Raw genomic sequence first — 51,913 nt, 5'->3', positions numbered from 1 at the left:
ATTTTTTATTGCAACAGCCCATTTTATTTATAATATTTTTATAAAATACACTATTATAGTATTTTTAATAGACAATTCTAATTAAATATGTTATACTATTATTAAAAAGGAGTGATTATTTTGATAAATTTAGTTGATTTTACAAATGATAAATATAAGTTGTTAAAATTTTTATATGATAATCAAATAGAAATAAAAAATAACAAATATATAGCATTATCACAACAAGAAATAGCAGATAGTTTACATTTTTCTAAAAATAAAACTAATAAGATAATGCAAGAACTAAAAAAAGATAACTTTATTGATGCTTTTAATAATACTAAAGGGAAATATATTGTTAGTGATAAAGGAAATAAGATTGTTGAGATAATTGAAGAAAATATTTATAAATTATAATAAAAAATGAATTGTAGTAATCATGTGTGTAAAAATTACAATAGAATATTATAAAAAATATGGAATAAAATCTTTGAAAACTGTTTATAATTGTATAAATAAAGGTGTTGTTGACAAAAATTGAAGATAAAAGTGGAAATATCTTTGTAATTGAAAATGTAAAAAAAGATGATTATAATGTAAATTACAATTTACAATTTACAATTACAATTACAAAATGAAGTGAAAAATTTATAATTTCAATTAGAGAATAAATAAAAATTTATAAATCATTTATAAGAATAAATAAAGCAGCAATATAATCAAATTCAAGTATTAAATTATCAATTATTAAAATTAAGTAAAAATAATACATTATTATTAGAAAATAAAAAAGATAAGAAATGGTATCAAATTTGGAGATAGAGAGGAGAATAATTATGAATGAACATATGTATTTAACAATAAAAAATATAGCTCAAAAATATGAAAATGATCTAAAAAAGAATATTAATATACGGATAGATGAAATGAGGTTAGATGATAAATCACATCATTTAATATATAGTGTTTTAGGTATAAATTCAAATGAAGGAAATCTTATTGATGTATATCAAAATAAAGGTAGATTTTTATATAAAGCAGCAGGGTCTTTCTTAGAAGAAGCTGCTTTAATGTGTTTTAAATATAGATATCCAGACGCACAAAAAGTTAGAATTGAAAATAATATTGGAATGAGACCTAAAAATTTTGAAATTGATTGTTTAGTAGAAAAGAATGCTTATGAAATAAAATGGAGAGATGCGACAACTGACGGGGATCATATTACAAAAGAACATACAAGAGTTCAAGCAATATCCAAATATGGATATAAACCTATTAGAATAATGTTTTATTATCCAAACAGGAAACAAGCACAAAATATACAACAAACATTAGAGACATTATATAATGGAATTGGAGGAGAATATTATTATGGAGATAAGTCTTGGGATTATATAAAAAAAATGACAGGAGTAGATTTGCTTGAAATTCTAAAAAGAATAGCATGTGAAAAGGAAGTATATGGAAACAAATAAAATATATCTTTATGATTGTTTAGAAGGAATGAAAAAAATTAAAGATAATTCAATAGATTTGATATATTTGGATCCACCATTTTTTACACAACAAAATCAAAAATTAACAAGTAAAGAAGGAATAGAATATAGTTTTTCTGATAAATGGGAAAATATTACAGAATATATTGAGTATTTAAAATTAAGATTAAATGAAATGAAAAGAATATTGAAAAATACAGGGAATATATTTGTTCATTGTGATAAAATTGCAAATCATAGAATAAGAATAATTTTAGAAGAGATATTTGGAGTAGAAAATTTTAGAAGTGAAATAATATGGACATATAAAAGATGGAGTAATTCAAAAAAAGGGTTATTAGATTCACATCAAAATATATATCATTTTACTAAAACTAATAATTTTAAATTTAATATAATATATAAAAATTATTCATATACTACAAATATTGATCAAATATTACAAGATAGAGAAAAAGGCGAAAATGGAAAATCAAAATATAAAATAAATGATAAAGGAGAAATTGTATATTCAACAGAAAAAAAAGGAGTTCCACTAGGAGATGTCTGGGAAATACCATTTTTAAATCCAAAAGCTAAGGAAAGAACAGGATATCCAACTCAAAAACCTATTCATTTATTAGAAAGAATAATAGAAATATCAACAGATGAAAATGACTTTGTTTTAGATCCTTTTTTAGGAAGTGGAACAACCGTAGTAGCGGCTAAAATTATGAATAGAAAATTTATAGGTTTTGATATAAATGAAGATGCAATAAAAATAGCTGAAAAAAGATTAGAAAATCCAATAAAAACAGAATCTCAATTATTAGCAAAGGGTATAAAAGATTATGATGAAAAGAATGAAAGAGAAAAAATGATATTGTCTAATTTTGATTGTAATATAGTACAAAGAAATAAGGGGTTAGATGCAATTTTAAAAAAGAAAATTAATGATAAATTGATAGGAATAAAAATACAAAAAGAAAATGAAACAATGTTAGAATGTGAAAGTAATTTAATAAAATCAATGAAAAATAAAAATTTTGCATACGGAATAATAGTAAAAACAAAAGATGATTTATTTGAATGTAAAATTTCAGATAATATAATAGTAATAGAAGATATAGAATATCAATTAAAAAAATTTTTGAAATAATAAAATTAATATATAGAATGATAATGATTAAAATATTATCATTTTTTACAACTTATAATTAGTATTATAGAATTTTATAATGCAAGGAAATGGGTGCTCATTTTAACCTTGACATTTAACGTGCAAGGCCCCCTTGACCCCATTTTACCTAAAAATTATATTTTTAGATAAAATAAAATATTAAAACTAATTAAAATGCAATAAATTCAAATTTTTTTAATTTTTGATAACAAAACTCCTAGACGATATAAGAAAGGAATGAAAAAAATGTCAGTAGCAAGACAAATAAAATTATTTTCTAACTTTAAAAGAAAATCTATTAAATTAGTTACAACAAGACAACAAATAATAAATATATCTCAAGAATATGAAAGTATTTGAGAACAAAAAATAATAATATGAATCATAAATTATCAAATGAGAATATTATACTAAAAAAAATTGATATAAATGAATATAATACATATATTTCTAATACAGATTATTCATTAAATAAAGAAAGTAGTAAATATGAATATTTTTATTCTACAACACCAACAATACAAGCAAAGATGAGTGGGTAAACTTTTATAAAGATATATCTGATTTTGTTAAAAATTATATAGGAGAAGATTATAGAGTCTTATCTGAAGTAATACAATTTGATGAATTTACTCCACATTTACAACTTATGGGAATATATAGAACTGAAATAAAATCAAAAGAAGAAAAAGATATTAAGAAACGATAAAGAATTATTTGATAAAGTAGCGAGTAATAAATTTACAAGATATAATGGAAGTTTTAAAGGATAAGATGGTTATACTGATCCTAAAAAGAAAAAATTATATAAACGAGTAAAAAATAGAAAAATATAATAATAAAATTACTTATGGATTGTATCAAATTGATGAAGAATTAAATATAAAATATATAGATGAAAAAGATAAAATTGAATATAATTATCTAGAATTAAACGGACATATAAAGATACTAAAAACATTATTAAAAATTATTATTTGAATAAAATAGTACTAACATTATTTAAGTGTGAATTTTTAAAATAATTACTATTCTAAATGAGAGTATAAAAAGTTCACAGTCTCTTATTATTCTTTAATAACCCTATCCTTCAACAGAACCTTATACAACATAATATCAATATCACTTTGTTTTAACAACAGACTAGCTAAGCACCATTTAGCTAGTTTTTTATATTTCTGTATTTTATAATGCTTAGCTAGTTCATATAACTTATATTTAGGTATATTCAATAAAATTTCTATTTTATTAAATGTAGCAACATTATCTTCATTATTAAAAGTAAATGTATTATTAGTTAATATTTGTAGTTTTTCTGTTTCTTCTTTTAACATAGCCATATATTTACCAGTAGGTTTTGGTAAATCTAATTGTTTATATCATTTATTGTATAGTTTACTTTTTGAGTTAATATCTCAATAAATATTTTTTAGAACTAGGGTAATTACCATTTCTCACTTTATAATTTCTAATATAATTAAAAAATAAAATGTAATCATTTAAGTATTTTGTAGATACATTTGTTTTATTTACATTTATAAACTTTTTAATCTCATTATGTAGTTCATTAACTCTTGCAAGGCTTAATCTATTTTTAGATTTTAATTCTTTAAATTCTAAATAATTTAATCTACCTTTATTTAAGATTTTATCTATTTTATCATCGTTATATAACTTTAATAATATCTTTTCTTTTTGTTCGTTAGTTTTATTAAATAAATCGTATTCATCTAATAATCTATCATAATTAGAGGGTTTAATATAATGAGGTATATTATTAATTTCACAATATTTATTGTATATAGAGTTAGAATCAGTACAAATATATGAAGGAGATTCTAAATACTCATCAAATAAATCAACAAACAACTCACTTGATAATTTACCTAAACAAGATATGAAACATACAGAATAACCTTTATTATCAATAGCAGTAGTTATAGTTGCAAACTCACTGCCCATTATTCCGTATTTAGACGGATTAAGTCCATATCCTGCAATTCTTTCTTCTCCTTGAAAACAATTAAAAGAAAAACAAATTGAATACAAAGAAACATTAGAAAAAATAGATTTAATTAATGATGATTATGAAAAAAAAGAATTAGAATATCAATTAGATGTTTTAAAAAAAGATATTGATACACTTAAAGAAAATATAGATTATGAGTCTAGAAATATAAATTATTAGTAAAAAATAAATTAGAGATTGCCCTATAATTTACAAGCAATCTCTTTATTTATTTTATTCTATATTTTTCTATAAAATCATCTATATTTTTCTCTTTCATAGCATTTCTATCTGTAAATCCATCTATACCACTAACTCTACCCCTATTAGAATATTGCCATATTTCCCAGTTAGGTATTTCTGGATAATATTTAATATTTCTATACCATATAGGATTATCTGGAAATTCATTTTTAACATATTTATCATATGTACTACTATTTACATATATTATTACTTTTTTACCATAATAATCTTCTAATATATCAATCATATCTCCTAATTGTTTTTTAACTATATCTTTAGGATATTTTGTTGATATTTCTAAATCTACTATAGGTGGAAAGGCTCCTTTTACTTTTGGAACTTTAGATATATAGAAATTAGCCTGTTCTTCTCCAGTTGAATACATCGTGAAAAAATGATAAGCTCCTACCCTAAATCCACTTAGTTGAGATTTATTCCAATTGTATAAGAAATCTGTATCTAAAAAATCTTTACCCTCAGTTGCTTTCATCAGTACAAATTTATATTTTTTATCAATTAAACTCCAATTAAGTCTAACTTGATGATGAGATATATCTATACCATGAGTTTCATATTTAGAGGCTAGTATATTATTATGATAAACCAATCCAGAAAATTCTAAAAATATTACCAAAAATATAGATACGATTATAAATATTAATAACTTTAATATTCTCATTTTTACCTCTTATCTAATTTCTGTTACACCACCCATATAAGGGACTAAAACGTCTGGTATTTTAATACTTCCATCTTCTTGTTGATAATTTTCCATTATAGCAAGTAATGTTCTACCTACTGCAAGCCCTGAACCATTAAGTGTATGTACGAAATAACTTTTTTTATCTTCTTCATTTCTATATTTTATCATTGCTCTTCTTGCTTGGAAATCTCCTGTATTTGAACAACTTGAAATTTCTCTATATTTATTTTGAGATGGAACCCATACTTCTAAATCATAAGTTTTAGCAGCTGAGAACCCTATATCTCCACTACATAATGCAACAACTCTATAAGGTAGTCCTAATTTTTGTAATATTTTTTCTGCACATCCTGTCATATGTTCTAATTCTTCATAAGATTTTTCTGGATGTACTATCTTAACCATTTCAACTTTATTAAATTGATGTTGTCTTACAAGTCCTTTAAGATCTCTTCCTCCACTACCTGCTTCTTGTCTAAAACATGCTGTAAATCCGCAGAAATACATAGGAAGATCACTTTCTTTCAATATTTCATTTGAATGCATATTAGTTAGTGTAACTTCTGCTGTAGGTATAAGGTATAAATCTTCACTTTCAATTTTATACATATCTTCTGCAAATTTAGGTAATTGACCTGTCCCTACCATTATTTCACCTTTAGCAAGTTGTGGTGTTAATATTTCTTTAAATCCATGTTCACTTGTATGTGTATCTAACATAAAGTTTATTAAAGCTCTTTCAAGTCTTGCTCCCATCCCTTTATATATAGTAAATCTTGAACCAGCAAGTTTAGCTCCTCTTTCAAAATCTAAAATATCTAAATTAACTCCTAATTCATCATGAGATTTAACTTCAAAATTAAACTCTTTAGGTTCTGACCACTTTCTAACTTCAACATTATCATTTTCATCTTTTCCAACTGGTGTACTACTATGTAATACATTAGGAATAGTTAATAATAATAGTCTTTGTTCTTCATCAACTGAAACTAACTCTAAGTCTAATTCTTTAATTCTTGAACTAACTTTACCCATTTCTTCTTTTAATTCAGTTGAATCTATACCTTCTCTAGCATTTTTACCTATTATAGCTGAAACATCATTTCTTTTTTTCTTTAAAGTTTCAACTTCTGTTAATTTTTCTCTTCTTATACTATCTAATTCTAATAATCTTTCTAAATCAAAATCACTATTTCTATTTTTTAAACTTTGTCTTACAAGATCAGTATTTTCTCTAATAAACTTCATCTCTAACATTTTATTCATCTCCTTTTAAAAATTCTAATATTATATCATTTATATCATTTTTTTTATTACAATTAATATCTAATATTTCTCCAAATTTCTTTTCATAAATATATGAATAAAGTGCATCTACACTAGTTTTAACACCATAACCTTCTTGCGATGTTGTAAAGTATCTTAAAATATTAGTTAATAATGCATCATTTAATCCTATTTCTTTATATATTTTTTCAAATAAATATAGCTTTATAAGTCTATTATTATCATTTGATATTTTAGAATTCAGGTAAAGTATGTCAAAGAATTTTTTATCATCTCTTCTTATTAACTCATTTCCCAACCCTAAAACATGTACACTATCTCTATTAATTATTGTTCTAAAAAATTTATCTTCAAGTTCATCTATATCTAAACAGGAGTGTCTTTTAAGTTTTTTATATTTTTTTACAACAATATCTTCAACATTCCATAATTTTTCTGCTTTTTTAAATTTTTTAACTATATACATATACCCAATTTCTAAAATATAGCTTGGTGCTAGTATACTAATATTTCCATCTTTACTTATTTTGAAATATTTACTTTTTTCATTAAACAGAGAATATTCTTGTAAAAATTCATCATAATTATTTTGTTCTTTTAGACTTTTCATTTTTTACTCCCTTTAATTCAAGATATATTTCTTCTAATCTTCTAAATCTATTTCTTATACCTGATTTAGAAATTCTTAATTTATCTGCAAGTTCTTGAAATGAATCACTTTCATTTAGTAATCTAAGCCTTGCTATTTCTTCAAGTGCATCAGTTAAATTAGAAAGTCCCATTTTTTCATCTATATATTCTATCATATCTATTTGTTTAATAGCTGCAGCTTCACTTTTCATATCGTTTGCTAATTCATAATTCAATTTTCTATTTACTTTATTCTTCATTTCTTTAATTATAGTTACATCTTCATATTCAAAGAATATTTTTTCTCCACCCATCATGTATATTATATCTAATATATCTTCTGAGTTTCTAATATATACTATATTCTTATTTTTTTTATCTGTATGAAAAACTCTTTTATTTATGTGTTTTAATAACATATATAGAAAAGTTGAAGCATCTTCTGTATCTATAAAGAAATCTAAAGTATAGCCCTTATTAGGATCTTTTATATATCCTGAATTTAAAAAATATCCTCTTAATATAACTGGGATTAATTCTTCAACTTCTAAAAACTTTTTAAATTTAAAAAGTTCCTTTAAAAATTCAGCATATATACCTTCTATTTCTTTTGTTATCCTTATAGATATATTATATACTCTTGGTTTTGAAAATCTTTTAGCAATTATATATTTTATTTGTGGTTTAATATCAACAACCTTTAATATATGCTTGTACACTCTTTGAGTTAATCTAAAATTTTCACTACTAAATTCTATTCCATTATTTTTAAATGAATTTTTAGATAAAAATAATCCAAAAAGTTCAGCTAAAATTTCTTCTTTATCTTTGACTTCTATATCTAAAATCTCTTCTTTAAGTTTTGATGAATACGACATAAACCACCTTTATTTTATTTTTAATTATATCATAGATTAAATATATTTTACAAATCAAAATATATTATTATTTTAAGTTATGGGATCATAAGTTATAATTAAAACAAAAACTCTTTTTATTAATAATTTATATAACATAATTTTTTTAACACTGAATATATGTTCTATTCATATTTTTTATAATTTTTTTCATTTTTCCAAATCAATTTTCCCTTTATTTATTCCATTTTATACACTTTTAAATATTTGTTAAAAAATAAACTTAATATAAGCTATTGCCTTTTAGAAAAAGCATAGTATACTAATACTGAAGTTAAAATTAGAACAAAGTTTTAGGAGGTTTAAAATGACTGGTAAAATGAAAGGTTTCGCAATGAAACGTATTGGAGAAGTTGGTTGGATAGAAAAGGATGCACCTTATTGTGGTCCAAATGATGCTATAGTTAGACCACTTGCATTATCTCCTTGTACATCAGATATTCATACAGTTTATGAAGGTGGAATTGGTGAACGTTATGACATGATCCTTGGACATGAAGGATGTGGAGAAGTAGTAGAAGTAGGATCTGAAGTTAAAAACTTCAAAGTTGGAGATAGAGTATTAGTTGCAGCTATCACTCCAGACTGGAATTCAAGAGAAGCTCAAGCAGGATATTCAATGCACTCAGGTGGTATGTTATCTGGATGGAAATTCTCTAACTTCAAAGATGGAGTATTTGGAGAATATTTCCATGTAAATGATGCTGATGGAAACTTAGCTTTAATACCTGAAGGAATGGACTATGGGGTTGCTTGTATGTTAAGTGATATGTTACCTACTGGATTCCATGCTGCTGAACTTGCTGACGTGCAATTCGGTGATATAGTTGCTGTATTTGGTATAGGACCTGTTGGGTTAATGGCTACAGCTGCTGCCGCTCTTAAAGGTGCTGGAAGATTAATAGTTGTTGATTCAAGACCTGAAAGATTTGAAATTGCATTAAACTACTATGGTGCAACTGATGCAGTAGACTTTATGAAAGCTCCATCTGAAGATCAAATCATGGAATTAACTAATGGTGAAGGTGTAGATAAAGTAATCATAGCTGGTGGAGATCAAAGATTATTTGAAACTGCAATGAAAGTATTAAAACCAGGTGGACGTATAGGAAACGTTAACTACTTAGGTACTGGAGATTACATCAACATACCAAGAGTTGAATGGGGAGCTGGAATGGCACACAAAAACATCTTCGGAGGATTAATGCCTGGTGGAAGATTAAGACTTGAAAAATTAGCTAGATTAATTCAATTCGGAAAAGTTGACCCAGGACATATGTTAACTCACAAATTCTATGGATTTGAAGGTGTTGAAGATGCATTAGAATTAATGAGAACTAAACCAGAAGGATTAATTAAACCAGTTGTTTATATGGATAAAGATCATACTAAAAATGTTAAATAAGGAATAATTAGAATTAGCTCACCTTTTTAAGATGAGCTAATTTTTCTAGAGGTGAAATATGAAAGTACTAGTAATATCTGGATTTTTAGGAGCTGGTAAAACTACTTTTATAAAGCAAATGGTAGAAACCACTAAAAGAGAATATGTCATATTTGAAAATGAATTTGCAGATATAAATATAGATGGAGATATATTAAAAAATGAATTAGATAATAAATCTGTCGAAGTATGGGAAATGTCTAATGGTTGTGTTTGTTGTAGTACAAAAGCAGACTTTTCTGCATCACTTATAGTAATAGAAAATTCATTAAAACTAGATTTTTTAATAGTAGAACCCTCTGGTGTTGCAATACTAAGTAATGTTATAAGCAATATACAAGCTGTAGAATACGATCAAATAAAATTATTAAACCCTATAACTATAGTTGATTGTAGCACTTACTTTAAATACAAAAATAAATATAAAGATGTATTTATAGATCAAATAACTTCTACAACTAATGTACAGTTATCTAAGACTGAATTTGTAGATAAAAATGAAATCGAATTAATTTGTAAAGATATTCAGACTTTAAATCCTAAAGTACAAATATTTAAAGAAGATTATCATAATGAAGATATAAATTACTGGAACAATTTATTTGATGGTGAACTTATTAAAAAAGAAAAAGAAGATATCGTAATTTCTAATCAAAAATTACAAAATATGAGTTATACTAACTCTAAATGTTCTAGTATAGAATCATTAATATACTTCATAGATAAAATAATTCTAGGATATTATGGAAATATTTGTCGTGCTAAAGGTATATTCCAATATTCTAATTTCTATATTAGATTTGATTTAGTTGATAGTAATTATGAATTATCATTTATAGAAAAAAAAGAAACTAATGATGTAATTTTCATAGGAAATGATTTAAAAAAAGATTTACTTAAAAATGAAGTTGAAAAATTATAAGGTAGGGAGTCCCTACCTTATTTATATTCCCAACCTTACTCCAGCACCTACTGTAAATAAGTTTGTTGTTGAAGTTGATATTTGAAATTCTGCTAAATCCCAATAATTAACCCCTATTAAATATTTTAAATTTAATTTAGTCTTATTACTATCATCTAGATAATGTATATAGCCTGCATTTAATGTAGTAAAAAGTTTAACTTCATATCTAATATTACCACTTAATTCAGCACTAAAATATGGAGAAATAAACTTAGATTTACCTCCAAGTACCTTATCACCATATTCAACACCTACTCCAACACTTTTTTTAAAATTAGATTCTGTAGGTATTTTTTTATAAACTGTTAATTCTGACGATCCTATATTAACATTGGCTTTAATATCATAATTTAATTTTGAAAATGAAATTAATGATAGAAAAGACAATAAAATTAATTTTTTCATTCTTCCTCCAACTTAATAAAAATTTCATTACTCTCAGGTGATTTTTCAAATGAAAGTATATAATCACCACCACCTGCACCTGAAATTTTTGAATATTCATACTTCTCTAATAATTCTTCTATTCTTTTAGAATGTATATTTATATTACATTTTTCTTCTAAAAAATGCAAGTTTTTATTTAATTTTTCTATATTTTTTAATAATTCATTTATATTATTATTTAGTATGTTATTATACATATTTTTAACTATCTCATTAGATACTTGAGAAAAAATAATATAATTTTTATCATTAATATTTAGATTAGATATCATTTTAGAAGTTGATGAAGTTTCTTTAGTCCATATAGCTTTTATATCCAAATTAACCTTATTATCTATTATTTGTATATCATAATCTCTTTTTTCTCTAGTTGAAGATTTAAATAAAATATGATTTTCATAACAAATACATGCCAAATCACCAAAAGATCCTTTAATATTTTCTCTTATTGATATATCAACTGCAATATCAAACAATTCTTTTTTAGAATATGATTTATTTAATATTTCAAATATACCTTTTATAGTCACTACTAAAACAGAGGCTGAAGATCCAAGACCGTATTTAACTCCATTTCTATATAATTCTGTGTAATATCTATATTTAAAATTAAGATTCATATTAAGATATTCTTCCATATATCTAATACATTTTAAAATATATCCATCTTTATCTTCTATATCTGTTTCTATTTCTAAAACATTATTATTTTCTAATATTTCAAGATATGTATATTTAGGAATGTATGATATTATTGCATATGAATTATCACTTAATATTGCATATTCACCAGATAAATAAAGTTTTGATCCAGCTTTAACTAACATAATAATATTTCTCCTTCAAAATATTCATTTAAAATCTTTAATATTTTTTCTTCATCTTCTTTTAAATATAGGATTTTAACATTAGGCCCTGCATCCATAGTAAAATACATTTTAACATCATTTTCTCTTCTAATTCTTTTTATCATTTTTATAGCTGAATATGTTTTATCATTTAAGAAACTAAATGATGGTACTGATCTAAAGGTAGTATTATGCATAGTTATAGTATTTGCTTCCATAATTTGTCCTATTTTTATAAAGTCATTTTTAATTAATGCTTCTTTCATATCCTCAAAATCTTTATTTGCTCTATTTACCCAGTGTTCAAATATAACTGAACTTTTTGCAAGTTCCATCGCATCTCTTGAAGATATTTTCTTTTTATCTTTACTGACCACAAGAACTAACATAGATAAATTTAAATCTGTACTAACTTCATAAATATTACCATCTTTATCAAAAGCAGCCATATTATAGAAACTACGACAAGCTGATCCTGACCCCATAGTTGAAATTTTAGCCATTTCTTCAGTAGTTAAATTAAGATTAAAGTATCTATTTAAAGCACGAATTAAAGCACAATATGCACTTGCACTTGATGCAAGTCCTGCAGCCGTTGGAACTGTATTTTCACTAATTATTCTTATACTTTCTCTATCATTTATCACTTTATTAACAAATTTAAAAATTTTTTCTAATTCTTTTCCTTCTTGCTTTATTCCATTTAAATAAAATTCATCTACATCTGACTTTTCTATTTTAGTATCTGTATATAGATTTTTAGAAGTTAAAGATATGCTTCCTTGACTAGGTATTAAATATGGGTTAAACTCTTTTTTACCCCAATACTTAACAATTGCTATATTTATATACCCTCTATCCATGTCTGCTTTGCTCCTCCATCTAAAAGTTTCTCAGATAATTTTTTTGCATCTTTTAAATTTTCTACTAAAAAAATTATACAGCCCCCTAGTCCTGATCCTGTTATCTTTTCTCCAATTGAAATATCTCTACCTATATTTATTAGTTTTTCTATATTATCATTAGATAATCCTAATTTTCTTAAATTTTCTTGTGCCTTACGCATCAGCTCACCTAATAAATATACATTATTTTCAACTATTGAATTAATAGCATCCTCTGTTATATTTCCTAATTCATCTATATATTTCATATTTTTTTCTATATTATTTGCAACTTGTGATACTGCATCTTTTGTATTTCCTTTAATTCCAGTATTTGCTATAACTAAATATTTTGATAAATTAAAGTTAAATAATTTAATACCTTTATTTTTTTCAAAGATTATTGGTTTTGAATTTGCAATTATCTGTAAATCAAGACCACTTGATTTTCCATGTGCTTTATCTTCTGATATATTTACTATATCAAAAATATCTACATCTATATTATATTTTTTTTCAACTTCTTTAGCAATAGCTATTGCAAGTGCCGCTGAAGAACCAAGCCCTGCTGAAATTGGTATATCTGAATTTATTCTAAAATATATTTCTTCCTTTATATTATATCTTCCTTTTATTAAATCTTTTATATATTTCACGTGTTCATCTTCTATAATTTTATCTTTAGTTATTTCAACATTTATAATAATATTTCTTAAGGGTATTCCAATGGCTTTTTTATTATATATTACAGAATGCTCACCAAAAAGTATTGCTTTGGCATGCGACATTTTACCTCCTAACTTAAATTTAAGGCAAGATTAAATTCTCGCCTTAATTTTAATAACTATCATTTTCAACAGCTGTTATACCTATTAATAAAATATCTGCCGTTGTATATTTTACTTTCTTTTTTACGTTTTGTAGCCTTTCATGTTCCTCTCTGTTTAATCTAATCCCAACATTGATCTTTCTGAATTCACTTTCATCTTTGTGTTTCCAAATATCCCAAGTTCTCTTAGTACCCTTCTTAATACCCATTTAAAACGCCTCCTAAACTTATAGAAAGACAAAACAATTTTTTCACTTGATGTTTTACATCTATCTACGTTTAATTTATATAACACATTTTAGAATTTGTCAAGAAAAATTAGATGGTTATTTTAATTATATATTTAAAAAGGTGATAAATTTAGAAAATACATCTAATTTTATCACACTTTTTATATTTTTATATTCTTATTTAGCTATTTCTGGTTGAGCTACTACCGCTACTTGTGAATTAGATTTTTCAGTTGCGATATATACTGTAGATCTCTTAACACTCTTATTAACTGGTGATACATCATATTTAAACATGAATGGTATAATTGGCGCTTGAGATATCATATATTTTTGCCATTCTTTATATGCATTTGCTTTGTATTCTGGATCTGTTAATCCTTTAGGATCGTTTATAGCCTTTAATAATTCATCATTTTTCTTATCAACAAAACGCATGAAGTTAAATGATCCTGTTTCTGAATAAGTTCCACCAAAGTCAAGTGATGTTCCAACAGACCATCCTGCAGCAAATATATCCATATCATCAGGGTTTGCAGCCATTTTTTCAAATAATACATTATTATCTAATAATCTTCCATTAGTTAATTGTACATCTATTCCTACTGCAGCCCAGTATTGTTGTAATGCCTTAGTAATAGGTTCTGCAACATCTGAACCTCCAGCCATTCCTAATCTTAATGTTAGATTTTTACCATCTTTATCTACTATTCCATCTCCATTAGTATCTGTATATCCTGCTTCTTTTAATAATTCTTTAGCTTTTTCTGGATTATAGTCATATCCCTCAAGAGTTGAATCATAGAAAGATGCAAATATTGGAGGTATTACTCCATTAGCTCTTACTCTTAATCCATGGTAGTAAGCATCTGCTATTTCTTGTAAGTTTAATGCATAACCTACTGCTTGTCTTACTCTTACATCTTGTAAAGGAGTATCTCTATCTTGAATATTTATTCCTTTTTCATTATCTCTATGACCTAAATTAAATCCTAAGTAACTATAATTTAAAGCTGGTCTTCCAAGTATTGCTAAGTTAGATAAATCTTTATATTTTTCATATGAATCTTGAGGTAATCCAATAATTTCATGGTATTCACCTTGTTTTAATGCCTCAACTGCAAGTTGTGGTGTTAATGTTTTTAAAACAACTTTAGATACCGGTTGTTTACCTTGGTAATAGTATTCATTAGGAACAAACTCTACACTTTCTCCTGGAACTATTTTACTAATTACAAATTTACCATTTGAAATTGTTTTAGTTCTTAATTTATCTGTAGTTTCTAAATCTTTCATTGCTACATCTTTTAAGTAATGTTTAGGTAATAACATACCAGATATAGATAAAGCTCCACCACTAACAGTTAAATTAGATGAAACTTCTGTTAAGTGCATTCTAAGTTCAGTATCAGACACTTTTTCAAGTCCTGATATAGAATTTGCCTTACCTTCATGATAATCTGTTAATCCTACAATTTTACCTAATTCAATTGGATCAAATCTTGAACCAGTATAATCTTTGTTAGCAACTGCTTCATAAGTATAAATTAAATCATCTACACCTAAAGGTTCTCCATCTGACCATTTTAATCCTTCTTTAAATTTAATTATAACTTGTTTATTATCTACATCTATATGATAACTTGCCATTCCACCTTCAACATCTGCTCTTTGGAAATTATCATTTTGCCAGAATATTTCTTCACTTATCATTCCAAGTATAATACCATCATCTGCAGTATCAGAATGTATAGGTGATAAAATTCCTTTAAATGGAGATGTTACAACCATTCCTACTTTATATACTTCTCCGTCTTTTACAGGTTGATCATTAGTCCATTCTTGTGCAAATTTTAAATCAACTTTTTCTACACCCATTTCAGATCTTGCTTTACCTGGTCCACATGAAACAAGTAATCCAAGTGATGCTAATATTAAACTAGCTGTTAATATTTTTTTCATTTTTTCTCCTGATTTGCTATTTTTAAATTATCTATATGTTATCATAAACAAAATATATTTTCAAGAAATTTTAATATTTAAAGGTTAAAGAATAACACATCTCAACTCTTTATTTGTTTACTTTTAATGCTTTATATAGTATAATATTATTACAACAAACAAAAAATGTGAGGAAAAATGTGGAACAATAAAATTAAAAATAGTTTAGATCAACTTTTAAATACAGAAGGTAAAAATTATGCTATTTTTGACTGTGATAATACTATACTTATGAATGATATTCAATTTGCTTGTACTCACTATATATTAAAAAAGAAAAAATTATTTATTCTTCCAAAAGATTTAAAAAAGTTTATGTTAAATAAATTTCCTGAAGAATATAACATAATTAATGATTTTTGTAATATATATGAAAAGGCATATAATTCAGATTCAAATAGCGAAGAATATCTAGAATTTTTAGCAAATTTTTATGATACAGTTGAATATTTCTATTTTAAATACAACAAATTTGATTTATCTACTTTATTTTGTTTTAAAGGGCTTAATAAAAATGAGGCTATACAAATAATAAAAGAAAGTATAAATTATCATAATAATGTAGAATTTGGAATAGAAAATTGGGTATATGAAGATAATATATCAAGTTATAAAACTGGGCTTAAAATAACAAACGAAATGTATGAATTAATAAAAGATCTAAGCAATAATAATATAGATGTATATATAATTTCAGCTTCTATTAAAGAACAAGTTGAAACAGTCCTTGAACCTTTAAAACCTTATATAAAAGGTATATATGCTAAGGAACTTGAAATTATTAATGATAAATATACTGGAGAAATAAAAAACAATACTATTAACCCTGTAGGAGAAGGTAAAAGTAAAATTATATCTGAGATATTAAAACTTAAATATCAAAAAGATCCTATTCTTGTAGCTGGTGATAGTATGGGTGATTATAATATGTTGACAGATTTTAATGATACCATAATTTCTTTAATAATAGATAGAAATAGACAAGGTGAATTTAAAAATATATTTACCTTAGATGAAAATAGATATCTTAGACAATGTGTTGATGAAACTATAGGTGAATTTATCGTAGAAGATAAAAGTATCACTATTTAGGGAGGCAATATGCAACAAAATTATGATGTTATAGTTGTAGGTGCAGGTCATGCTGGAATTGAAGCTGCGCTAGCTTCAGCTAGACTTGGTAAAAAAACAGCACTATTCACCATTTACTTAGATAATATAGCTATGATGAGTTGTAATCCTGCAGTAGGAGGACCAGGTAAATCTCATATCGTAAGTGAAATAGGTATGCTTGGTGGACAAATGGCTGTACACATAGATAAATACAACTTACAACTAAAAGACTTGAACCATACTAAAGGACTTGCTGCGAAAATAACTCGTGCACAAGCTGATAAATATTGGTATAGAATAAAAATGAGAGAAATAGTAGAAAAACAAGAAAACCTTGATGTTATACAGGGAATGATAGAAGATCTTGTTGTAGAAGATAAAAAAGTAATAGGAGTTATCGATAATTTAGGAATAAATTACGGTGCAAAATCTGTAATTTTATGTACGGGAACTTTCCTAAATGGTGAATATATAATAGGAGATGTTAAATACTCATCTGGTAGACAAGGTGAAAAAGCAAGTAATTCATTACCTGATAATCTTGTTAAACTAGGTATACAGATGGATAGATATCAAACTGCTACGCCACCTAGAATTGATAAAAAAAGTATAAATATAGAAAATTTACAAGAACTATATGGCGAAGAAAAACCAAGATATTTTTCTTATATGAGTAAGGAAAAACCTGAAAATTCTTTACCAACTTGGCTTACATTTACTACTTCTGAAACTATAAAAGTTGGACAAGAATTACTTAAATATTCTCCTATAGTAACAGGAATAGTTAGTACCAAAGGACCTCGTCATTGTCCTTCTCTTGATAGAAAAATAATGAATTTCCCCGATAAAACTGACCATCAAATATTCTTAGAACAAGAATCTATAGAAAGTGATGAAATATATGTAAATGGATTTACAACAGCTATGCCACCATTTGCTCAGGAAAAACTTATAAGAACTATAAAGGGATTGGAAAATGCTAAAATTTTAAGATATGGTTATGCAATTGAATATGATTTCATTCCTGCATATCAACTTAAGTTCTCACTTGAATCTAAAGTTATTTCTAACCTATTCCAAGCTGGAACTATTAATGGAACTAGTGGATATGAAGAAGCTGCAGCTCAAGGATTTATAGCTGGAGTTAATGCAGTTCGTAAAATAGATGGACTAGACCCTATTATAATTTCACGGGATGAAGGATATATAGGAGTTTTAATTGATGATATAATAAACAAACAAACTCCTGAGCCTTATAGAGTACTGCCTTCACGTGCAGAATATAGACTTACTTTAAGACAAGATAATGTATTTATCCGTTTAATAGAAAAATCTAAAAAAATTGGATTATTAAGTAAAGAAAAAATAGAAGAACTAGAAGGATACATAGTAGATATTTCAAAAGAAATTGAAAGACTTAAAGAAATAAAAATTTATCCAAGCAAAGAAACAAATGAAAAATTAAAACAAATAGATGAAAGTTCTTCTATGACAGGCGTTATGAATGCATTTGAATTTCTAGGAAGAAAAGAAATAAATTATGATAATCTTTCTTTATTTATAACTACAAGTAACTTAGCTGATATACCTAAAGAACAAGTAGAAATAGAAGCTAAATATAGAATATTTATAGAAAGAGAAAAAAATCAGATAGAAAAATTTAAAAAATTAGAAAACATTGAAATCCCACATGATTTTAATTATGAAAATATAAAGGGACTTTCAAATATAGCAATAAGTGGACTTAGTTATACAAGACCTACAAATATAGGTCAAGCTACTAGAATTAGTGGTGTAACATATAACGACATAGCTATTTTAATTGCTATACTAAAAAAGGAGGATATGAATGTTTGAATACGGTGTATATAATTTAAAATATTTTTCTCCTGTTCATTTTCGTTCTTTGCTTACAGTTTTAATATTTTGTATAATACTATTAATAATACCATATATATTTAAGGGTATAGAAAAAGGTAAATATGTAACATTTTTAGGTGTATTAATGTTACTTTCTAAAATTGTAGATTCATCTTATAGAATGATATTTGAAAAGGCGCCATATTATGATGTATTACCCCTACATTTATGTAATGCATCAATTATACTAGCTGGTATATATTTTTTAACTAGAAAAAGAGTTATATTCAATATGGTTTATTTCTATTTCTCAGGTGCAATACTTGCTTTATTATTCCCTGAACTTGGAACTTACCATTATACAGTATATCCTTATTTATTTATGCTTACTCATTTACTTGAAATATTTGCTGTATTTTTTGCATTTATTCATTTAGATGAAACTATAACATTTAAAGGATTTATAGCTGGAATTATAGGATACTTTGTTCTTATAATACTTGCCTTTATAGTAAATGGAATATATGAAACAAACTATATGTATGTAAGTAATTATATACTTAGTGCCTTAAACTTTATTAAACCATTTATAGTTTATCAGGTACTATTTGTATCATTATTCTTAGCTTCTATATGTTTAATGTATTTACCATTTGCATTTAATCAAAAAACAGAATTAGAAGAAAAAGAAATATAAAATCAAAAGGATAGTAAATTAGAAAACATTCTAAATACTATCCTTATTTTTATACAAATTAAAAGGTGGCACAAGACCACCAATTAATATTTATTTTTTGTTATAGAATTTAACGTTTGAAGTTGTATATGAATTAAATCCTGGGTTAGCTTTCATAAATTTAATGAAGCTTTCTGCATCTGGTAAGAATGTATCTGTACCTTCTGCTTTAGGATCTTTATATAATCTACCAAATGTAGCATATCCATCTTTTCCACTAGCTATATATGCATTTGTTCCTACAGTGTAGAATTTATTATCATCTATTTTTTCCCATTTTTGAGTTTGTTTATTAAATACTTCAACATCAACTAATCTCTTACCTTCTGCATTAGGCATTTCGTTTGCTTCATATCTAATTCCTGCTCCATAAGGGAATGCTCCAGTTGATCCATCAACTAATGCAAATTGTAATGCATCTTCTATTACTTGTTTAGTATCTTTTCCAGAAATCTTAAATGTATATAAAGTATTACCAAATGGTAAGAAAGTATATGCATCATTAAATGTTACATCTCCAGGAACAACGTCAGCTCTAACTCCTCCAGCATTTTGTATTGCAAAGTCTACTGTTCTTAATTCATTTAACATAGTTTCTGCAATAAATCTTGTAGCAACAGATCCTTCAGGATTTGATCCTTCTCTTCCTGGTATTCTATTTGCTGATCCTCCAGGCATAGCCGCACCTATTATTGTTCCAACTTTTTGGTTAGATAATACATCTTTTTCTGCTTTATATTTAGATAAAATTTTAGAAGTTGCTTCATCTTCTTTAGCAAATGAAATAGCACTTATCCCTTTTAATTTGTTTATAACTGCTTCTCTTTCTGCTCCTTCAAGTTCAGCCCATTTACCATCTTTATTTCTAGCTTGGAATTTATCATCATGTAATAATACATAAGGATTCTTTCTAGTTATACTAGCTATTCCATCTTTAGTAAAGTGTACTCCTAAATCTCCAACTAATCCTGAATAACACCATGCTTCAACAACGAAAACAGGTTCTCCATTAGGTGATTTAAATTCAGTTGGATATTCATGAACTACTGGTAATTTTAAGTTTCTTAAATCATCATTACCATATAGATAATGTGAATCTCCAGTAATTATAACATCTATATCATTTACTTTTTGAGCTATTTCAAAGTTCTTTTCAGTTCCACCATGAGATAATAATATTATCTTATTTATACCTTGTGCTTTTAAAGTATTAGCCATAATTTGAGCTGTAGTTACTTCATCATAGAATTTAACATCTTTACCAGGACTTGATGAATTTACTGTTTTCTTAACAGTATCAAGACCTATAATACCTATTTTTTCTCCTTCAACTTCAAATATGTCATAAGGTTTCCATTTATCATATAAAATTGAATCTTTATCAGGAATTACGTTTGCTGATAATACAGGAATTTTTAATGGTTCTAATAATTTTAATAATCCTTCATTTCCTGCATCAAATTCATGGTTACCTAAAGTGAAGTAATCAAATGTTCCTTCATTCATTACTGCAGCATCAGCTGACCCACCGAATAATGTGAAATAAAGTGTTCCAGTTATAGCATCTCCCGCGTGTAGAACAAGTGGATTTTTTCTGCTCGCTCTTAATTCTTTTATCTTTTGGTTAACGGCTGAAAATCCTCCAATATTAACTTTAAGTTGTTTACCATCAACAGTTATTCTTTGTTCTGTTGGTTCTAAATAAGAATGGTGGTCATTTATGTGAATTATACTTAAATCTACATCTTTATGAGAAACTTCAGCATTTTTTGTAGTTGCTGTAGTACATGAAGCACATAATGTAACTGCCATCAAACTTGATAAAATTTTCTTGTTCATTTGTATCCTCCTAAAATTCATTACGTTATATATATTTATTAATACATACCATTAATTAATTGTTCATAAGATTGTAATCTAACTTCATCAGTTGTTGATTCTAATATTTTTCTGCTAATATCTAAATATGAAAAATCATCTATTTCTATACCTTTAAAGCTTTTATCAAATATTACTGTGGCAAGAGATAAATTTTGTTTAGTTTGGCTTACAGGCCCTATAACTAAAACTCTCATTTGAGTAATACCAAATTCATTAACTCCAGGATTTGATTTTTTTATATCCATAGTAATATCTTTTAATATATTTTTAGAATCAGAATTATTAAATATTATTAAATTTTCTTTTTTAGCACCAGAATTTATTAGTGATGTTATAAATTTTCCTGCTTTATTATCTTTATTATTTATATATATTTTAGCTGTATCATTAGCATAATATGAAACTAATATTTTTTGCATTTCATCTTTAACTATATTTTGATCTTCTGTTACCATAGGATCAAAGTATATATATTTAATAACCTTAGGAACTAAATTCTTTTCAGTTTTAAATATTCTAACAAATATTTTTTCTACTTTAGCTGTATTTGCTAAAAATTCCTCTGAAGATTTTTTATCTATATTATATAAAAATCCTTCTAATTCTTTAATTTTCTTTTCATCTTTTTTTGCCATACTATATGCAAGTCTAGAGCTTACAACTTCAAAGTTCTTAAGATCTTTAGATTCAATATTTTTATCATTAAAATCTTTAGTACCTGCAAAAGCTAATGTAGCAAATAAAAATAAACATATTTTTTTCATAACTTCACCTTCCTGTTTCATAACTCTATTAATAATATACCCCGAAAAAATATAAAATGCAATAGACATTTAAAGCAAAAAGTATAGAAAGTAGGCTCTATATTGCATAAATTAAATGTTTTTATTAATAAAAAAAATATATATTTCAAAACTTATGTCTATCCACATATATTTTTTAATTAACTATTTTTCTATATTTTTATTCAAAAAATCCTTAATTTCTCTTTCTGCTATTTCATTAAATCTTCTATCAAAAAAATGTCCACCATTTTCTACAGTTACAAATTTTACATCTTTAAATTCTTTTGAAATATTTTTATTTTTCATTCTTATCCTAACTCTTAAGATAATCCTACTATATTACCATTTTCATCTATATCTATTTTTTCTGCTGCTGGAACTTTTGGAAGCCCTGGCATATCTAATATATCTCCCGACATTATAACTAAGAATCCTGCCCCTGCAGATATATTAACATCTGTTATTTTAAATGTATAACCTTGAGGTCTTCCTAAAAGTTTAGGGTTATCTGATATAGAAACTGGTGTTTTTGACATACATATAGGTAAATTAGAATAACCTTTTTCAGTAAATAGTCTTATTTTTTCTAATGCTTTTTCACTATATTCTATATCACCTGCATCATACATTTCTTTACATAATATTTCTATTTTTTCTTCTATACTAGCATCTAATGGATATAGGTATTCAAATACAGAATTAACCTCTTCTGATGGAATATCTTCTATTTTATCTAAAGTTTCAACTATATCCTCTACTAATTCTTTTGAACCTATACCACCCTTTGCATGTATATCGATAGGTATAGACTTAACTCCTAGTTTTTCTGTAAATTCTTGTATACTATTAATTTCTTCATCTGTGTCAGTAGTAAATTTATTAATAGCAACAACTATAGGTAGATTAAATTTTTTCATATTTTCTATATGTTTTTCAAGATTTAAAAGTCCTTTTTCAACATCATCATGACCATGATATTTTAATGCTCTTACTGTTGCAACTATAACAACTAAATCAGGTGTTAGATGTGCTTTTCTACACTTAATATCAAAGAATTTTTCTGCTCCTAAATCTGATGCAAATCCAGCTTCTGTTATTGTATAATCTGATAATTTAAGCGCCATCTTAGTCGCTAATATAGAATTACATCCATGAGCTATATTTGCAAAAGGCCCTCCATGTATCAACACAGGTGTATTTTCTATTGTTTGTACTAGATTAGGCTTTATAGCATCTTTTAACAATACTGCACAAGCACCTTCAATTTTCAAGTCTTTTACAAACACAAAATCCCCATGAATGTTCTTCCCTATTATTATATTCCCTATTTTTTCTTTTAAATCATGTATATTTTCAGAAAGGCAAAATATTGCCATTATTTCACTTGCGACAGTTATTTTAAATGAAGCCTCATGAATAGGTCCATTTATTCTTCCCTTTCCTATAGTAATTTCTCTAAGAGCTCTATCATTCATATCAAGTACTCTTTTAAAATATATATTATCTATATCTATTTCTAATTCATTTCCTCTATTAAGATGATTATCTATACTTGCTGCAATTAAATTATTAGCTGAAGTTATAGCATGAAAATCTCCTGTAAAATGAAGATTTATATCTTCCATAGGAAGAACTTGTGAATATCCCCCACCAGTTGCACCACCTTTAAGTCCAAATACTGGTCCCATTGAAGGTTCTCTTAATGCAGCTATAGAATTATACCCTAACTTATTAAATCCTTGAGTTAAACCAACTGTAACTGTAGTTTTACCTTCTCCGTATGGTGTTGGACTTATAGCTGTAACTAATATCAATTTACCATTTGCTCTACTTTCAAACTCATCAAGTATAGATAAATCTACCTTTGCCTTATACTTACCATATTGTTCTATATATTCTTCTACACCTATTTTTTTAGCTATTTCTTCTATAGGTAGAAGTGTAGCTTTTTGTGCTATTTCAATATCCGTCATATATTCACCACCTTTATACTTATCATTTTTCACTTTTGAATTTTACCACGAAACAAGACAGATATCAATTAATTTTTCAAACTTTACTTTTTTATTGAATATATGATAAAATATGAATGGGTATATCAAGAGGGGAAATTGATGGATGAAATTAAAATTTTGAAAAAAATAATTAAATTATCTACTAGAAAAAACGATGAAAAATCACAAGAATTATCTATTAATTTAATAGAAAATGTAGGTAATATTACAAATTTAATTAAAAAAAGAAATGAGCTTAATTTACCTAAAAATTTAGCTCTTATTTTAAATATATTTTCTGAAATTATAGAAGATACATTAAAATGCAAAACTTTTGACAAGAAAAAGAAAATCTTATCATACGGTGATTTGATTAATTATTTAAAATATGACTATTTTGATAAAGAAAGAGAAATATTTAAAGTCCTATATTTCAACACAAAATGCATGTTGATAAAAGATGAAAATCTATTTTATGGAACTATTGATAAAGCAGATATATATTCAAGAGAAATTGCTAAAAGAATTCTTAAATATAACGCAAAATCTGTTATACTTGTTCATAATCATCCTAGTGGGGATACTAAACCTTCAAAACAAGATTTATCAATAACTAAAGAATTGCAACAAATATTTAAATATTTTGAAATAAAATTATCAGATCATATTATTATTAGTAATGAAGAGTATTATAGTTTTTTAGAGAATGGAGATATATGAAAATAGTAAATATTAGATTTAGAAAAACTAAAAAAGTTTATCCTTTTTTCATTGAAGAAGATAATTTATACAAAAAAGGGGATCATGTTATAGTTGAAACTATTAGAGGAGATCAAATTGGTATAGTCCTTGGTGATAATAGACTAAACGAAGTAAATTTTGAATCTGAAGAAGAAGATTTGAAAATAAGGAAAGTAAAAAGAAAATTAACTGAAGAAGAAATCAAAGAACTTGATGTTTTAGATGAAAAAGCACGTGATGCATATTTCATTTGTAAATCTATAGTTAAAAGAGTGCTACCTGAAATGAATCTTGTAATAGGTGAGTATATGTTTGGTGGAGATAAATTAATTTTCTATTTCACTGCTGAAGGAAGACTAGATTTTAGAGAATTAGTTAAAGAAGTTAATAAAACATTTAATAGAAGAGTAGAATTCTATCAAATAAAATACAATGATGAAGGAAGAATTCTTAATGCATTTGGTAAATATGGAAGAGAACTTTATTGGTAATTATAGTGAGGCTAATTTAAAGCCTCATTTTTATTATATAAAAGGAGATTAAATGTATATAATTTATACAAATAATCTCCTATTACTATTATTGTTTAACAACTATATTTACTAATTTATTTCCTACACATATTATCTTAACAATTTCTTTATCTTCAATATTTTGTTTAACATTTTGATTAGATAAAGCTATTTCTTTCATTTCATCTTGACTTAAATTAGCAGCAACATCTAAAGTCGCTCTTAATTTTCCATTTACTTGAACTACCATTTTAATCTCACTTGTATGAGTTAATTCTTCAATATATTCAGGCCATTTAGCTTCAAATATATAGTTTGCATTACCACATGCTTGCCATAATTCTTCAGAAATATGTGGTGAAAATGGTGATATCATAATAATTACAGACATCATAGTTTCTTTAAATATTTTATCAGATTCACTTGACTTATTATTTGCATCTATCACATTTTGTTTAAATGTAGTTATTTCATTTAAAAGTTCCATAATAGCTGCAATTGCTGTATTAAAGTGGAAATTATCTTCCATACTTTCAGTCACTTTTTTAATAGTTAAATGTGTTTTTCTTTGTAAGTTTTCATCTTCTTTATTTCTTTTATCTAAGTTAACTTTATCATATTCCTTAGTTAATATATCTAATGTATCTAAAACCATTAAGTAAATTCTATTTAAGAATCTATAAGCTCCCATAACACCATTCATATTCCATTCTAATTCTTTTTCAGGTGGTGCTGCAAATAGGGCAAATAATCTTGTTGCATCTGCACCATATTCATTGAATATAGTTTCTGGATCAAGACCATTATTCTTAGATTTAGACATTTTTTCAAGTTTAGTTACTAATTCTTCTTTAGTTTTTTTACTATAAGGTACATTATCAATAAATTCTACTTCATCTCTAAATAGGTATCTTCTTTCATTTTGAGAGTAGAATGAATAATCTAAAACCATACCTTGAGTTAATAAATTTTTAAATGGCTCATTTGAAGATAAATATCCTAAGTCTCTAAATACTTTATGGAAGAATCTTGAATATAGCAAGTGCATTACTGCATGCTCTATTCCACCTATATACTGATCAACAGGCATCCAACTATCTGCATCTTCTTTTGTAAATGCTTTATTATCATTTTTAGGATCTAAATATCTTAAATAATACCATGAAGAATCTACAAAGGTATCCATAGTATCAGTTTCACGTCTTCCCTTTTTACCATTAGGTAGTATAACCTCTTTAAATGATTTAGATGTTTCAAGTGGATTACCTCCTGAATTAAAATCAATATCTGTAGGTAATTCTACCGGTAAATTTTCATCTAAATATATATTTCCTTCTTCATCATAAATTACAGGAATTGGAGTGCCCCAGTATCTTTGTCTACTAATTAACCAATCATGTAATTTGAAATTAACAGTTTTTTTAGCTTTTCCATCTTTAGATAATTTTTCTAATATTCTGTCTTTAGCTTCTATATTATTAATTCCATTAAATTCTCCTGAATTTATTAATTCTCCCTTACCTAAAAAAGTTTTTGTACCATCATAATCATGTTCTGGATTTTTAGCTTTAATAACTGCTTTTGCAGCTATATTATATTTTTTAGAAAAAGCAAAATCTCTTTCATCATGTGCAGGAACTGCCATAACAGCACCTGTTCCATAGTCCATTAAAACATAGTTTGCTACATATAAAGGGATATTTTCTCCATTTGCTGGATTTTTAACATAAAGTCCACTAAATATTCCAACTTTTTCTTTATCTTGAGCTTCTCTTGAAATTTTATCTTCGTTTATCATAGCATCTATTTCCGGTTTAATTTCTGGTTTTTCTTTTAGTATTATTTCAGAAACTAATGGATGTTCTGGTGCTAATACTATGTATGTAACTCCATAAATAGTATCAATTCTAGTTGTAAATACTGGTATATCTATGTTTTTATTGTTATATTCTAAAACAAACTCTACCTCAACACCTTCTGATCTTCCTATCCAGTTTTTTTGCATAGCAAGAACTTGATCAGGCCAATGACCTTTTAACTCTTCATGACCATCTAATAATTCTTGTGCATAATCTGTTATCTTAAAGTACCATTGAGATAATTCTTTTTGAATTACATCAGTTTTACTATGTCTCCAACATTTTCCATCTTCAACTTGCTCATTTGCAAGAACTGTATGACAATCAGGACACCAGTTAACATAAGATTTTTTCTTATAAACCAATCCTTTTTTATACATATCTATGAATAATTGTTGATTAAATTTATAGTAATCCTTTTTAAATGTTGCAATTTCTCTATCCCAATCATAAGAAAGTCCCATTAATTTTAACTGTCTTTTCATATTTTCTATATTTTTTGCTGTCCATACGCTAGGTTCTGCTCCATTATCTATAGCCGCATTTTCTGCAGGTAATCCAAATGAATCCCAACCAAATGGATGTAACACATTAAATCCTTGCATCTTTTTATATCTAGCTATAGCATCTCCTATAGTATAATTTCTTAAATGTCCAGCATGTAATTTCCCTGAAGGATATGCAAACATTTCAAGTGTATAATAATTTTTCTTACCTTCTACTTTATTTTCACTTTTAAAAACTTTATTTTCTTCCCATATTTTCTGCCATTTAGACTCTATATCTTTTGAAATATATTCATTCTTCATTATTTGTCTCCTCTACTCATTTCAGATAAAAGTATTCCTGCTGCAACAGATACATTAAGTGAATTTATTTCACCTTTTAAATGTATTTTTAGTATACTATCACAACTTTCTCTAACTCTTTTTCTCATTCCATTACCTTCACTTCCAAGAACTAGTGCACGTCTTTTAGGATAATTTTCTTCATAATAGAATTTATCTCCATTAGCTTCTGCTCCGTATACAAAATATCCATATTTTTTAAGTTTTTCTATAGTATCTGCAATATTTGTAACTTGAACTATACCTACATGTTCTATAGCTCCTGTAGATGATTTAACAACTGTATCAGTTACCTTAACATTATTTCTATCTTGCATAATTATTCCATAAACACCAAAACATTCACATGATCTTATTATTGCTCCAAAATTACGTGGATCTTGAATTTGATCTAGTATAACTATAATTGACTCTTCTTTTGCAAGTTCTTTTTCAAGTAATTCAGCAAATTCTATATAGTAATTATATTCTGAAATATATGCGACAACTCCTTGAGAATTATCATCTCTTTTGTCAGTATAGAATATTTTTAAGTTTCTTTTACTTGCTAAATCTAAAATATTCTTTATATGTGTCTTATTAATCCCTTTATACACTTCTAATTTCTCTATATTTTTATCACTTTTTAATACTTCTATTACAGGGTTTATCCCTTTAACTTTTTCCATCAATTCCCCTTTCATGAAATCTTTTTATTAAATTATACTTTACTATCCATATTAATGTCAAATTTTTGTTAAAATAAAAGAGTATAGTAAAAAAAATTATAATAAAATATATCAATAATAGTAGTAATATATCCTAATATATGTTAAAATATTACAAAAAGAAAGTGAGGATTTAAAATGATTTTTAAAGATTTTGAATACAAAAGAGTTGATATTGAAACTATTAAAAATGAACTAGAAAATTTAAAAAATTCTGTAATAAATTCAGAAAGTGCAGAAGATACTATAAATCTTTATAAAAAAACTGATGATTTATTACAAAATTTAACTACTACAACTTCACTTGTATATATACGTCATAGTATAGATACAACTGATGAATTTTATGAAAAAGAAAATGATTTCTATAATGAAAATAGCCCTATAATTAGCTCATATATAAATGAGCTTACTTATGCATTTAATAATTCTAAATTTAAAAAAGAGTTAATAGAAAAATATGGTAAACTTGCTTTTGATAAAATGGATATTTCATTAAAAACTTTCAAACCAGAAATCATAGAAGATTTACAAGAAGAAAATAGATTATCTTCTGAATATAGCAAACTAAGTGCTAGTGCAAAAATAATGTTTGAAGGAGAAGAAAGAAACTTATCTGAAATGACTCCGTTTACTCAACATGAAAATAGAGAAATTAGAAAAGCTGCAGTAACTGCTGTTGGTAAGTTTTTCCATGATAATTTAGAAGCATATGATAATATTTATGATGGACTAGTAAAAGTAAGAAATAATATAGCTAAAAAATTAGGATATGAAAATTTCGTTGAAGTTGGATATCTAAGAATGGGTAGAATAGATTATAATGCAAAAGATGTTGCTAATTATAGAAAACAAATAGTTGAAAATGTTGTACCTTTATATGTTGAATTAAGAAATAAACAAGCAAAAAGATTAGGATTAGATAAATTAAAATACTATGATGAAGGAATCAATTTCTTAAGCGGTAATCCTACTCCTAAAGGAGATAGAGATTGGATGGTTAATCACGCAAGAACTATGTATAGAGAATTATCACCTGAAACTAATGAATTCTTTGAAAAAATGATAGAATTTGAATTAATGGATTTAGATAGTAAGAAAGGTAAACAAGGTGGAGGTTATTGTACTTCTCTTGATATATATAAATTACCGTTTATATTTGCTAACTTTAATGGAACAGCTCACGATGTTACAGTACTTACTCATGAAGCAGGTCATGCTTTCCAAGCATATACAACTATGAGAAATGTAGAAATTTCAGATTATTACTGGCCTACATCAGAATCAGCAGAAATTCATTCTATGAGTATGGAGTTTTTAACTTGGCCTTGGATGAATTTATTCTTCAAAGAAGATACTACTAAATTCAAATATGAACACTTAGAAGGTGCCCTATTATTCCTTCCTTATGGTGCTTTAGTTGATGAATTCCAACACTATGTTTATGAAAATCCAGAAGTAAGTTCAAAAGATAGAAGAATGAAATGGTTAGAACTTGAGAAGAAATTCTTACCTACTAGAGATTATGATGGTATTACTGAATATGAAGAAGGATTATTCTGGTTTAAACAAGCACATATATTTGAAATGCCATTTTACTATATAGATTATACTTTAGCTCAAGTAGTTGCCTTCCAAATATGGAAATTAAATCAAGAAAATAAAGAACTTGCATGGGATAAATATATGAAACTATGTAAACTTGGAGGATCAAAAACATTCTTAGGTTTATTAGAAGCTGTAGGTCTTGAAAATCCATTCATAGATGGAACACTTTCAAATTTAATCCCTCCAATAAAAGAATTTTTAAATAGTATTAATGACTCAGAGTTATAAAGCGTGTTTTTACACGCTTTTTATATACTCTTAATTTTTTTATTTTTCATATACATTTTTTTCTTGACATTTATGATGATATATGATAATATAATTATTGTCAGTACAAAAGACATCGGTGTATAGCGCAGCTCGGTAGCGCACTTGCCTTGGGAGCAAGGGGTCACAGGTTCAAATCCTGTTACACCGACCATTTTTTTATTATAAAGAATATAAATATAAAAAGTGTATCTATCATATTTAAAATGATTAAGATACACTTCTTTTCTATATAAAAATTTATTTATGTATTAAAGTTACAAACACTTCACTATCAGTTAAAAAATCAGCTGAAATATAATTATCTCCATCAAAATGTAATACTTTACCAGGTTCTAATATATGAGTTTCTTCATCATTTAAATAAACTTTAACCTCACCCTTAACTACAGTAAATAATATTAAGGCTTCTGGATGATTATGTTTAGCTATTTTATCTCCTTTAATTCCTGCTTTTTTTACAAATTTAAATCTATCATGATCTTTTAATAATCCTAATTCTGAAAATACTGTTCCTACCATTTTATATCCTCCTATTTTTTATTAACAAAACAAATATAGTTCATATTATGTTCAAGACTTTTAAATGTTTTTCTCATAGTTAAAAATTGCTCTCTATTTTCTTTTTTTAATCCATTAATTACTATTTTTATAGTATTTAAAATCCCTTCATCTTTTAGCATACCTGATGGAGTCATTAAAGTTAAAGTCCCTTGTAATGAATCTATTGTATTAAATCCTGAATTTTTAAATGTTTCTATCCACTCATCTTTTGGCATAGGAGAAACATTTACATTAATAGACTTTGATAATCTTTTACGTGTTTGCTCATATTCATTTATTAAAGCAATATCATGAGTTAATAATAATCCACCATTTTTTAAAACTCTGTAATATTCATTTAAAGCTTTTGATTTAGAATCTTTAGCAAGCATTGTAAGCATAGCTTCATTTACAACATAATCAAAATAATTATCTTCAAATTTTAAATCCAGTGCATTTCCTTTAACAAATTCAATATTTGTTAATCCCTGCTTTTCTTTTTCTAAATTAGCTTGATCTATAGATTCTTGATCCATATCTATACCAAAAAATCTTACTTCCGGATTTTCTTTAGCAAGCATTAATAGATTAACACCACGATTACAAGCTACTTCTAATAATTTTTGTCCTGGTTTAAATTCTATATGAGACATTAAAAAATTAGTTCCTATAACTCCTCCCGGACGCAATCTTCTTTTACCTAATTTTTTTAAAAACATATGTCCTGCAACTTTAGCCATCTAATTCCTCCTATTTATTTTGTCTTTATAATATTTAGTATACCAAAATTATTCTATTATTACAACAAAAAAGGATCACAATCTAAGTTGTAACCCTTAATTAATATATTTATTTTAATATTTTAAGATAGAATAAACACTCTTACCTTCTAAAATATTTCTTGCATTTAAATCTTCAAGTTCTATTAAGAATGCTAATTCATAAACTTTAGCACCTAATTCTTCTACTAATTCTACCATAGCTTTAGCTGTTCCACCTGTTGCAAGTAAATCATCAACTATTAATACATTAGCATCTTTTTCAAAAGCATCTTTATGGATTTCTATAGAATTTTTACCATATTCTAAAGAATAATCTGCTCTTACTGTTTCTGCTGGTAATTTCCCAACTTTTCTTGCTGGAACGAATCCTGCACCTATATTATATGCTATAGCTGCTCCAAAGATAAATCCTCTTGCATCTGCACCTAAAACATAATCTATACCTTTATCTTTATATCTTTCAGTAAAATCATCGATTATAAGTTTTAATCCTTCTTTATCTTTTAAAGCTGTTGTTATATCTCTAAATAATATTCCAGGTTCTGGAAAATCTGGTATAGTTCTAATTAACTCCTTTAATTTTTCATTATTAAGTTTATCCATAATCTACTCCTATTCTTTGATAATAATTTTAACTTTTTGTATTCTTTTATTATCAATCTTTAAAACTTGTATAATATATTTTTCTTCTACAACTTTATCATTAATTTCAGCAACTCTATCTAATTTATAGTTAATATACCCTGAAATTGTGTCGTATTCTTCTGATAATTGAATATCTAAATCTAATTCATCATTTATCTCTTCAACTAATGTTTCTCCTAATATTTCATAAACATTATTAGATAATTTTTTGAAATTTTCTTCTTCAACATCATATTCATCTCTAATTTCTCCAACTATTTCTTCTAATAGATCTTCTATGGTTATTAATCCTAAAGTTCCACCATATTCATCTATTATTATAGCCATATGCTGTTGTTCTTTTCTAAAATATTCTAACATATCAGTTAAAGATTTTGTTTCTGGAACATATGCAACATTTTTAACTATTGTTCCAAGTTTTATCCCTTTATATCCATTTCCCACATACTTAAGAAGATCTTTAGTATAAAGAATACCTATAATATCATCTATACTCTCATTATATATAGGAACTCTTGAAAACTCATTTTCTAATATTTCATCCCAAACTTCTTCTAATTTTTGCTCTCTTTCAAAAGCAATTATAGAGGTTCTAGGTGTCATAATTTCTTTAACAGTTGTATCTGTAAAGTTAAAAATACTATGTATCATTTCTTTTTCTTCAACTTCTACATCTTTAGTAGAAGCTTCATTTAACATTCTTCTTATATCATCTTCAGTATAATCTCTTTCTTCAATGTCACGCCCATTATTTAATATATTATTGATAAATATATACATGCTCTTTATAATATAAATTATAGGATAAAGTAGTACTAATAATATATTTATATAATTTATTACATAAAGCAATGTCTTATATACATTAATTTTTGATATAACCTTTACTACAACTTGTAAAGCTATTATTATAATTACACTAAGTACATAAAAATATATATTATTAATAAATGTAGCATTTATTAAAGTAATTATTGCAAAATATATCATTATAAACATTAAATTATTTAATATTTTATACATCAATATTTCTTTTAAAAACTTATCTGTTTTACTAATATTTTTTTCATCTATATCAGTAATTCTTTCTTTTTCTATCTTAGTAATATATGAAAATGTTGTATCAAATGCTGTAAAAAGAACAAAAAATACTAGAGATATCATAATTAAAACTATGTTATTTATTACTATTTTTAACATCTCCTTCATTATCAAATCAGCTTAATTTTATCATATACTATATTTTTTTTCAACTATTAATCTTTATCTATTCCAAATTTAGATCCTTGAAATTTTCTCCAGAAATTTAATTCTTTTAATCTTCCTGAAATATCAGCTCTTACTATAGCTATATCATCAGGAAAATCTAATTTTGTTGTTGTCATATTAAGTATAGCTTCAACACCTGCATCAACTATTTCTTGTGCAACACTTTGTGCAACATTACTATTTACTGCAAGTATAGCTGTATGAACATTATTTTCTTTAATATATCTAGCAACATCTTTAATATCTTTTATAGTTAAATCTAGATTTTTTATTTTCTCACCAATTTTTTCAGGATCTTTTTCAAATATATCAAGTAACTTAAATCCTTTACCTAAAACATCACTTGTATTTGATGCAATTAATTTTCCCATTTTACCATAACCAACAAGTATAAGTTCATTTTCTTCATCTATACCTAATATAGACTCTATTGTTTCTATAAGATGTCTTACTTGATATCCTTTACCTCTTACTCCAAATTCTCCAAATGTAGATAAATCTTTTCTAACTTGAACTGCTGTTGTATTCATTTTACTTGCAAGTTCTATAGAATTTATCTCTTCTTTAGTTTCTAAAAAATCATAAAGAATATTTAAATATAAAGTAAGTCTTGAAACTATACGTCCTGAAATATCCTTTTCATCATATTTAGGTTTCATTTTATCCACTCCTTATTCTAATATTTTATTTATTTCTATTTGTCTCCCATTTATAAAATCTAGAGCTTTTTGTTTTCTTTTACCTTCTAATTTAACTTCCTTTAAAAGAATAGCCCCATCACCCGTTTTAACAAGTATTCCTTCTTTATTTAGATTTATTACCGTTCCTGGAACTTCATTTCCTGAATATTCTACAATTTTAGAATCATATAATTTTAAAACTTTACCGTCTAGAATTGTATAAGCTTCTGGGAAAGGATTAAGTCCTCTTATTTTATTAAATATATTTCTAGAACTATCCTTAAAATCTACCTTAGTTTCTTCTTTTTTTATAGGTTTAACAAAAGTTGCTAAACTATGGTCCTGCTTAATAGCATTAACTTTTCCACTTTTTATAAGGTATATAGCTTGTTCTAATCCCTTAGCACCTAAAATCTTTAATCTATCATGTAAGGTTCCTAAATTATCTTCTTCTGTTATATCAGTTTCTAAAGAACAAATAACATCCCCTTCATCTAGTTTTTCATCTATATACATTATAGAAACACCAGTTTTATCATCTCCATTTAAAATAGCTGCATGTATAGGAGCTGCACCTCTATACTTTGGAAGTAATGATGAATGAACATTAATTATTCCGTATTTAGGATAATCTATTATTTCTTTAGGTATTATCATTCCATATGCAACAACCACTATTAATTCTGGATCATACTTTTTTATAATTTCTAAAACTTCTTCATTATTTCTTAAAGTTCTTGGTTGAACTATATCTATATTATGTTCTAGAGCAAATTGTTTTACTGGAGAATAATTAACCTTATTCCCTCTTGCATTTACTTTATCTACTTTAGTAAAGACTGCTTTAAGATCCGTATTTTCATAAATATATTTCAGACTATCTATAGAAAAGTCTGGTGTCCCCATAAATATTGTTTTCATTTAATCACCTAAAATTCCCTTGGTTTATTATTTTTCTTCAAGTTTTCTAATTTCTTTTTAATTAAGTTTTTACTAAGAGGTGTTATTCTATCTATAAATAAAACACCATCTAAATGATCATACTCATGTTGAAAAGCACGTGCCATCATTTCATCAAGATCTGCTTCATGCAAAGTCCCATTTTCATCATTATACCTAACTTTTATTTCTTTTGGCCTTATAACCTTTCTGTATACTCCTGGTATACTTAAGCATCCTTCTTCAAATTCAAATTTTTCTTCTCCAAATTCTACTATTTCAGGATTTACTATTTTATAGACATTACCATCTATTTCAAGTACAAAAAACCTTTTGTTTATTCCTACTTGATTTGCTGCAAGTCCTATACCTTTAGCAGCTCTCATAGTTTTTACCATTTCATCTAATGTATCCTTTAATTCTTGATCAAAATTTTCTACATTAGTTGATTTTTCTCTTAAAATCTCTGAATCATAAACATATATTTTCATATTTACCTTTCTAATTCATACTAATAGGATCTACGTCCACCAGTATTCTAACAGTTTTAGTACTTTGTTTTTTAATATTAAATAAAAATCTTTTATTTTTATTATACTCTTCATTATCAGTTTTTATATATATAACGTATCTATATTCTTCATTTAGTTTATATATCCCTGCTCTATCAGGAACACTAACTATATCAAAGTTATTTTTTAATTCTTTATATATACTTTCTGATTTCTTTAATGCTTTTTCTTCATTTTTAGAATGCACTATTACTTTTATCATTTTAGTAAAAGGTGGAAACTTTGTTAATTTTCTTAACTCCATTTCGTAATTATAGTAGGATATATAATCATTATTAACTATACTGTTGATAAGTGTGGAATCAGGCGTATATGTCTGAATTATTACCTTTCCAGGTTTTTTATCACGACCAGCACGACCTGCTGATTGTGTTATTAATTGAAACGTTTTTTCTCCTGCTCTAAAATCACTAAATTGTAATATTTGATCAGAATTAATTATACCTACTAAAGTAACATCTGGAAAATGAAATCCTTTTGCCACTATTTGAGTCCCTATAATTATCTTATACTTTTTATCTAAAAAGTCTGTGTAGGCTTGTTTTATTGCTTTTTCTGAACTCATAGTGGTAGAATCCATTCTTAAAATATTTTCCTGTCCAAATAATTGATTTAATTCTTCTTCAATTTTTTCTGTCCCTACTCCTAAATACTCTAATTTCTCAGATGAACAATATGGACATTTATTTGGCATTCTAGTTGTATACTCACAATGTGAACATTTCAAAATATTTTTTTGCTTATAATATTGTAAATTTACACTACACCTTGGACATTTAATTTTTTCTTCACAATCATGACACTTTATTAAAATGGAATGAGCTTTTCTATTAAGAATCAATATAATTTGTTCATCTCTTTTTAAAGTTTCTTTCATTTCATTTAAAAGTGTTTTAGATAGTAAGCCTTCTTCTTTTTCAAGATCAACTACTATAGTTTCTGGAAGATTAGCTCCATTAAATCTTTGATTTAAATTAATCAAATTAAACTTATTGTTTTCAGCATAAAAATATGATTCAAATGAAGGTGTTGCACTACCTAATATTAATTTAGAATTATCAAGCATACTTCTTTTAATTGCAACATTTCTAACATGATATCTAGCATTATCTTCTTGCTTATATGTATTTTCATGCTCTTCATCTATAATTATATATTTAAGATTTTTAACTGGAGCAAATATTGCTGATCTTGCTCCTATAACTATTTTAGATTTACCAGAATAAATTCTTTCCCACTCTTTAGTTTTTTTTGCTATGGTTGTTTTACTATGTATTATAGATATATTATCACCAAAAACTTTTTTTATGGTTTTAACCATCTGTGTAGTAAGAGAGATTTCAGGAACTAGAAATATAGTTCCTTCATCTCTTTTAAGAGCTTCTTCCATAAGTTTAATATATACTTGTGTTTTTCCACTACCTGTAACACCATGTATAAGGTGTAATTTTTCTTCTGATTTTTCTATATTTTCTACTGCTTTTAACTGCTCAAAATTTAACTCAATATCATTTTTAATTTTAAAATCGACATTTTCAAGTTTACTCATTCTATCTAAACTCATTTTTTCATAAGGCCCAAGTAACATAAAACTTGCATAAAAATCTGTAATGTAGTATGAGTTTATAAACATAGCTAATTTCAAAATATTTTCAGGTATAATAGGTATATCTTCTAACACCTTATTTATCTTCTTTATTTTAAAATCTCCTAAATCTTTTTCTAAACTTTCACGTATTACTACTCCTATAGTTTCCTTATTACTAAAATTAACTTCACAAAAAGTTCCTATTTCTAACTTTTCATCTGATTCATAAGTATATGTATTCATATATTTTTTCACATATATTTGATAATACATTAACCCCTCTTCTCTATTTAAGTTCAAGTATAATTTTACTTCCTTGTTTTATTACTGTACCTGGTTCTGGACTTTGACTAACAACTTTACCATTTCCTGTTATTTTAAGATTATACTTGCTTAAATCTAATTTCAATAAATTTTTCCTTGTAAGCCCTGTTAAATTAGGCATCAAATTAATATTTAAAGCTTTTTCTAAATCTTCTATTTTTTTATTATTATTTGTCTTATTTTCAACCGGTGTTTGTATATTCTCTTTAGTTTCTTCTATTGCTTCACTATTTGGTAATATATTATCTGCTTGTATAATTTTATCTACCATTTCACGAGCAACAGGAAGAGCAACTGCTGCACCATAATATGCTCCATGAGGTTCATCTAGTGTTATTAGTATAGAATATTTAGGTTTATCAGCTGGGAAAAACGTAAAGAATGATGAAAAATACTTACCATACTCATAACCATGTTCTCCCGCTTTTTGTGCTGTACCTGTTTTCCCACCTATTCTATATCCTACAAGTTTTAAAGCACTACCTGTACCAGAAGAAACAACACCTTCTAAAATAGATCTCATCTTAGCACTTGTTTCATCAGTTATAACCTTACTTTTTATAACTGTTTCTATTTGCTTAACTAATTTACCATCATTATCAATTATTCTATCAACAACTCTTGGTTGTATTAAATTACCACCATTAATTGTTGTATTTAAAGCTGTTAATATTTGTAATTGAGTCATATTTATACCTTGTCCGAAAGATACATTAGACCTTCTAACATCAGTAAAATCTTTGAAATTGAATAATTTATATGCACTTTCATAAGAAGTATCTATACCTGTTTTACTTCCTAATCCAAATTTAGATAAATAAGAATAAAATACTTCTGGTTCTAACATTTGTGAAATTTTAACCAATCCTACGTTTCCTGAATGTGCCATAATCTGAGAAACTGTCATATTACCTAATGTTGAATTATCATGATCTCTAATTATTCTATTTCTAACCTTAATAAATCCATTAGAACTTATTAAAGTATTTTCATCTATTTTACCTTCATTTATGGCTGAAGCCACTGTTATAGCTTTAAATATAGATCCTGGCTCAAATAACGATGTAATGTTATAGTTTTTAACTTCTGATAAATTAGTCGCTTTAGGATATGAATCCATAGCAATTATTCTACCTGTATCTGTTTCCATAATTATACCCATAGCTGAAACAGGTGTATATTTTTCAAAAGCATCTTTTAATACTTCATCTAATGAATATTGCATTATAGAATTAATAGATAATACCAAATTATTACCAGGAACTTCTTTTTCTACAACTTTTTGATCTATTAAATATTGAAGAGTATATTCTGCAACACTTGGAGAAAACGGTCTTGTTCCTGTAACTATACCATTTTTACCACTAAGAGCCTCATCATATTTATGTTCTACTCCATAAACACCCTTACCTTCTTTATTCAAATAACCAACTAAAGTTTCAAAAACTTCATTATCAACATATTTTCTTTTAAACACACTATTATAATGTATAAATTTATTTTTAAATACTTCTTTATCTTTCTTTTTTTCTTCTCTTATTAAAGTATCTAATTTTTTTCTTTGTTCCATAGTAATTAATACTTTTTCAAAAGGATAATATCTAGACTTTTCTTCTCTTTTCTTTAAAAACTTAGAAATATGTTCAGATTTAACAACTTCTGGAACTACACTATGTAATATATCAAAGAATTTATTAATTTCTTCTTCATCCTTAAATAAAGTTGGATCCAAAATAAAGCTTTGATATTCAAGATCAAATGCAAGTTCTAACATATCTGAGGTTAATATAGACCCTCTTTTAGCCCTTATTTCAGCCCTATATTTATTATTATACTTATACTCATCATGCTTAATTATTTGTATATAGAATAATCTTAAAAAAGAAACTAATATAAAAGCCAAAAATAGTAGTATATATATCTTAATATTTTTACTAAATCCTCTCATGACTATTCCTTACTCATATTTTTAATTAATAATTCTTGTACAAGTTGAGGGTTTGCTTTACCACGTGATATTTTCATTGCAGATCCCATTAAGGCTTTAATAGCTCTATCTTTCCCATTTAAATAATCGTTAACAGATTCAGGATTTTCTTCTATTACTTGTTTAACTATTTTTTCTATTTCTGATGTATCTGATATTTGAATTAACCCTTTTTCTTTAACTATTGTGTTTGGATCTTTATTATCTTCACACATAATTTCAAAAATATCTTTGGCTATCTTAGAACTTATAGTTCCTTCTTTTACAAGCTTTATAAGTTTCGCAAGATTTTCACTAGATACTTTAAATTCATTAATATCTATATATTCTTCTTTTAAAACTCTTAAAACTTCTGTAAGCATCCAGTTACTTGAAAGTTTAGGTTCATTTGTTAATTTAACTACATTTTCAAAATAGTTTGCAAGTTCAATAGATGTAACAAGATTTCCAGCGTCTACTTCTGATAATCCATAAATATTCATAAATCTTGATTGTTTTTCATCAGCAAATTCTGGCATTTCAGATTTTAATTTTTCTATTCTATAATCAAGAATTAAAACTCTAGGTAAATCAGGTTCTGGGAAATATCTATAATCCATAGCTTCTTCCTTATTTCTCATAGGACGAGTTATTCCTTTTTCATCATCCCAAAGTCTTGTTTCTTGAACAACTCTTTCACCTTTTTCAATAAGTTCCATTTGTCTATTTGCTTCATATTCTATAGCTCTTACAACTGCTTTAAATGAATTTAAGTTTTTAGTTTCTGTTCTTGTACCTAACTTATCACTACCTTTTTCTTTAATAGACACATTGGCATCACAACGAAGTGAACCAAGTTCCATACTAACATCACTAACACCAGTATATTTTAATCTTTCTTTTAAAGTATTTAAATATACATATGCGTCTTGTGGATTAGTTATACATGGTTTAGTTATTATCTCTATTAAAGGTATTGAAGCTCTATTAAAGTTAAGTATAGATTCATGTTTTGTATGTATACTCTTAGCTGTATCTTCCTCTATTTGTATTCTTTCTATTTCAACTCTAACTTCTTTATCGTTTCTTATAAACTCTAGATATCCATTTTCTGCATATGGTTTAAAATATTGTGTTATTTGATAATTTTTAGGTGAATCTGGATAGAAATAATTTTTTCTATCAAAATAACTTACTCTATTTATATCACAATTTAATGCAAGTGCTGCTTTTATTGCATAATTTAAAACTTCTTCATTAAGACGAGGAAGAGCTCCCGGCATACCTGTAGAAACTGGTGAAATACAAGTATTTGGATCTTTTGCATCATAGTTTGCATCTGCATTACACCAAATCTTAGTATTAGTTTTTAATTGGCAGTGCACCTCTAGTCCTATTACAATATCATATTCTTTCATACTCTATTTCTCCTCTTTCCATTTCATATTTATGTGCCACATTTAATATTAAATCTTCTCTAAAGTAATTTGATATTATTTGCATTCCTACTGGTAACCCGTTTATAAAGCCTACTGGCACTGAAAGTGCTGGAAGACCTGCAAGAGATATAGATACTGTATATATATCAGATAAATACATATCTATAGGATTACTTGATTTTTCACCTTTTTTAAATGCAGTTGTTGGTGTAGTTGGTGTTATAATAACATCTACATCTTTAAATGCATTAGCAAAATCATCTTTAATTAATCTTCTAACTTGAGATGCTTTTTTAAAGTATGCATCATAAAATCCTGAACTTAAAACATAACTTCCTATCATAATTCTTCTTTTAACTTCTGTTCCAAAGCCTTCAGTTCTTGTTTTTACATACATATCTTCTATGTTATCTGCATCTGCTCTATATCCATAACGTACACCATCATATCTTGATAAATTAGAAGATGCCTCAGCTGAAGAAATTATATAATAAGTAGAAATTGAGTATTTAGTATATTTTAAATCTATATCAACTAAAATCGCACCCATTTTTACTAATTTATCTAATGCTTCATCAATTTTTTCTTTCATTTCAGGATTTAATCCTTCAAAAAATTGTTTACTTATCCCTATTTTTAAACCTTTAATATCTCTATTTATTAATCCTGCATAATCAGGAACTTCTATATCTACTGTTGTTGAATCATATTCATCAACACCTGCTATTATTCCTAAAGTCTTAGCAACATCTAAAGAATTTCTAGCAATTATTCCTATTTGATCTAGTGATGAACTAAATGCCATTAGTCCATATCTTGAAACTCTTCCATATGTTGGCTTAAGTCCTACTGTACCTGTTAAGGCTGCTGGTTGTCTAACTGAACCTCCAGTGTCTGAACCAAGCGCTATAGGAACTTCACATGCTGCCACTGCTGCAGCTGCTCCTCCACTACTACCTCCTGGAACTCTTTCAAGATCCCAAGGATTTGATACACTTGAAAAACTTGAATTTTCATTTGATGAACCCATAGCAAACTCATCCATATTAGTTTTACCAACCAATACAACATTAGCTTCTTTTAATTTTTTTACTACTGTTGCATCATATGTACCATAATATCCTTTTAATATTTTTGATGCTGAAGTTGTTTCTTCATCAAGAGATACTATATTATCTTTTAAAGCTATAGGAACTCCTCTTAATGGAGTATTTTCTTTTATTTCATCTGCTTTTTCTGCTGCTCTTATAGCATGATCTTTTTCAACTGTTATAAAAGCTTTAATTTTATCATCGACATTTTCTATTCTTTCAAGAATATCTTTTGTAACTTGAACTGATGTGATTTTACCTTCAGATATTAATTTTTCTAATTCTGTGGCACTAAACTTATGTATATTATTCATCATTACCCCCTACAATAACAGGTAAAGAAACAAAATTTTCATCATGTTTAGGTGAATTATTAATAAATTTTTCTTTACTCATTTCCTCTTTTTTAATATCACTATGTAATCTTAATTCTATATCGTGCACATTATATAAAGGCTCAATATTTTCTAAATCTAATTCATTTAACTCTTCCATATAGTTTAGTATATTATTTAAATCCTCTTGGAATTTTTCTATAGTTATATCGTCAAAAGATAACTTACTTAATTTAGCAAGTTTTAGAACCTCTTCTTTACTTATCATACTAGCCCTCTTTCTATGTTCATTTTTTATTTTCATCTACTTTTAATAATAGCATATTTGCCCTTTTTTTTCAATTAAAACAAATAAAAACGGGAAGCACTTTTTTATGCTTCCCACAACAATTTTATTTATCTATATTCTTTTATTCTTTCCTATATAAAAACAGTATATGATAAAGGCTATTGCTAAAAGTATAACAACAGGATTTGTAACTATACTTATTATCAAACCTATTACAAATGCAAATGCTGAAAATATTAATGCAATAATGCCTAAAAATATTGAAAAAATAAAAACAATTAATACTAATGCAATAACTAATTCTAACATCAATTCCTCCTATTCTCTGTATTTATTATATACTTTTTTATATTAAATTGCAAATTGAATAAAAGACACATTAATGAATTTCTATTTCAACCCTTCTATTTAAACTATCATCTTCTTTACTTATAGGATACTTTTTACCAAATCCTTTATAATATATTTCAGATTTTAATTCTAATTCTGATTTTATATATTTATATACCTCTTCAGCACGTCTTTCAGATAACTTCTGATTATATTCATCAGTTCCAATTTCATCTGCATGTCCACTTAGAACTACAATTTCTGGCTTATTATCTTTAAAAATTTTTCTTATTTTTTCTTTATTTTCTTCAGATAATTCATATTTATCAAACTCAAATTTATCCACAACACTTTTAACAATCTTATTTTCCTTATTTAATAATCTTATATTATTCATATCTTTTTTTAATTTACTAATTTCTTCTAATAAACTTTCTATTTTTTCATTTAATTTATTATTTTCATCCTTCAATTCAACATCATTATTATTCTTTTCTTCTATCTTACCTAAATTTACATTAATACCAAAACCAAGACTAAAATTAAGTTTACTGTCTAAACTACTTGCTAGTTTATATATTACCCTTTTATTTTTATCACTACCAGAAATACCAAGTGCAACTGCTCCTTGTTTGTTGTAATAACTAGATCCTGCGCCAAAAGAAATATAATTTTTCTCACTAACTTGAGGTATCATAGCCATTGCAATAGCATTTGAAATTCCTGCATCAACTAATTTAAATCTATTTTCAATTCCTTTAACATCTAAACTCTGTTTATCTAAATACTCTCTAACATCAGTATCCTTGACTAATTTACCCTTAGGATCTAAAATATTACCCCCTTTAGAAAGTTTTTCTACAAATTTATTTTCATCAATATTTGAAGCATCAATATTTGCTTTATTGTCAATTTCATTTATTAAACTTTCAGATAATTTACTCTTATCAATAGAGCTATCCTTAATATCTATAACCAAATCTTTTGTACCTACTAATCTATCCTTACCATTTAGTATATTTAAAGTCCTACTTAGTATATCACCCTTAGTTTCAACACTAACAGAATTCAATTTTTTATCTACATCAAATTTATTATAGTATTTAGATATTAAATAATCTTTAATTACATTATCTTTAACTAAAGATCCATTAGTATTTTCTAAATTACCATTACCTACTTTTTCTATTATTGTTGTTTTTTCAACATTAGATAAATCTTTATTAGCTTTATTAGTTAAATCTATATTTCTAGCATAACCCTTATCATCTAATAGCTCTTTTAATGTTATGTCAGTTATAACACTACCAGAAGGACTCAAAACATTTGCACCTTCAGATAATTTTGATATAATGGCTTGTTTAGACTTAGCATCTATATTACTTCCATCTTTTTTTACATAATTATTCATCATATCTGCTAAATCATTTGAATTTAATTTACCTTCAACTAAACTATTTATTTCAGATTTACTATACACATCATTTTTATCAACTTTTTTATCCAAAATATCCTTAACCATACTATCTGTAACTAATTTACCTTTAGGACTAGATAAATTTGCTCCATCTGATAATTTAGATATATAATTTGTTACATTAATATTAGAAGCATCTATTTTAGCATAACTTCCTAAATCACTAGAATTAACTTTACCTTCTATTTCTTCTTTTAATGTATCTGAGAGTTTTTCTTTAGAAACTACTCCATTTTTAATTTCTAAGGTCACACTTTCACCTAAAACTTTACCATCTCCTGTTACTTCTAAAGTTGTTGAATTTATAATTCCTTTGTTTAACTTATTTGATAAAATCTCATTATCAACATTTGATAAATCATTATTTACTTTATTAGCTATTTCATTTTTAACTTCATATAATTGTTTACCACTTACAGCTTCTGTTGATGTAGAAGATATTTCTCCTTCTTTTACATAAACTATTTTTCTAAGTTTATCCTCTCTACCAACTGAAACTGAATTATTAACACCTTTTGAACCATTTCCAAGTATTATTGCATCATTAATATCTGTTGCATCTATATTAGAACCTAAAATATATACATTAGATCCATTAATCGTATTTTGCGAACCTATAATATATGAATTTTCCTTTAATATATTATTTCCACTCCCTATAGCTACCGAATTATTACCATCTACTAAATTAGTATCACCAATAGATATAGCATTTTCTTTAGTTGATATATTATCTTTTCCAAATGCTATAGATGAATTCCCACTAGCTATAGTATTAGTTCCAATTGCTATTGCATTTTCTCCAACATTAGTTAAGTCATTAAGAGTTAAATTATCTCTTAAATACTTAAGTCTTTCAGTTGCTGTTTTTAAGTTTTGTCCTTTTTCTGCTATTTCTCTTGATAGTGCTTCATATTCTCTTGCAAGTATTAAGTCTTTTTCACTAGGATTAATTGAGTTGTAGTTTGTTTCTGCTTGATCTGACTTATTCTTCATAGCTTCTAATTGTTTTTGTTTTTCAAGTATTGCATTCTTATTTATTCCTAATGCTATTTCAAGTTCTGATGTTAGTTTGTCTAATGTTATCTTATTTTTCTCTTTAATATCATCTATATTTTCTTTTTTCCATTTTTTATAAGCATCATGTCTTAAATTTTCCAAAGATGGTTTTAATTTAAATTCTTTTTCAATATTTTTCAATTCTTCTAAAGCAACCTTTTTCTTATCAAGCCATGTATTATTTCTTGTTTTTTCATATTCCCCTTGATAATATGCTATTTCATATTGTTTAGCTTTATAGTCAGCTTTCAAATTAAATACTTCATAAATTTTTTCCTTAATCTCAGGAGTTAAAAACATATCATTATTTTTATTAAAATATTCTCTAAATGCTTCTTTATACTTAGGTACTAAACTTACAACTTCATCATATTGATTTTTAGTAACTATATCTGTATTATGATTAATAGCTACTATATTTTTTTCTGGTGAATTACTCATATTTTTGAAAATATTTTTATTAAAATTATTATATTCAGAATTTAAGTTATCACTTACAGAAAAATACATATATTTATCTTCGGTATATATACCAGAATGTATATGATTTAAACCAGATAAATATATATACGGACTTATCGGATTAATATTATTTGTTTTATTTTTTGCAAATTCATCAAAAGTATATTTACTTGAAATCGTTTCATTTTCTCTCAAATCTCCTAATGCCCTATAATATGAACTAACATAGTCTTTATAGAAATCCAATGTTAAATTTAAATTAGTTCCATTTTCTGCTATTCTTTTTAACTCACCAGCTGCATGATTTAAACCTTCTTCACTTGAAATATTTAAGCCTTGAATTTTAGATAGTCCACTTAATCTACTATTTAAATCTTCTAATTTAGAATTATATTCTCTAAAAAATTCAACACTATTAGTTTTCTCCGTTTCATATTCTAATTTTAATCTATCCCATTCTTTTTTAGCATTTTCTTTAGCTTTTTTTATTTGCTCTACTCTTATTCCAGCTTCTATTGTTTCTCTTTGCCTTATTTTTATATCATTTACTTCTTTGCTTATTCTTAAAACTTCTTTTTCTTTATTAGATATCTCATCTAATTTTTCTCTATTTTCCCTCAACTTATTTTCTATGCTTTCTTTTGTTTCATTATTACCAGTTGCAACTGAATTTTTACCTATAGCTATAGAATTTCTTCCAGTAGATATAGATCCATCTCCTCTTGCTCTAGAATTTTCACCTAATTCTATACCTTTATTTTCTTCAACATTATTAATAACTATATTTATTCCTTCTGCATTTAAAATTGCAGAAAATATTAATAAAGTTAATAGTATTACTTTATTACTTCTTCTCATATTCCTCCCCTAATTAAAATATTGTAATTCTAATCTATCCCCCTTAAATAGTTAGATGTATTTTACATAAATATATTATCATAATTTTAATTTTATTTCAATTATTTTTTAAAATTAAATTAAAATGAGAGTTCAAAATCTCTCATTACATTAATTTGCCTTCTATAATTCCAGAAATAATAACATCAATATTATTTATTTCTAATTGTAATCTATAAAGTTCATATACAGATAACATTACTTTAATTGCTTCTTTTTCAGCTTTAGTTATAGTCTTTACTAAATGTCTTTGTTCACCTAAAAATTTAATTTTAGAAACTTTAGATTTAACTATTCTATCAAGTAAGTCTCCATGGTAGATATCTAATTTATCTTCTTCATCATTAAAATATGCTTCATAATTATTAAAGTCATCTATAATCCATTCATGTATACCCTCAAAAACAAATTCATAATCATTCTCATCATATTCTATTTCTTCACCTTCACCATCTACAGATACAAAAAGTTTATCCATATTTAAATAATAAGGCCCTTTATATTCATATCTAGCATACATTGAATATGGAACAAGATTATTTTTACTGCCTCAATACTAATATTTGCATTTTTAGGTGCATTTTTAGCCCTTATTAAATTATAGTCTTCAAATTCATCATATTCTACTTTTACCTTATTTCTAACAGTAGCTTCTAGTTGTTTTTGCTTTTTTAATAATTTAGACTTCACTTCTTCTAATTTCTTTATTTTACCTTCTTGTTCTACTTTATTAATTTCACTTTGATTAATAACATCAAAAAATTCTATACCATAAATATTATATGATTCTGAATATGTAAAAATACTAATTGCTAAACAAAATATTAAAATCAACCTTTTCATTTTCCATCTCCTCTCATAATATATATTATATCCCAAAAATTAAATAAGATAAATAAAAAGAGCCGCATCGCGGCTCTTAATTATTATCTTACATTTTGCTTGATATTGTTCTGTTTATAACATCTAATTGTTGTTCTTTAGTTAATCTTACGAAGTTAACTGCATATCCAGAAACTCTTATTGTTAATTGAGGGTAATCTTCTGGATGTTCCATAGCATCTTCTAATAAGTCTCTACCAAATACGTTAACATTTAAGTGTTGACCAGTTGCATTGAAGTATCCATCTAATAATCCAACTAAGTTTAATTGTTTTTCTACTCTATCTTTTCCTAAAGTATCAGGAGTTATAGCGAATGTGTAAGAAATTCCATCATTTGCATCCTCAAATGGTAATTTTGCAACTGAAGCAAGTGATGCAACAGCTCCATTTACGTCTCTTCCGTGCATAGGGTTTGCTCCTGGTCCAAATGGTGCTCCACTTCTTCTTCCATCAGGAGTATTTCCTGTTTTCTTACCATAAACAACATTTGAAGTAATTGTTAATAATGATTGAGTAGGTATAGCGTTTCTATACATTTTGTGACTTCTGATCTTGTTCATAAATCTTCTTGTAATTTCAACTGCTATGTTATCTGTTTCATCATTATTGTTACCGAATGCTACATAATCTTCACCTTCGTTAACATAGTCAACTGCTAATCCTTCTTCGTTTCTTACTATTCTTACTTTTCCTGATTTAATAGCTGCTAATGAATCTGCAACAATTGAGATTCCTGCTATACCAAAGGCTTGTGTTCTCTTAATGAATGTATCATGTAATGCTAATTCATAACTTTCATAAGCATATTTATCATGCATATAGTGAATGATATTTAATGCTTGAACGTAAGTCTTAGCTAACCAATCTAATACTTTATCATATTTTTCCCAAACTTCATCAAAGTTTAAGTAATCCCCTTTAATAGGTTCAAACATTCCTTCTGGAGTTACTTGAATTCCTTTTAACTCATCTTTACCACCATTAATTGTGTAAAGTAATGCTTTAGGTAAGTTAACACGTGCTCCAAAGAATTGCATTTGTTTTCCAACTGTCATTGGAGATACACAACATGCTATTGCATAGTCATTACCAAATTGAGGTTTCATTAAATCATCATTTTCATATTGTAAACTTGATGTATCAATTGAAACTTGTGCTGCGAATTTCTTCCATTCAATTGGTAATTTTTCAGACCATAATAATGTTAAGTTTGGTTCTGGTGATGGTCCGATGTTATATAGTGTTTGTAAGTATCTGAATGAGTTTTTAGTTATTAATGAATGAGTATCATCTAACATACCTCCAACAGATTCTGTAACCCAAGTAGGATCTCCACTAAATAATGCATCATATTCTGGAGTTCTTAAGAATCTAATAATTCTTAATTTCATTACGAATTGATCTATTAATTCTTGAACTTCTTTTTCAGTAATTTTTCCTTCTTTTAAATCTCTTTCAACATATATATCTAAGAAAGTAGATGTTCTTCCTAAACTCATAGCTGCTCCATTTTGGTCTTTAGTTGCAGCAAGGTAAGCTAAGTATAACCATTGAACAGCTTCTTTTGCATTTTCAGCTGGTCTTGATAAATCAAATCCATATGCATTACCTAAGTTTATTAATTTTTTAAGAGCTTTTACTTGTTCGAAGATTTCTTCTCTTAATCTTATAATATCTTCAGACATTTCATCTGGTTCAATTGCATTGTAATCTTTAACTTTTTCTTCTATTAATTTGTTTACTCCGTATAAAGGTACTCTTCTGTAATCCCCTATTATACGTCCTCTTCCGTAAGCATCAGGTAATCCTGTAATTATTCCAGTTCTTCTTGCTTTTCTAATAGCATCAGTATAAGCTGAGAATACTCCATCATTATGAGTTTTTCTATATTTTTCAAAGATTTCTTTTGTTTGAGGATCTAAGCTGTATCCAAAACTTTCTAATGAATTTTCAACCATTCTTAATCCACCATTAGGGAAGATTGCTCTCTTTAATGGTTCATCTGTTTGAACCCCAACGATTTGTTCTAAATCTTTGTTAATGTACCCTGCACCATAAGCATCTATTTGAGAAGGTATTTTAGTTTCTGTGTTGTAGATACCTTTTTCTCTTTCAATTGCTAATTTTGGTTTTAATAAATTCCATAATTCTGTAGTTGCTTCAGTTGGTCCTTCTAAGAAACTTCCGTCTCCAGTATACTCAGTATAGTTTAATCTGATAAATTCAGGAACGTTAATTTCACTAGTCCAAGAACCTTCTTTAAATCCTTTCCAAGCTTCCATAATTTCATCACCTTTCAAATTTTAATATTTATTCTACATTATTATTTTATATCCATTTAAAACAAAATTCAATATTTTAAACAAAAATAAATATGCAAGAATTTAAGAGGTGTCAGAAAACCCTTTATTTATGCCCTCTAAATAAAACGTTAAGTTTTGAACTTCTACATTTTTCCCTCTCTTTATTTCACGATAAGGAATTTTTTAACTTAAATTGATTTTTTATTCACTTTATTGTATAATAAAGTATAATTAAAAATAATTAGGAGGACTATCAATGAAATTAGTATTAGTACGTCACGGTGAAAGTGAATGGAATTTACAAAATAGATTCACTGGTTGGGTAGATGTTGACTTAACTGAAAAAGGAGTTCAAGAAGCTAAAAACGGTGGAGCTTGGTTAAAAGAAAATGGATTTAAATTTGATGTTGCATTCTCTTCATTCCAAAAAAGAGCTAACAAAACATTAAACTACATCTTAGAAGGAATAGACCAATTATACTTACCAGTATTCAAATCTTGGAGATTAAATGAAAGACACTACGGTGCACTTCAAGGATTAAACAAAGCTGAAACAGCTAAAAAATATGGTGATGAACAGGTTCATATTTGGAGAAGAAGTTTTGATGTTGCTCCTCCATTAGTAGAAGTAACAGATACTGAAAATTATCCTAAATTCCAAGATAGATATAAAGATATACCTGATGCAGAATGTCCAAGAGGAGAAAGCTTAAAAGATACTATAGCAAGAGTTTTACCTTACTGGAATTCAGATATATCTAAACAAATTCAAGCAGGTAAAGATGTATTAGTTGTTGCACATGGAAACAGCTTAAGATCATTAATTAAATACTTATTAAATATTGATGATGTTAAAATACTTGATTTAAACTTACCTACTGGTAAACCATTAGTATTTGAAATAAACGAAAACTTAGAAATCGTATCAGCTCCTGAATTATTCTAAGTATAGATAAAAGGCAAATGAGTTTAATAGCTCAAATGCCTTTTTTATTATAAATTTAAACTATAAAAAATCAAAATCAAAAATATATGTTAATGTCAATATAAAAA

General features: G+C 26.2%; 48 protein-coding genes and 1 tRNA gene. 14 read left to right on the top strand and 35 right to left on the bottom strand.

Annotation, left to right across the window (positions count from 1 at the left end; genetic code table 11):
- The first annotated feature begins 120 nt into the window (after positions 1-120).
- The 4 genes from AYC59_RS02030 to AYC59_RS02015 all read left to right on the top strand — a co-directional run bounded on the left by AYC59_RS02030 (position 121) and on the right by AYC59_RS02015 (position 3,179).
- Entirely contained in the window at positions 121-399 is a 279-nt protein-coding gene (locus tag AYC59_RS02030; protein ID WP_066894683.1) for a helix-turn-helix domain-containing protein, read from the top strand.
- A gap of 419 nt (positions 400-818) precedes the next feature.
- Entirely contained in the window at positions 819-1,457 is a 639-nt protein-coding gene (locus AYC59_RS07530; protein WP_082752630.1) for an ApaLI family restriction endonuclease, read from the top strand.
- A complete protein-coding gene (locus AYC59_RS02020) occupies positions 1,444-2,616 on the top strand; it encodes a DNA-methyltransferase (RefSeq protein ID WP_066894681.1) in 1,173 nt (390 codons plus the stop codon). The genes AYC59_RS07530 and AYC59_RS02020 overlap by 14 nt, the downstream gene beginning before the upstream one ends.
- 377 nt (positions 2,617-2,993) lie before the next feature.
- Positions 2,994-3,179, top strand: a complete 186-nt coding sequence (locus AYC59_RS02015) for a hypothetical protein (RefSeq protein WP_066894679.1) — start codon at positions 2,994-2,996, stop codon at positions 3,177-3,179.
- Positions 3,180-3,704: 525 nt separating this feature from the next.
- Here AYC59_RS02015 and AYC59_RS08025 read toward each other — a convergent pair.
- The 6 genes from AYC59_RS08025 to whiA form a co-directional block, all read right to left on the bottom strand.
- Entirely contained in the window at positions 3,705-3,977 is a 273-nt protein-coding gene (locus AYC59_RS08025) for a hypothetical protein (protein WP_066894677.1), read from the bottom strand.
- 67 nt (positions 3,978-4,044) lie between these two features.
- Complete coding sequence (locus tag AYC59_RS08020; protein WP_211260000.1) at positions 4,045-4,686, bottom strand: hypothetical protein; 642 nt, start codon at positions 4,684-4,686, stop codon at positions 4,045-4,047.
- A 188-nt stretch (positions 4,687-4,874) separates the two neighbouring features.
- On the bottom strand, positions 4,875-5,570 hold the full coding sequence (locus tag AYC59_RS02000; RefSeq protein WP_066894672.1) for a GH25 family lysozyme: 696 nt from the start codon (positions 5,568-5,570) through the stop codon (positions 4,875-4,877).
- Between the two features lie 9 nt (positions 5,571-5,579).
- Positions 5,580-6,851 (bottom strand): serine--tRNA ligase, encoded by a 1,272-nt coding sequence (serS, locus tag AYC59_RS01995; protein ID WP_066894670.1) that lies wholly within the window; start codon positions 6,849-6,851, stop codon positions 5,580-5,582.
- A 1-nt stretch (position 6,852) separates the two neighbouring features.
- Positions 6,853-7,491, bottom strand: coding sequence for a hypothetical protein (locus tag AYC59_RS01990; RefSeq protein ID WP_066894668.1), 639 nt, complete (start codon positions 7,489-7,491; stop codon positions 6,853-6,855).
- Entirely contained in the window at positions 7,466-8,389 is a 924-nt protein-coding gene (gene whiA / locus AYC59_RS01985; protein WP_066894666.1) for a DNA-binding protein WhiA, read from the bottom strand. The genes AYC59_RS01990 and whiA overlap by 26 nt, the downstream gene beginning before the upstream one ends.
- 346 nt (positions 8,390-8,735) lie before the next feature.
- On the opposite strand from whiA, the gene AYC59_RS01980 reads away from it, so the two are divergent.
- On the top strand, positions 8,736-9,833 hold the full coding sequence (locus tag AYC59_RS01980; protein ID WP_281177377.1) for an NAD(P)-dependent alcohol dehydrogenase: 1,098 nt from the start codon (positions 8,736-8,738) through the stop codon (positions 9,831-9,833).
- Positions 9,834-9,891: 58 nt separating this feature from the next.
- Positions 9,892-10,794, top strand: coding sequence for a GTP-binding protein (locus AYC59_RS01975; protein ID WP_066894664.1), 903 nt, complete (start codon positions 9,892-9,894; stop codon positions 10,792-10,794).
- 21 nt (positions 10,795-10,815) lie between these two features.
- Here the strand turns inward: AYC59_RS01975 and AYC59_RS01970 are convergent, their stop codons facing one another.
- The 6 genes from AYC59_RS01970 to AYC59_RS01945 all read right to left on the bottom strand — a co-directional run bounded on the left by AYC59_RS01970 (position 10,816) and on the right by AYC59_RS01945 (position 16,036).
- The gene (locus tag AYC59_RS01970; RefSeq protein WP_066894662.1) at positions 10,816-11,241 is read right to left on the bottom strand and encodes a hypothetical protein; all 426 of its coding nucleotides are present in this window, start codon (positions 11,239-11,241) and stop codon (positions 10,816-10,818) included.
- On the bottom strand, positions 11,238-12,110 hold the full coding sequence (locus AYC59_RS01965) for a mevalonate kinase family protein (RefSeq protein WP_066894660.1): 873 nt from the start codon (positions 12,108-12,110) through the stop codon (positions 11,238-11,240). The genes AYC59_RS01970 and AYC59_RS01965 overlap by 4 nt, the downstream gene beginning before the upstream one ends.
- Positions 12,104-12,994, bottom strand: coding sequence for a diphosphomevalonate decarboxylase (mvaD, locus tag AYC59_RS01960; protein ID WP_066894659.1), 891 nt, complete (start codon positions 12,992-12,994; stop codon positions 12,104-12,106). The genes AYC59_RS01965 and mvaD overlap by 7 nt, the downstream gene beginning before the upstream one ends.
- Positions 12,976-13,803: a mevalonate kinase gene (mvk, locus tag AYC59_RS01955; protein ID WP_066894657.1), complete on the bottom strand. Its 828-nt coding sequence runs from the start codon at positions 13,801-13,803 to the stop codon at positions 12,976-12,978. Before mvk ends, mvaD begins: the two co-directional genes overlap by 19 nt.
- Positions 13,804-13,852: 49 nt before the next feature.
- Positions 13,853-14,053, bottom strand: a complete 201-nt coding sequence (locus AYC59_RS01950) for a hypothetical protein (protein WP_066894655.1) — start codon at positions 14,051-14,053, stop codon at positions 13,853-13,855.
- Positions 14,054-14,251: 198 nt separating this feature from the next.
- Complete coding sequence (locus tag AYC59_RS01945) at positions 14,252-16,036, bottom strand: ABC transporter substrate-binding protein (RefSeq protein WP_066894653.1); 1,785 nt, start codon at positions 16,034-16,036, stop codon at positions 14,252-14,254.
- Positions 16,037-16,213: 177 nt separating this feature from the next.
- On the opposite strand from AYC59_RS01945, the gene AYC59_RS01940 reads away from it, so the two are divergent.
- The 3 genes from AYC59_RS01940 to AYC59_RS01930 are packed head-to-tail and all read left to right on the top strand — an operon-like array spanning position 16,214 to position 19,745.
- Positions 16,214-17,167 (top strand): HAD family hydrolase, encoded by a 954-nt coding sequence (locus AYC59_RS01940; protein ID WP_066894651.1) that lies wholly within the window; start codon positions 16,214-16,216, stop codon positions 17,165-17,167.
- 9 nt (positions 17,168-17,176) lie between these two features.
- Positions 17,177-19,045 carry a tRNA uridine-5-carboxymethylaminomethyl(34) synthesis enzyme MnmG gene (gene mnmG, locus AYC59_RS01935; protein WP_066894649.1) on the top strand — a complete coding sequence of 623 codons (1,869 nt, stop codon included), beginning with the start codon at positions 17,177-17,179 and terminating at the stop codon, positions 19,043-19,045.
- A complete protein-coding gene (locus tag AYC59_RS01930) occupies positions 19,038-19,745 on the top strand; it encodes a TMEM164-related integral membrane acyltransferase (protein ID WP_066894647.1) in 708 nt (235 codons plus the stop codon). Before mnmG ends, AYC59_RS01930 begins: the two co-directional genes overlap by 8 nt.
- Positions 19,746-19,835: 90 nt before the next feature.
- On the opposite strand, the gene nadN is transcribed toward AYC59_RS01930, so the two are convergent.
- From nadN to AYC59_RS01915, 4 genes are all read right to left on the bottom strand, one after another.
- Positions 19,836-21,623, bottom strand: a complete 1,788-nt coding sequence (gene nadN, locus AYC59_RS01925) for an NAD nucleotidase (protein WP_156445455.1) — start codon at positions 21,621-21,623, stop codon at positions 19,836-19,838.
- A gap of 38 nt (positions 21,624-21,661) precedes the next feature.
- Complete coding sequence (locus AYC59_RS01920; protein WP_066894645.1) at positions 21,662-22,429, bottom strand: hypothetical protein; 768 nt, start codon at positions 22,427-22,429, stop codon at positions 21,662-21,664.
- Positions 22,430-22,612: 183 nt separating this feature from the next.
- Entirely contained in the window at positions 22,613-22,756 is a 144-nt protein-coding gene (locus tag AYC59_RS07720; RefSeq protein WP_156445454.1) for a hypothetical protein, read from the bottom strand.
- Between the two features lie 14 nt (positions 22,757-22,770).
- Complete coding sequence (locus AYC59_RS01915) at positions 22,771-24,423, bottom strand: formate--tetrahydrofolate ligase (RefSeq protein WP_066894643.1); 1,653 nt, start codon at positions 24,421-24,423, stop codon at positions 22,771-22,773.
- A gap of 141 nt (positions 24,424-24,564) precedes the next feature.
- Here AYC59_RS01915 and AYC59_RS01910 point away from each other — a divergent pair, with 141 nt between their 5' ends.
- Together AYC59_RS01910 and ricT are read left to right on the top strand one after the other, a co-directional pair.
- Positions 24,565-25,164, top strand: a complete 600-nt coding sequence (locus AYC59_RS01910) for a JAB domain-containing protein (RefSeq protein WP_066894641.1) — start codon at positions 24,565-24,567, stop codon at positions 25,162-25,164.
- A complete protein-coding gene (ricT, locus tag AYC59_RS01905; protein WP_066894639.1) occupies positions 25,161-25,676 on the top strand; it encodes a PSP1 family protein in 516 nt (171 codons plus the stop codon). The genes AYC59_RS01910 and ricT overlap by 4 nt, the downstream gene beginning before the upstream one ends.
- An 88-nt stretch (positions 25,677-25,764) precedes the next feature.
- Here the strand turns inward: ricT and leuS are convergent, their stop codons facing one another.
- Both leuS and rlmB read right to left on the bottom strand, forming a co-directional pair.
- On the bottom strand, positions 25,765-28,365 hold the full coding sequence (gene leuS / locus AYC59_RS01900) for a leucine--tRNA ligase (protein WP_066894637.1): 2,601 nt from the start codon (positions 28,363-28,365) through the stop codon (positions 25,765-25,767).
- The gene (gene rlmB, locus AYC59_RS01895; RefSeq protein WP_066894635.1) at positions 28,365-29,072 is read right to left on the bottom strand and encodes a 23S rRNA (guanosine(2251)-2'-O)-methyltransferase RlmB; all 708 of its coding nucleotides are present in this window, start codon (positions 29,070-29,072) and stop codon (positions 28,365-28,367) included. Before rlmB ends, leuS begins: the two co-directional genes overlap by 1 nt.
- A gap of 177 nt (positions 29,073-29,249) precedes the next feature.
- Here rlmB and AYC59_RS01890 point away from each other — a divergent pair, with 177 nt between their 5' ends.
- Both AYC59_RS01890 and AYC59_RS01885 read left to right on the top strand, forming a co-directional pair.
- On the top strand, positions 29,250-30,947 hold the full coding sequence (locus AYC59_RS01890; protein ID WP_066894633.1) for a M3 family oligoendopeptidase: 1,698 nt from the start codon (positions 29,250-29,252) through the stop codon (positions 30,945-30,947).
- A gap of 116 nt (positions 30,948-31,063) precedes the next feature.
- A tRNA-Pro gene (locus tag AYC59_RS01885) sits at positions 31,064-31,140 on the top strand.
- Positions 31,141-31,226: 86 nt separating this feature from the next.
- On the opposite strand, the gene AYC59_RS01880 is transcribed toward AYC59_RS01885, so the two are convergent.
- The 17 genes from AYC59_RS01880 to pflB all read right to left on the bottom strand — a co-directional run bounded on the left by AYC59_RS01880 (position 31,227) and on the right by pflB (position 50,839).
- The gene (locus tag AYC59_RS01880) at positions 31,227-31,508 is read right to left on the bottom strand and encodes a cupin domain-containing protein (protein WP_066894631.1); all 282 of its coding nucleotides are present in this window, start codon (positions 31,506-31,508) and stop codon (positions 31,227-31,229) included.
- 11 nt (positions 31,509-31,519) lie between these two features.
- Positions 31,520-32,269 carry a class I SAM-dependent methyltransferase gene (locus tag AYC59_RS01875; RefSeq protein WP_066894629.1) on the bottom strand — a complete coding sequence of 250 codons (750 nt, stop codon included), beginning with the start codon at positions 32,267-32,269 and terminating at the stop codon, positions 31,520-31,522.
- Positions 32,270-32,383: 114 nt separating this feature from the next.
- Positions 32,384-32,914, bottom strand: a complete 531-nt coding sequence (locus AYC59_RS01870; protein ID WP_066894627.1) for an adenine phosphoribosyltransferase — start codon at positions 32,912-32,914, stop codon at positions 32,384-32,386.
- A gap of 9 nt (positions 32,915-32,923) precedes the next feature.
- Entirely contained in the window at positions 32,924-34,165 is a 1,242-nt protein-coding gene (locus AYC59_RS01865; RefSeq protein ID WP_082752626.1) for a hemolysin family protein, read from the bottom strand.
- Positions 34,166-34,212: 47 nt separating this feature from the next.
- On the bottom strand, positions 34,213-34,884 hold the full coding sequence (locus AYC59_RS01860) for a redox-sensing transcriptional repressor Rex (protein WP_066894623.1): 672 nt from the start codon (positions 34,882-34,884) through the stop codon (positions 34,213-34,215).
- 12 nt (positions 34,885-34,896) lie between these two features.
- Entirely contained in the window at positions 34,897-35,826 is a 930-nt protein-coding gene (gene fmt, locus AYC59_RS01855) for a methionyl-tRNA formyltransferase (RefSeq protein WP_066894621.1), read from the bottom strand.
- Positions 35,827-35,834: 8 nt separating this feature from the next.
- Positions 35,835-36,335, bottom strand: coding sequence for a peptide deformylase (gene def / locus AYC59_RS01850; RefSeq protein ID WP_066894619.1), 501 nt, complete (start codon positions 36,333-36,335; stop codon positions 35,835-35,837).
- A 10-nt stretch (positions 36,336-36,345) separates the two neighbouring features.
- Positions 36,346-38,277, bottom strand: coding sequence for a replication restart helicase PriA (gene priA, locus AYC59_RS01845; RefSeq protein WP_156445453.1), 1,932 nt, complete (start codon positions 38,275-38,277; stop codon positions 36,346-36,348).
- A gap of 13 nt (positions 38,278-38,290) precedes the next feature.
- Positions 38,291-40,276, bottom strand: a complete 1,986-nt coding sequence (locus AYC59_RS01840) for a PASTA domain-containing penicillin-binding protein (RefSeq protein WP_066894615.1) — start codon at positions 40,274-40,276, stop codon at positions 38,291-38,293.
- A 2-nt stretch (positions 40,277-40,278) separates the two neighbouring features.
- On the bottom strand, positions 40,279-41,712 hold the full coding sequence (gene gatB, locus AYC59_RS01835; protein ID WP_066894613.1) for an Asp-tRNA(Asn)/Glu-tRNA(Gln) amidotransferase subunit GatB: 1,434 nt from the start codon (positions 41,710-41,712) through the stop codon (positions 40,279-40,281).
- Positions 41,699-43,138: an Asp-tRNA(Asn)/Glu-tRNA(Gln) amidotransferase subunit GatA gene (gene gatA / locus AYC59_RS01830; protein WP_066894611.1), complete on the bottom strand. Its 1,440-nt coding sequence runs from the start codon at positions 43,136-43,138 to the stop codon at positions 41,699-41,701. Before gatA ends, gatB begins: the two co-directional genes overlap by 14 nt.
- Positions 43,131-43,427, bottom strand: a complete 297-nt coding sequence (gene gatC / locus AYC59_RS01825; protein WP_066894609.1) for an Asp-tRNA(Asn)/Glu-tRNA(Gln) amidotransferase subunit GatC — start codon at positions 43,425-43,427, stop codon at positions 43,131-43,133. The genes gatA and gatC overlap by 8 nt, the downstream gene beginning before the upstream one ends.
- A gap of 132 nt (positions 43,428-43,559) precedes the next feature.
- Positions 43,560-43,757, bottom strand: a complete 198-nt coding sequence (locus tag AYC59_RS01820; RefSeq protein WP_066894606.1) for a hypothetical protein — start codon at positions 43,755-43,757, stop codon at positions 43,560-43,562.
- Positions 43,758-43,827: 70 nt separating this feature from the next.
- Positions 43,828-47,634, bottom strand: coding sequence for an OmpA family protein (locus AYC59_RS01815; RefSeq protein WP_066894604.1), 3,807 nt, complete (start codon positions 47,632-47,634; stop codon positions 43,828-43,830).
- A 145-nt stretch (positions 47,635-47,779) separates the two neighbouring features.
- A complete protein-coding gene (locus AYC59_RS01810) occupies positions 47,780-48,151 on the bottom strand; it encodes a hypothetical protein (RefSeq protein ID WP_156445452.1) in 372 nt (123 codons plus the stop codon).
- A 2-nt stretch (positions 48,152-48,153) separates the two neighbouring features.
- Positions 48,154-48,516 carry a hypothetical protein gene (locus tag AYC59_RS01805; RefSeq protein ID WP_066894600.1) on the bottom strand — a complete coding sequence of 121 codons (363 nt, stop codon included), beginning with the start codon at positions 48,514-48,516 and terminating at the stop codon, positions 48,154-48,156.
- 88 nt (positions 48,517-48,604) lie between these two features.
- Entirely contained in the window at positions 48,605-50,839 is a 2,235-nt protein-coding gene (gene pflB / locus AYC59_RS01800; RefSeq protein WP_066894598.1) for a formate C-acetyltransferase, read from the bottom strand.
- 277 nt (positions 50,840-51,116) lie between these two features.
- On the opposite strand from pflB, the gene gpmA reads away from it, so the two are divergent.
- Positions 51,117-51,806: a 2,3-diphosphoglycerate-dependent phosphoglycerate mutase gene (gene gpmA, locus AYC59_RS01795; RefSeq protein ID WP_066894596.1), complete on the top strand. Its 690-nt coding sequence runs from the start codon at positions 51,117-51,119 to the stop codon at positions 51,804-51,806.
- Positions 51,807-51,913: the final 107 nt, after the last annotated feature.

This window comes from Pseudostreptobacillus hongkongensis (assembly GCF_001559795.1).
GTDB lineage: Bacteria > Fusobacteriota > Fusobacteriia > Fusobacteriales > Leptotrichiaceae > Pseudostreptobacillus > Pseudostreptobacillus hongkongensis.
This window is presented reverse-complemented; position numbering and strand designations above follow the sequence as displayed.

Coding starts and splice junctions, on each gene's coding strand:
- AYC59_RS07720 (WP_156445454.1), bottom strand. CDS start 22,756: ATGAAAAATAAAAATATTTCAAAAGAATTTAAAGATGTAAAATTTGTA.
- pflB (WP_066894598.1), bottom strand. CDS start 50,839: ATGGAAGCTTGGAAAGGATTTAAAGAAGGTTCTTGGACTAGTGAAATT.
- fmt (WP_066894621.1), bottom strand. CDS start 35,826: ATGAAAACAATATTTATGGGGACACCAGACTTTTCTATAGATAGTCTG.
- rlmB (WP_066894635.1), bottom strand. CDS start 29,072: ATGGAAAAAGTTAAAGGGATAAACCCTGTAATAGAAGTATTAAAAAGT.
- AYC59_RS01950 (WP_066894655.1), bottom strand. CDS start 14,053: ATGGGTATTAAGAAGGGTACTAAGAGAACTTGGGATATTTGGAAACAC.
- AYC59_RS01970 (WP_066894662.1), bottom strand. CDS start 11,241: ATGAAAAAATTAATTTTATTGTCTTTTCTATCATTAATTTCATTTTCA.
- gatA (WP_066894611.1), bottom strand. CDS start 43,138: ATGAATAATATACATAAGTTTAGTGCCACAGAATTAGAAAAATTAATA.
- AYC59_RS01860 (WP_066894623.1), bottom strand. CDS start 34,884: ATGAAACCTAAATATGATGAAAAGGATATTTCAGGACGTATAGTTTCA.
- AYC59_RS01890 (WP_066894633.1), top strand. CDS start 29,250: ATGATTTTTAAAGATTTTGAATACAAAAGAGTTGATATTGAAACTATT.
- AYC59_RS01810 (WP_156445452.1), bottom strand. CDS start 48,151: ATGGATAAACTTTTTGTATCTGTAGATGGTGAAGGTGAAGAAATAGAA.
- AYC59_RS01940 (WP_066894651.1), top strand. CDS start 16,214: ATGTGGAACAATAAAATTAAAAATAGTTTAGATCAACTTTTAAATACA.
- mvaD (WP_066894659.1), bottom strand. CDS start 12,994: ATGGATAGAGGGTATATAAATATAGCAATTGTTAAGTATTGGGGTAAA.
- priA (WP_156445453.1), bottom strand. CDS start 38,277: ATGTATTATCAAATATATGTGAAAAAATATATGAATACATATACTTAT.
- gatC (WP_066894609.1), bottom strand. CDS start 43,427: ATGATAAGTAAAGAAGAGGTTCTAAAACTTGCTAAATTAAGTAAGTTA.
- whiA (WP_066894666.1), bottom strand. CDS start 8,389: ATGTCGTATTCATCAAAACTTAAAGAAGAGATTTTAGATATAGAAGTC.
- AYC59_RS01820 (WP_066894606.1), bottom strand. CDS start 43,757: ATGTTAGAATTAGTTATTGCATTAGTATTAATTGTTTTTATTTTTTCA.
- gatB (WP_066894613.1), bottom strand. CDS start 41,712: ATGAAAGAATATGATATTGTAATAGGACTAGAGGTGCACTGCCAATTA.
- mvk (WP_066894657.1), bottom strand. CDS start 13,803: ATGTCGCATGCCAAAGCAATACTTTTTGGTGAGCATTCTGTAATATAT.
- AYC59_RS02000 (WP_066894672.1), bottom strand. CDS start 5,570: ATGAGAATATTAAAGTTATTAATATTTATAATCGTATCTATATTTTTG.
- AYC59_RS01870 (WP_066894627.1), bottom strand. CDS start 32,914: ATGGATAAACTTAATAATGAAAAATTAAAGGAGTTAATTAGAACTATA.
- AYC59_RS01990 (WP_066894668.1), bottom strand. CDS start 7,491: ATGAAAAGTCTAAAAGAACAAAATAATTATGATGAATTTTTACAAGAA.
- AYC59_RS07530 (WP_082752630.1), top strand. CDS start 819: ATGAATGAACATATGTATTTAACAATAAAAAATATAGCTCAAAAATAT.
- AYC59_RS01930 (WP_066894647.1), top strand. CDS start 19,038: ATGTTTGAATACGGTGTATATAATTTAAAATATTTTTCTCCTGTTCAT.
- ricT (WP_066894639.1), top strand. CDS start 25,161: ATGAAAATAGTAAATATTAGATTTAGAAAAACTAAAAAAGTTTATCCT.
- AYC59_RS01965 (WP_066894660.1), bottom strand. CDS start 12,110: ATGTTAGTTAAAGCTGGATCAAAACTTTATTTATCTGGTGAATATGCA.
- AYC59_RS01815 (WP_066894604.1), bottom strand. CDS start 47,634: ATGAGAAGAAGTAATAAAGTAATACTATTAACTTTATTAATATTTTCT.
- mnmG (WP_066894649.1), top strand. CDS start 17,177: ATGCAACAAAATTATGATGTTATAGTTGTAGGTGCAGGTCATGCTGGA.
- AYC59_RS01920 (WP_066894645.1), bottom strand. CDS start 22,429: ATGAAAAAAATATGTTTATTTTTATTTGCTACATTAGCTTTTGCAGGT.
- AYC59_RS01910 (WP_066894641.1), top strand. CDS start 24,565: ATGGATGAAATTAAAATTTTGAAAAAAATAATTAAATTATCTACTAGA.
- AYC59_RS08025 (WP_066894677.1), bottom strand. CDS start 3,977: ATGGCTATGTTAAAAGAAGAAACAGAAAAACTACAAATATTAACTAAT.
- AYC59_RS01945 (WP_066894653.1), bottom strand. CDS start 16,036: ATGAAAAAAATATTAACAGCTAGTTTAATATTAGCATCACTTGGATTA.
- gpmA (WP_066894596.1), top strand. CDS start 51,117: ATGAAATTAGTATTAGTACGTCACGGTGAAAGTGAATGGAATTTACAA.
- AYC59_RS01915 (WP_066894643.1), bottom strand. CDS start 24,423: ATGACGGATATTGAAATAGCACAAAAAGCTACACTTCTACCTATAGAA.
- nadN (WP_156445455.1), bottom strand. CDS start 21,623: ATGAACAAGAAAATTTTATCAAGTTTGATGGCAGTTACATTATGTGCT.
- AYC59_RS01840 (WP_066894615.1), bottom strand. CDS start 40,276: ATGAGAGGATTTAGTAAAAATATTAAGATATATATACTACTATTTTTG.
- AYC59_RS01865 (WP_082752626.1), bottom strand. CDS start 34,165: ATGAAGGAGATGTTAAAAATAGTAATAAATAACATAGTTTTAATTATG.
- serS (WP_066894670.1), bottom strand. CDS start 6,851: ATGTTAGAGATGAAGTTTATTAGAGAAAATACTGATCTTGTAAGACAA.
- AYC59_RS01880 (WP_066894631.1), bottom strand. CDS start 31,508: ATGGTAGGAACAGTATTTTCAGAATTAGGATTATTAAAAGATCATGAT.
- AYC59_RS01805 (WP_066894600.1), bottom strand. CDS start 48,516: ATGAAAAGGTTGATTTTAATATTTTGTTTAGCAATTAGTATTTTTACA.
- leuS (WP_066894637.1), bottom strand. CDS start 28,365: ATGAAGAATGAATATATTTCAAAAGATATAGAGTCTAAATGGCAGAAA.
- AYC59_RS02020 (WP_066894681.1), top strand. CDS start 1,444: ATGGAAACAAATAAAATATATCTTTATGATTGTTTAGAAGGAATGAAA.
- AYC59_RS01975 (WP_066894664.1), top strand. CDS start 9,892: ATGAAAGTACTAGTAATATCTGGATTTTTAGGAGCTGGTAAAACTACT.
- def (WP_066894619.1), bottom strand. CDS start 36,335: ATGAAAATATATGTTTATGATTCAGAGATTTTAAGAGAAAAATCAACT.
- AYC59_RS01875 (WP_066894629.1), bottom strand. CDS start 32,269: ATGGCTAAAGTTGCAGGACATATGTTTTTAAAAAAATTAGGTAAAAGA.
- AYC59_RS01980 (WP_281177377.1), top strand. CDS start 8,736: ATGACTGGTAAAATGAAAGGTTTCGCAATGAAACGTATTGGAGAAGTT.